The sequence below is a fragment of the Dyadobacter sp. BHUBP1 genome, from assembly GCF_050587785.1.
Lineage (GTDB): Bacteria > Bacteroidota > Bacteroidia > Cytophagales > Spirosomataceae > Dyadobacter.
This window is the reverse complement of the sequence record NZ_JBOBIH010000011.1, coordinates 1-57,671: the sequence shown is the minus strand read 5'-3', so window position 1 is coordinate 57,671 and position 57,671 is coordinate 1. Positions and strand designations below refer to the sequence as shown.

The window sequence follows — 57,671 nt, the reverse complement described above, 5'->3', positions numbered from 1 at the left end:
TTTCAATGTGCGCCTTCTCGCCCGGCAGGTTTTTGTAAGTCAGGAAGTAGTGCTTCAAACGCTCCACGATACCATCCGGCAGCTCGCTCAGGTCGCTGAACTGGCCATAAACTTCGTCGCCTTTCAAAACAGCGATGATCTTGTCGTCGGCTTCGCCGCCATCGATCAGGCGGATACCACCGATGGGCTTCGCTTCGCACATAATATTACCGTGTGAAATGATTTTCTCGCACAATACGATGATATCCAGCGGGTCACCATCTCCCTCGGTCACATCACGACCTGACCGCTCACGCGCCAGTGCCGCGATTTTATCCGCGCAATAGGTTTTGGGAATAAAACCGTACAATGCAGGAACGATGTTCGAGTATTTCTGAGGGCGGTCGATTTTGAGGTAACCGGTGGCCTTGTCAATTTCGTATTTTACGGTATCGGTAGGAACAATCTCAATAAATGCAGTAACTAATTCGGGTGCTTTGTCACCCATTGGAATTCCGTGCCACGGATGTGCTTTGTGTACGTTAGCGATCATTAGTTGTGTAATAGGTAATAACTTTAAACTTAAATTTCGTTGAATACTGATCTTGATTTCTTACAATCCTGCCTTTTCAGCAATAGTGTAATCCCCTGTCTTTGAAACAGATTGCTTTACAAACAATTCACCCAAAAATCCTGCGAGAAATAATTGAGAGCCTACCATAATCGCTACCAGCGCCAGAAAGAACAGCGGGTTCTCTGTAACATTCCGGTAAGGCAATAAATTGTAAATGTTATATATCTTTTTTCCGATAAGCCACACAGCTATAAGGCTTCCAAGAAAAAACATAAGAGTTCCCAGACTGCCGAACAAATGCATCGGTCTCCGTCCAAACTTATTCACAAAGGCGATCGAAAGCAAATCCAGGAAGCCAAAAATGAACCGCTCGAGACCGAATTTTGTGTGACCGTATTTGCGTGCCCGGTGCTGCACCACCTTCTCCCCGATTTTGGCAAAACCATTCCACTTCGCAATTACCGGAATGTAGCGATGCATCTCTCCGTAAATAGTGATATTCTTGACGACCTCCTTGCGGTAGGCCTTCAAACCACAATTAAAATCATGGAGATAAACCCCTGAAATACTGCGGGTAGCAGCATTGAACAGTTTTGTAGGGATAGTTTTGGTGATCGGGTCGTACCGCTTTTTCTTCCATCCCGAGATCAGGTCGAAGCGGTCGTTGACGATCATGCTATATAACTCGGGGATTTCGTCCGGACTATCCTGCAAATCGGCATCCATGGTGATCACCACTTCACCCTTTGCGGCCTGAAAGCCCGTTTGCAATGCAGCTGTCTTGCCATAATTCCGCACAAAACTCATCCCGCGCACATTGGGGTTTTCCTTCGAAAGCTGCTGGATCACCTCCCAGGAACGGTCCTTGCTGCCATCGTCCATAAAAAGCACTTCATACGTAAAGTGATTATCCTCCATAACCCTCGCAATCCACTCGCAGAGTTCGGGAAGCGACTCTTCTTCATTGTAAAGCGGGACAACAACGGAAATCTGGGTAACTTGGTCGGTCATGTACGGTTTCAGTGACAATGCTTTGCCGGTAATTTGCGGCAAAGTTCGTGTTTTTCCTGATCAAAATTTCAAATAAAAAGCTTTTAGCAAGTCCCGAAAACGCGGATCATGGGTAACACCGTCGGTTTCATAAATGTACAAATCGGGCTCAACGTGCACATTATGAGCAAATTCAGCTCGTTGAAACACCATGAGTAAGCGAAATGCTTTTTTGTCTTCCTGATGAAACAAAGTCAGCTTACGAGTGAGTTTCCAGCCGGCTTGTCCCGCCTTTTCCGCGAAGCGCTCACCCTCGTCCACCGGAAAAAGAATATTGAATTTCCCCTCCGGTTTCAAAAGCCGCTGTATAGCGACGAGCAGCTCCTCAAAATCAAGGGATTTCGCATGATGGGCAATATTCTTTTTATCGATCGGCGAAAGCAGGTCCGACTGGAAGAACGGCGGGTTGGTGATGATCACATCATATAAGTGGTCGGAAACAAACTCCTGTACCGCCGAATGGAACAGCGTAATGCGGTCGTGAAACAGGCTTTGCTCCACATTCTCGCCTGCCTGGTAAAATGCCTCCGCGTCGATTTCCACGGCGTCAATCATCGCGTACGAGTTGCGCTGTGCTACCATTAATGATAATAGCCCGGTTCCGGCACCGATGTCGAGAATGCGGTCGGCGTCCTCCACATCCGCCCATGCGCCCAATACGCACGCATCTGTACATACTTTCATGGCACACTGGTCCTGCCGGACAGTAAACTGCTTGAACCGGAAATGGGCGTTACGGGGCATATTATGGTCTATTTTCTTCCAAAATCAGCCGGATTCTCTCCCCAATACTCTGTCTCCCATTTCAATATCCTGTTGGGGTAAGTGTTCGTTGCCAGCCAGCGTTCGGCGCGCTGCAACATTTCAAAAAGCGGTTTGTTCCGCGGCGTCAAAGCCAATTTGGTATTCGCGTGTTTCTTTTTAACCCAGGCAATTGCCGTTTTGGAATCACTGTAAATCGGCAGATCGCTCTCTTTCTTTTGTAAATAGGCCAATGCATGCACGATCGCCAGGAATTCGCCGATATTATTAGTACCGTCTTTAAATGGCCCTTGCAGGAAAATGCGGTCGCCGGTAGCGTAATAAACGCCCTGGTACTCCATATCGCCTGTCGCGGTATTCCATGCCGCATCCACGGCAATACTATTTTTAATGGGCCTTCCGACATTCGCGGGCGGCTCCTGAACGGCCGGCTTCGAATCCTTTTTGGCCACAAACTCCCAGTAATTCCGCTGAATGGCCGCTTCGGCCTCCTGCAAAGAGTCAAAAGACTTATAGCGCGCATCCTCGAAGCCCTTGATTTGCGCTTCGCATTCCTTCCAATCGGTAAAAACGCCCGTCTTCCGGCCTTGCCACACTACGTAATATTTGGTCTTTTTCAATTTTGAATGATTGAATGATTGAATGACCGAATGATTGAGTGGACCGAATATTTTATTCAATCATTCAGTCATTCAATCATTCAAAATTATTTTTCCGCCCAGACGCCCGCCAGACTGACAATAACCTCGACCGCCTTCTCCATATCCTGCACCGACACCCATTCCAGTTTGGAGTGGAAAGCGTGCTCGCCGGCGAAGATGTTCGGGCATGGCAGGCCCATGAATGAGAGCCGCGAGCCATCGGTACCGCCGCGAATGCTGCGCTGGATCGGATTCAGCCCGACCCGTTCCATCGCTGTCAATGCATTCCGGATAACTTCCGGGTGCTGATCGAGTACCTCCTTCATGTTCCGGTATTGCTCCTGAACTCTAAATTCAGCAGAAGAATTGGGGTATCCTTTAAGCACTTCCTCCATAATGCCTTTCAGCAATGTCTCCTTCTCGTGCAGGCCCGCCACGGTAAAATCGCGAATGATAAAGCTCAAAACGGCTTTTTCCTGAATGCCTTCCATTTGCACCGGATGGATAAAACCTTCCTTATCCTGCGTGGTTTCGGGGGAAAGTTTGTCTTTGGGAAGTCGTGCGAGTATTTCGGCAGCGATTTTCAATGCGTTTTCCAGCTTGCCAATCGCATAACCCGGGTGGGTGCTCACGCCGTGAATGGTGATTCTCACACCATCGGCAGAAAACGTCTCATCTTCCAGTGTGCCGATCGCCTCGCCGTCAACAGTGTAGCCAAAATCAGCACCCAGCTTTTGCAAATCAACCTTTTCGGTTCCTCTTCCTACCTCCTCGTCCGGCGTGAAAAGTATTTTGATATCGCCGTGCTTCAAATGCGGATTACTCAGCAAATACTCGGCGGCAGCCATAATTTCAGCTACACCCGCCTTATTATCAGCGCCTAGCAACGTGGTACCACTGGCGGTGACTATATCATTCCCAATCTGCTGATCGAGGTCATGCAGCTCTCCTACTCTCAACACCTGCGAATGATCGTCCGGCAAAATAATGTCCGATCCATCCCAATTTCTGTGAACAATCGGTTTTACATTTTCGCCCGTGACGTCCGGCGAAGTATCTACATGCGAGCAGAAACAAATTACAGGGACGTCGTTCCGATCCGAATTGGACGGGATTGTCGCGTACACGTACCCATGCTCGTCCACGTGCGCGTCCGCGACGCCCAGTGCACGAAGTTCTTCCGCGAGCAGGTTGCTCAGATTACGTTGCTTGGCGGTACTGGGAAATGTCTCCGAATTAGGGTCCGATTGCGTATCGATTTGCACATAACGCAGGAATCGTTCGAGAACTGAGCTCATAATGGATCGATTGAACTAAGAAAATATAATTAACCGATGATCGATGCCAGATCGGCAGGCGAGTAATTGATGTTCTTCAAAGTCTTGTCATCGGCAGTGCGGTATACGAGGTATTTGCCATTATCTTCCTTGAAATAGCAGTCGGTGCCTTTTGCCTGATAGTGGGCTACGGTCGCTTCGGCTTCCTCTATCGAGTTGCAGGCTTTGGACATATTCGAACGCTGCACTTCGTCGAACAATGCGCGGAACTTCTCGCCTAGCCCGAATTCCAGCACCGCTCCCGACAATACATATTGCAGATCGCAAAGCGCGTCGGCTACCTCCACAATATCCTTTTGAAGGATTGCAACTTCCAGCTCTTTCAACTCCTCGGCCAGCAAGGCCACGCGTAGGCGGCTTCTTTCTTCCGAGGGGATCGTCGGCGTTTCCAGGATCGGGTGTTTGAAAGTTCTGTGAAAATCCGCGACTTGATTAAGGCTATCCAGTTGTTGCATTGTTATATGGTTTTAAAAATTTGTTTTGACATAAAAAGCGACCAGGGAATCACTTACATCGAAAGGTTGGTTTTGAAAAGTTTGATAGAAATAGCTAACAGAATGATACCGAACACCTTCCTGAGAATATCCGTACCACCCTGCCCGAGTTTCCTTTCCAGCCAGTTCGAAGATTTCAATACTAGGTAAATAAAAAAGAGGTTCAGCACGATGCCGACCAGGATATTCTGGATCTGGTACGTCGAACGGAGCGATAGCAAGGTCGTCATCGTAGCCGCGCCGGCGATCATCGGAAATGCAATGGGCACAATCGACGCCACGCTCACGTCCATATTACCATGTTTGAAAATATCGCGCCCCAGGATCATTTCGAGCCCCAGCAGGAACAAAATAATAGCCCCGGCAATCGCAAACGAGGCAATATCCACACCGAAAAGGCTCAATAACCTTTCTCCCAAAAACAGAAAGATCACCATAATGAGCCCGGCCACAATGGTCGTTTTTTCAGACTCGATCTTGCCGAGCTTTCGCCGGAAATCGACGATAACCGGCAATGAGCCAAGCACATCAATCACCGAAAACAATATCAGTGTGACGGAAACGATTTCCTTAAAATTGAACATGGGCTTACACTTTGGGGCGTTTTGATCCCGCAAAGTTGCTCAAAACCGACTGCTTACACAACCTTAAAAACCAATGATCGTAAAAATACCGGCGGCTAGGAAGCGCTTCCCGGCAGGAAGTTCAGGAATGTATTGAACTGCTTCTTGTACTTCTCCTCGTCGATTTTATAAAAGAAAGCACCTTTTTTGGAATAGCCCTTTTGTTTTTCATCCAGCTTGATCAACAAATTGGTCGACAACAATTTACGGCTAAAATTCCGTTTATCGAGCTCCGTGCCGAAAATAGCTTCATACAGTTTTTGCAACTGCGGGATCGTGAATTTTTCCGGCAATAATTCAAAGCCGATCGGGTGCTGTGAAGCCTTGTAGCGCAAATGCTGGATCGCCATATCGACCATCGCACCGTGGTCGAAAAGCAGTTTGGGTAGTTCCTGCATCGAAAACCATTGTGCTTCGTAATTTTTGGAGATCTTGTGGTCGTAGTCCTCCACATTGATCAGCGCAAAATAGGCAACCGACACGGTGCGCTCCACCGGGTCGCGGTGAGGGTTTCCGAAGGTGTAGAGTTGTTCTAGGTAAATGTCTGTCAGGTTCGTAAGCTCGAAAAGGATACGCGACGATGCGCCTTCGAGGCTTTCGTCGGGCTGTACCCAACCGCCCATCAGCGACCAGGTGTGGTGCTCATCCTCAATGCCCCGTTTCACCAGCAGCAGTTTCAGCTCTTCACCGTCAAAACCAAAAATAATCGAATCCAGCGCGACCAGACATTTGGTCTGGGCCTGGTATTGCTTTAAAATATCTAATCGCACAACTAGTAAGTCGCAGGTGAGTGGATTTGTTTTTTAGTTATAAATACAAGGAGGGTCATTTACTACTCATTCTGTCAATTCGGGGCCATTTTCGCTAAAAAAGCCTTCAGTATGGCTATTTCCTCATCGCTGATAGCCGGGAAATTGGCAATGCGAAAACTGGTGTCCTTCTCTTTGCCATAGCCGTTGCCTAGCGTAATCCCTTCCTTTTGCGCCGCATTCTTGAGGAACGCGATACGTTCTTTCTCTGCCCGGACAGCGATAACCGTGTCCGACCGCACCGCGGTATTTTCCACCACCAATTCATACCCGTTTTCGAGCAGGAATGCATACCAGTCATGCGCACGCTGACGTGTCTGTGCATCCACTTCCCCGATCGACGGCACTTGCTGCATCACCTTTCCTAGCAGGTAAATACCGAGAATGTTGGGCGTAAAAGGGGTTTGAAACTTCAAAAAGTTGTCGCGGATAAACAGCAGGCTATTGTAATGCTTTCGCTCTCCTATCTGTATCGCGCGCTCGATGGCTTTGGGCGAAACAATCATCACTGCCAGTCCCGCGGGTAAGCCAAAGCATTTCTGTACCGAAGCATACCATATATCAGCATTCTCCCAGGGCAAAATCACGCCGGCCATCGCCGAAGTGGCGTCCACCGCAATGAGGTTATCGACCTTTTTACGAATATCCAGCAAGAAGCCGTCCGGGATTTTGGTACCATTCGAAGTCTCATTGTACGTTATGCAAATAAGCTCGTTACGCGAGAAGATGGCGGATCGGTCCATGAGCAGCGTTTCATTCAATCCGAAGGCTGCGTCGGTGGCACGGTGCGAAATGCGGTGGGTATATTCCATCCATTTCTCGCCGAATGCCCCATTGTAAATATGCAGGCTGGAATCGATCAGCAGCGATTGGGCGATGATTTCCCAGCATTCCGTCGCCGACGACACGAAATAGACCTCATAACCCGCCGGAACGTCCAGCTTGGCTTTCAGATCGGTGATCGTCTGTTCCAGCAGATGCATGAAACCGGAGCTACGGTGGTTGGAACTGATCAGCCCGCTCGCAAATGCTTCCGAAATATATTGTTCGACCTGCGGATAAACCTTACTCGGCCCTGGGTAAAACGTGATCATAGCATTTCGTTTTTGATTTAAAACAAAACATCACAGGCCGGAATTAAATCCCCAAACCTGTGATGCCCGAAATATAAATTAGAAGCCGGAATACCCAATATCAAAACCTGACCATCCCTGACTACAAATGACTCCACTGACTAAACTTGACCATACCTGACTGCACCTGATCAAACGTAACCATCAAATAAACCCTTCCCGGACCATCGCCTTTTCCAGCTTCTCGCCTAACTCTTTCGAAGCTTTCAGCAATGGCAAGCGTACATCAGAGCTGCAAATACCTTTGATTTCGAGGCATTTCTTGATCCCCACCGGATTCGACTCTATGTACAGCAGCGTATCGAATTCCAGGAATGCGAGTTGCAGCTTTGCAGCGTCTTTGAAACGGCCTTCGAGTGCAGCCCAGGTAAGGTCGTGGAATTCTTTCGGGAATGCATTGGCAATCACCGAAATAACACCGTGCCAACCCACGCTCACCATGGTGGTTACGAGGTTATCGTCGCCCGAAAGCAGCAGGAAGTCCTCCGGCGCACGGGAAGCGAGTTCCATACTTTGTTCAATGCTGCCGCCGGCATCCTTGATACCGATGATATTCGGATGCGCCGCCAGTTTTATGATCGTATCCGCCTTCATGTTAATGACCGTACGGCCAGGAACATTGTACAGCAGCACAGGCACTGGCGAAGCGTCGGCAATGGCCGTAAAATGCGAAATAATACCGTCCTGGGTGGGCTTATTGTAGTAAGGACACACCGACAGGATCGCATCCACGCCCGTAAAATCGGTTTCCTTAATCGTATTCAGTACTTCCTGGGTATTGTTGCTTCCAATGCCGTAAACGATCGGCAGCTTCTTGTAGTTGTTCTTGATTGTAAATGCCAGGATATCACGCTTTTCCTTGGAAGTAACTGTCGGCGACTCGCCAGTTGTTCCTTGTACTACGAGGTAGTCTGTACCACCTTCCGTCACCAGGTCGATCAGTCTTTTCAGACCCGGATAATCAATCTCATTCTGTTCATCAAAAGGTGTGATCAGCGCGGCCCCTACCCCTTTGAAACGTTGGTCCAATGGCATTATTTACTTATATAATTGTTAGATTTTAAAACACAAAGTTAGCCTTCCGGGGCTATTTTCTTTACTTAATTTCCAATCATTGCTAAAAATTCTTCCTCAGAAATAATCGTGACGCCCAGTTTTCGTGCTTTTTCAAGTTTGGAGGGCCCCATATTCGCACCGGCCAGCAGGTAATTGAGCTTCCCGGAAACGCCGCTGAGCACCTTTCCGCCGTTCGCTTCGATCTTCTCTTTCAACTCATCACGTTCGAAATTTTCGAAAACGCCGGAGATTACAAACGTCTTGCCATCCAGCAGGTCACTTTCGATTTCCACCGGTTTTTCATCGCTTTCCATCTGCAAACCGGCTTGCTCCAATCGCTGAACCAGCAACTGATTTTCCGGAACGCTGAAAAACGATTCGATGCTCAGCGCAATGCGACCGCCAATTTCGGGTACCGCCGTGAGTTGTTCGTAACTCGCAGCTCGCAGCGCCTGCATGGATTTGAAATACGCCGCCAGTTTCTCTGCAACAGTTTGGCCTACAAAGCGGATACCCAACGCAAAAAGTACATTCTTGAATGGCACGGTTCTTGACAAATCAATGCCTTTCAGGATATTATCCACCGTTTTTTCCCGGAAGCTGATCTTTTTAACTTTCCCGGTTTCCTCGTTGAGCAAATTCTTTTCGAGGCCCAGCAGCTTGTCGTAATTGAGGTCATACAGGTCCGCAGGCGTACGCACAAGGCCGAGATCGAAAAGCAGCTCGATCTTGCCTTCTCCCAGACTCTCGATGTTCATTGCTTTGCGATGAATGAAATGCTCAATGCGACCTTTCAGTTGCGGCGGGCAATGGCTGTCGTTCGGACAGAAGAAGGCAACTTCACCCTCATTCCGCTGCAATTCGGAATTACACTCGGGGCAATGCGTCGGAAAAACGATCTCCTCGGTTTCGTACTTTTCACGCTGAGAAACATCGACTCCGGTGATTTTGGGAATAATCTCCCCGCTTTTCTCCACGAAAACGGTATCGCCTATCCGGATACCCAGCCTTTCCAGCTCGTTCGCATTATGCAAAGTCGCGCGCTTAACACGCGTACCCGACAAATGCACGCCCTTCACCTGATTGTACGGCAATGCACGCTCCGAAAGGTCACATAGATTAGCAACCGGTGTCACGGCGCCGGTCCGGCCTACCTGGTAGGTTACCATTCGCAGCACCGCCGGTTTATTTTCAGCCTTATATTTATAGGAAATCGCCCAGCGCGGGCTTTTTGCTGTGAAGCCAAGTTCCCTCTGCTGAGCAAAAGAATTGACCTTGATCACTATACCATCCGTCGCCAAAGGCAGATTCATGCGCTTCTCCTCCCATTCGCGGATGTATTCAATGGCTTCGTCGATATTCGCCACCTTTTTCCAGCCCGGCGACACATTGAAGCCCCATGCTTTCATTCCTTTCAAACTCTCTTCCTGGGTTGGAAAAACATCGGTATCGGCAAAGAAGTAGTAGAGGTAACAATCCAGCCCGCGACGAGCCGTTTCAGCCGAATCCTGCAATTTGAATGAGCCGGAAGCTGCGTTCCGAGGATTGGCGTACGGGTTTTCGCCCAGCGTATCCATCTCCTCGTTCAATTTTTCAAACGAAGAGATCGGCATAAAACCCTCCCCCCGAATCTCGAACAATGGCGGGAGATTGTCGGCTTTCACCCGCAAAGGCAACGAGCGGATGGTTTTAACATTGTTCGTGATCTCGTCCCCGCGCGTACCGTCGCCCCGCGTAACACCGCGTACAAGAATGCCATTTTCATAGGTAAAACTGAGCGATATCCCGTCAAATTTCAGCTCGCAAATATATTCATAAGCTTCGCCCTCAAGTCCGCGGCGCACCCGGTCGTCGAAGCTCCGGAGCTCCTCCTCGTTATAGGTGTTATCAAGCGATAGCATTGGATACCGGTGGTACACCGCATTGAACGTTTTAGTTACCGCCCCGCCGACCCGCTGAGTCGGTGAATCCTCCTGTTTGAATTCCGGGTACTGGTTTTCCAGGGCTTGCAGCTCTTTGAGCAGCTGGTCAAATTCATAATCCGATATTTCCGACTCGCTGTCCTGGTAGTAGCGGTCATTGTAATAATGCAGCTTTTCGGAAAGCTCCTGGATTCGTTGTTGGGGATTCATAGTGGTCACGGCGCTTGATGATTCGGCCCAAATTTAAGATTTAATTCAAATTTTGGGCATTGGATAATTGATGTGTTACCAATTGTATATCCAGACGTATCAATGGGATATTAACCTATCCATCACACGCTCAGTATGTCATGTATTTTTCGTATTTTCGTTCAAAACGGCAAAGCCTATGAAAACCCTGGAACCAACCATTTACTACAATCCGGATCTGACGCAGATCATAAACGGCGAGGAAGTCATGTCGCCTAGCCCGAAATTTCTGCACCAGTCGGCTTCCGTGGAGCTGGTTCTGCTGCTGGCGAATCATGTCAAGCAAAACAAACTCGGTCGTGTATTTGCTGCGCCCTTCGACGTAATTCTGGAACAGGATTTCAATCACCTGCAACCAGACATATTTTTCGTATCCAATGCGAACCGGAACATCATGCAAGACTGGATTCGCGGCGTGCCTGATCTGGTCATCGAAATCGTGTCGCCAAGCTCCAGAAAGCTGGACACGGTCGTCAAAAAGGGTGTGTACGAAAGCTACGGCGTGCCCGAATGCTGGATCGTCTTTCCCGATAAGGTTCGCATTGAAATCTATACGCTCGTGGAAGGCCGATACGAGTTGTACGGCACATTTTCGGATGAGCAAAAGGTGCAATCGAAAGTACTACCGGCGCTGTCGTTCCCCGCGAGCGCTATGTCAGGTGATTTTGCATGACCTAATCAACAGAAAACGGTCCGTGTACCCGCCTTCCCCATAAATTCACTAATTTCGGCCTCATTAATCATTACTAGCTTCTGATTTTATGGCTGAAATTGCCCCTTCCATACTAGCCGCGGATTTTGCGAACCTGCAACGCGACGTCGAAATGATCAACAGCAGTTCCGCAGGTTATATACACGTTGATATCATGGACGGCATGTTCGTCCCCAACATTTCATTCGGACTTCCCGTGTGCGAAGCCATTCACCGTCATGCCCAAAAGCCGCTGGACGTACATTTAATGATTGAGCAGCCCGACCGCTACCTTGAAGCGTTCCGTAAGGCAGGAGCATTCGGGATTACCGTGCATTATGAGGCCTGCCCACATTTGCACCGCACCATCCAGCATATCAAAGAGCTCGGCGCCGAACCAGGCGTGGCGCTCAATCCCCATACGCCGGTGGACGTTCTGAGCGAGATCATGGGCGATGTTTCCCTGATCCTGATCATGTCGGTAAATCCCGGATTTGGGGGGCAGAAATTTATTGAAAACACCTACCGGAAAATTGCGGCACTGGATGACTACCGCAAAAAATTCGGCTACAACTTCAAGATAGAAGTCGACGGCGGCGTTAATCTCCACAATGCGCCCAGGCTTGTGCGCGAAGGTGTGGATATCCTCGTCGCAGGCAGCTTCGTTTTCACCTCGCCCAATCCGGTGCAAACGATCGCCGAGCTGGGAAATAGCTAGTATCCATTGAGCTGACACCATGAATATGTTCAAATCGCTGGTCGCCAGATCCCTGCCCGGACTCCTGTTGGCTTGCTTACTTTCGCTCGGGTTTGTTTTTCAGAGGGAAGACCAGGCCCCACCGAAATTTCCGTTGAAAATCAGCCCGAATGGCAGACATATTACCGATAACCACGGAACACCGTTTCTGATGGTGGCCGACGTGGCCTGGCAAATGCTGCGGAGGTTGAGCTATGCCGAGGCGGTACAATATATGGATATCCGCAAGTCGCAGTCGTTCAATACCTTTCTTGTGCATTTGCTCCCCGCATTACCCAACCAACGGAATTTCAACAAGGTCGCGCCGTTTCTCGACAATAACGATCTGACCAAACCCAACAAAGCCTACTTTGACTATCTGGAAAAAATAGTCGCGGCTGCCAGAGAGCGAAATCTGGTGGTCGGGATCGTCGTCTCCCGGCAGAGCTGGAATACGGTTTTCGATGCGCAGAAGGAGGATGCGTGGAAAAGCTACGGGACCTATGTAGGAAAACATTTTGCCAAATACCCAAACATCATCTGGATCGTCAGCGAAGAAGAATACCAAAGCGCTTCGCAGTTTAAAGCGATTTCCGAAGGTATCCGTGCTGAATCGGATGGGCAGATCGTCGCTTCACTCAACACCTGCTCGCCAACGAGCGTGAACGACAATTCCCCCAACCATTCGCAGCTCAAATTCATTATTCCCGATTCCACGGTAACCCCGGCCGAATATGCCGCACTGGCCAACTGGCAAAAAAATTCGGCTGAGGCTGCATTGCGGCCATTCCTGATCGCTAATTCGGAATTCCCCAAAGAAATTACCGACCAGTCGACGCTGATACGCAACCAGGCATACCAGTCCATTCTGAGCTCGGCGGCAGGTTTCTGCCATATGAGTACGATTAAGAACTTCAACCCAACCTGGAAAGTCAACATTACAAAGGACGGAGCCGAGTACATTCACCAACTCGTTAAAATCCTGAAAGGCATTCCGTGGGAATATATGCAGCCGGATACGCCCGATTTGCTGGTAGACTCGCTCGATAAGGCGGAAATAGGCATCGTTTCGCTTTCGAACAAAAAGATGGCGATGCTTTACATTCCCACCTCACGAACGGTGCGACTGAACCTCAAACATCTGGAAGGTAACCTGTTCGGCGCGGTTTGGTACAGCCCACGCACGGGCAAGAGATGGAACGGCAAGGATCTGAAGTTGGATGAGGAAGCGATCGTTCAGCCGCCCGAACTACAACCGGAATGGGATTGGATACTCCTCATTGGTGCCAAGCAGTAAGTTTGACTTTCTTTTGTATTATTAATATATTACCAGATATAGCATAGCCCTGCCGGCATCTGATCACCCTATGCATTTGAGATTTAAGAATACCCTTTTCAGCATATTAATGGCAGTTATGCCGCTTTTCGCGTACTGCCAGGAGGTATTATGGGCCAATAAGGTTTTGGGGTATTCTTCCGAGTACAGGCCTTCGCAAATAGGCCACGCATACCGATCCAAACAGATCCTGGGTGTTCCCAACAAGCTGCCTGATTTTGGCGACAGCCCCTGTGCCTGGTCGCCGGCCGACGCCGACGGGCGCAATGAGGAGTGGATCAAAGTGGGTTTCGACAAAGCCATTCCACTGAAGCAGATCGTGATTGCCGAGAATTTTAATCCAGGCGCGATCGTGCGCGTATATACATATGACGCTGCGGGTAAGGAATACCTCGTTTCGGAAACACCGGCTGCACAGCAAACAGTGAAAGGTCGTATGCTTCACATATTCCCCAAACAGAATATCCAGGCCAATGCGGTGAAAATAGTCTTGCAACCGGGTAAAGTTTCGGGTTTCAATCAGATCGACGCGATCGGTATTTCACCGGATATGGCGCCTGTTGAAGCCAAAATCAATTTTGTGGCCTCCCAGTTGAAAGCGCAAAAGGAGAATATGGGCAAGGCGATCAACTCTGTTGGCCAGGAAGTGGCGCCCATTATCTCGCCGGATGGTAAGACGCTCTATTTCACCAGAAACGACTTTGAAGGCAATATAGGCTCGCCTGCTCATCAGGATGTGTGGTATTCGACGCTCAACGATAAAGGTGAGTGGACAGACGCCGTCAATATCGGCCCACCGATCAACAACGGGGGCGAAAACGCAATGACCAGCATTTCGGCAGACGGCAAAACTGTCTATCTCATTAATGAATACGGGGCCGATGGCAATATGTATTTCGGATTTTCCCGCGCCTTCAAAACCAAATCGGGATGGTCGGTACCACGTCCATGGAAGATCACAAACTTCCTCAAAACAGCTAAATACTTTGAAATCTCGGTCTCACCCTTTGAAAACGTGCTCATTATGGCGGTTCAGGGAAATGATACCGAGGGCGGCAAAGACTTATATATTTCGTTTTTACAAAAAGACAACACCTGGTCGGAGCCTCGAAACCTCGGCAGCGTGATCAATAGTGCCGATAATGAAAGTACTCCTTTCCTGGCATTGGACAACAAGACGCTATACTTTTCCTCATCCGGGCATGCCGGCTATGGCCAGGGCGATCTCTTCCTTACCCGTCGCCTGGACGACACATGGCTCAACTGGTCGACGCCCGAAAACCTGGGACCAGCGGTGAACTCGCCTCTTTGGGATGCATTTATCAATATTCCCGCTACCGGAGACTATGCCTATTTCAGCGCCAGCGATAAGGTTGTAGGCCAGGAAGACATTTTCCGTATCCGCATGACGCCCGAGATCAAGCCCGACCCCGTGGCGGTTGTGAGTGGGACCGTCCTGGAAGCGGAAACCAATAAACCGGTAAAATCCGACATTACCGCCGACATCAAAAACACGAGTGCCTCATTCGCAAAGGCCAGCTTTGACCCCGAAACCGGCGAGTACCGGCTGATACTCCCGTTGAAGGAAATATACCGCATTACCGCCTCCGGTGAAGGTTTTTTCCCCGTTTCGGAGGATATGGACCTGAGCGCAGAAACCGGTTTCCGGTCGATCCGGAAGAACATTTACCTGCAACCCATTAAGGCAGGCCAGCAGATCCGGCTCAGCAATGCGATGTTTTCCCAGAGCAGCGCGGAAGTGACCCCGTCGTCCTTCGCCGAGCTCGACAAGATCGCCGAAACAATGAAAGCCCACCCTTCGATGGAAATACTGCTGGAAGGCCATACCGACAACCAGGGCGAAGTGCAAAAGAATATCAAGCTCTCCTCCGATCGCGTGGAGCAAGTAAAAAAGTACCTTTTATCCAAAGGGATCGACGGCCAGCGCATTCAAACCAAAGCCTGGGGACCAACGCGCCCTATTGCCAACAACCTCACCGAGCAGTCGCGTCAGAAAAACCGCAGAGTAGAGTTTACGATTCTTAAAATCTAAAAAATATCCTATAACGGGAAATTTCGTTATTTTCGCGGCGTCCATCAGCGAACGCACTAATGTCTCCCAACCAAACCAAAGAAACCCTGCGGTCAAGGCTCATACTCACCCTCATTCTCGTTGCAGGTCTTGCGTTGAGACTTCATAACCTCGATAGGTACAGTATTTTCTTCGATGAAGTGAGCACATTGCTCGTCAGCCAGGGCATTGTATTGGAAGGGGCTAATCAGAAAGAAGTTTTTGCTACCCGTGAGCTGTCCGATTCCCGTTTTTGGACAACACCGGCCCACCCGCAAAAACAGGTACTCCGCTCATTCACGGCAAACGAAATCTATACCCCTAAGGCATTCACGCCTGCCGAATTCTGGGCTCCGAAGTCCATTGAGGACTACTACGAAGCCATGACACGCAGCGATATCGGGAACAGCCCGTTCTACTACCTGCTCCTGCATCCGTGGATCGACATGTTCGGCTTCTCCGACTACTCGATTCGCCTTTTTTCAGTCATTTTCAGTGTATTGATCATCGGGCTAACCTACCTGTTTGCGAAACGTTTCTTCGGGACCAATACCGCGCTTATAGCAGCAGGTATTACAGCCATCGAACCTTTTTTCATCGCTTACAGCCACCAGGCGCGCAACTATTCGCTGACATTCTTTCTGACGCTCGCTGCAACGTATTTCTTTTTACAAATCATTGAAAATAAAGCCAGTAAAAAGAAAACATTTGGGCTTTATGTAGGCTATGTATTCTCCGCCGGGCTCGGATTGCTCAGTCACTTTCTGGTCATCGCGGTACTGCTGGCGCACGCATTGTATGCATTGTTTTTCCTGAGGACGCTCAAAGGATGGATTCGCATGGCTATTGCGGCGGTATTTGCGCTCTCCGGTGTGGCCTGGTGGCTAATGTTCGGGGGGGGCGTTTACACATTGTCCTCGCTGCAATATCAGGCGGCGTTATATAAAAGGATGGCAGATACAGGCGGGCAGGCATTCGGGAATATCCTGCCTGCAACGCCATTGAATGTTTTCAACAAATCGCTGCCCATTTTCGCGGACCTCGTGATTTTCACTAACGGTCTTACCGACGCCCTCGGAGGCAAAAAGAATGTCGTTGTGGCTTTGGCGGTAGCATTGATACTGATCTGCTGGTACCGTTTTAAAGACAAGATCAATACTCCGGCGTGGCTTACGCCACGTTTCCCGTATTTACTTATCGTCGTCGTCGCGTTTTTTTACAATAACCACAAACTGCAATTCTGCATTCTGAGCGTCAGTTTGTTTGCATTGTCCTTTATTCCCGATTTACACAAAAACGCGGACCGCCAGCAAAAGGCGAGGCTGTGGATGCTTTACATGATGGCGCTCGTACCGACGCTGTTCCTCATCCTGATGTCGTTCAAGAACGGGCATACTTATGGCATTATGCAGCGGTACTCGGGTTTTTCTTTCCCTTATGTGATTATTCTGTTAAGCCTGCTGCTGCAATTCTACACCACTTTGAAGGTCGAGTTCCGGGTGCTTATTTTCGTATTCCTTGCCGCCCAGCTCTATTTTGTGGGATTGAGATTAAAGGAATTCTATGAGGACCGCTCACCGAAATACGGCTACTTTGCGGTACCTCGCGTACCTAACCCATACTGGGAGGCTGCCAAGAAGATACAAGCGAATTACCAGCCTGGCGACACCATCTTTTACCCGGCGCCGCGTTACGAGGTTCTCTCCGAAATGGACCGGACATTCCTGCCCTATTCGATCCACGATGCACAGATTACCAACCTGTATTTCCCCAAAGACGCGCAATACGTGCAGGTCATGGATATGGACCAGGCAGACCGGATCTGGATCAAAAAACAGGGACGCTCCGAGCCCCTGGAAATCATGAAACTGACCGGCAAGCGTTACGGTTTTGAGTAAGCGGCAAGGCTGTTTTGGCAGAGCCGTCCAATAACATTTTGTATATTGCGGACTTAAAACCGGAGATCTGGCCTTTATTTTGCAGGCAATTCCTTACATCGACATACAACATCAGGCATGACAGCAGAAGAGATATTAAAAGACCCTAAACAGTTGAGCGGCGAGCTTCGCCTGAAAATACTGGGCCTTTACCACCAGGCCAACGCGGGCCACATTGGTTGCTCACTCAGCTGCATCGACCTGATGATCGCAGTCCTTTTCCTTCAAAAATCGACCGACGATACTTTCATTCTTTCCAAAGGCCACGCCGCGGCCGCGCTTTACGCGTGCCTGAATACGTTGGGGGAAATTACGGACGAGGAGCTGGACACATTCTACCTGGACGGCACCACATTGCCCGCCCACCCCGCACCGCGCCAGTATAAGGGCATTCCTTTTGCTACCGGTTCATTAGGCCACGGCCTGCCCATTGCAACGGGCATTGCCCATGCAGCAAAGGTCGCCGACGATGCAACGTATTCATTCACGCTGTTGTCTGATGGGGAAACCAACGAAGGCACCACCTGGGAAGCTGCGCACTACGCAATCCAGAACCAGCTTGATAACCTCATTATGCTCATCGACAAGAACGGCCTGCAAGGTTTCGGTTTTACGGACAAAGTTTTGGGAGAAACCGCTTCCGTTGAAAAATGGAAAGCGATCGGTTTTGAAACGGTGGAAGTAGACGGCCACGACATTGCGGCCATCAGCGAGGCAATCAGCAGGCTGAAAGAAAGCAAAAACGGGCTCCCGAAAGCAATCATCGCCAATACCGTAAAGGGAAAAGGGGTTTCTTATATGGAAAACAAATTGGAATGGCATTACCTGCCCATGAATAAAGACCAGTATGAGCAAGCTACACTGGAAGTAAAGGAACGTTATCTTAATGAATTGACGAATGCTTGACCATTTACCGGTTTACCGCGATAAAATAGAGAAATTAAAAGGGCCAGTTTTTGTTTTCGGTGCCAGCGGCTTCATTGGCGCCAATCTCTTCAATGACATATTTAAAATCCGGAAGGATTGTTACGCAGTAACCCACGACGCCACCAAAGCATGGCGTCTGAAACTGCTCAATGTCCCGTTTGAAAACATCATCCACTGCGACATTCTTTCAGACAATTCCATCAAGGAGGTATTTGAAAAATATAAACCGCAGACGATTTTCAACCTTGCGGCCTACGGGGCGTACAGCAAGCAGAGCAATGTAAACCTGACTTACGAGACCAATGTGCTCGGAACGGTGAATATCCTTCAAAACTGCACGAAGGACATGGTTTACATCCATGCCGGAAGCAGTTCCGAATATGGTTTCAACTGTACATCGCCCAAAGAAACCGACCGCGTGGAACCGAACAGCCATTATGCGGTTTCTAAAGTTTCGGCCGCCTATTTGCTCGAATATTATGCCAAAGTAGCAGGGCTAAAAACGCTCAACCTGCGCTTGTACTCGATTTACGGCTATTGGGAAGAGCCCGACCGGCTGATCCCGCGCCTGATCGAAAATGCGCGTAAAAAGAGCTTACCTTCTCTGGTATCCCCCGATATAAGCCGCGATTTTGTGTTTGTAGAAGACTGTGTGGAGGCGTTTCTGGACGCGGCGTTGAAAATCGACGACGAGAAATCGGGACGCTCTTACAACATCGCCACCGGCCGCAAAACCACGATGGGCGACCTCGTGGACGTGACGCGCAAGGCATTCTCTATCGCCAAGGAACCCGAATGGGGCAGCATGTCGAACCGCAAATGGGACCTTGCCGAATGGTTTGGGGATCCTACGGCATTCGAAAACGATTTCGGCTGGAAAGCAAGAACATCACTCGAAGACGGCCTGATCCGTTACAGCCAATGGCAGGATGCCGTGCAATATGAGTCGAGGTTGATCCCTGCTTTTGAAAATCCGAAGCTCAACCCAGTCATCACAGCCATTATCGCATGCTACAAGGACGCCCAGGCGATCCCGTTCATGTACGAGAGGTTGGTGAAGACTTTCAACGAGTTGAAGGTGCGTTATGAGATCATTTTCGTAAACGACAACTCGCCCGATAACCAGGAAGAAGTGATCAATGCGATTTGCGACAAAGACCCTAATGTGGTAGGTATCAGCCACTCGCGGAACTTCGGATCGCAATCGGCGTTCCTGAGCGGGATGGAGATCGCAACCGGCGACTGCGTGGTGCTGATGGATGGCGACTTGCAGGACCCACCTGAAATTATCCCTGCATTTTACGAAAAGTGGATGGACGGCTACGACGTCGTCTACGGCGTACGCGTGCAGCGCGAGATGAAGCCGCATATCCACTTCTTCTATAAGACATTCTATAAGGTATTCCAGGGGCTGAGCTACATTCCGATCCCGCGCGACGCCGGCGATTTCTCGATGATCGACCGCAAAGTGGTGAAGGAGCTTGTAGACTTACCCGAAACAGAGCAGTTCCTGCGCGGCTTGCGTGCATGGGTAGGTTTCAAACAAACCGGAGTACCTTACGTGCGCCCTGAAAGGATGTTCGGCGTGTCGACCAACAACTGGACGAAGAACATCTGGTGGGCCAAAAAAGCGATCTTCTCGTTCAGCTTCGCACCATTGGAACTGATGAGTTATGCAGGTTTCGGCCTTACGGCATTGTCCATTTTGGGAATAATCTGGCAGATACTGGCCAAATTCTTTTTCTTCCCAGATACGCCAAGAGGCCTCAGTACCGTAATTATTCTGATCGTGTTCTTCGGTGGGCTCACCATCCTGGGCATTTCGTTTTTGGGAGAATACATTACCAAGATATTCGAAGAAACTAAAAAGCGGCCCAAATATATCCGCACCAGAATACGCCGGGGACCGAAGGCTTATAAAACCGCCGACGAGATCCGGGCTTTGGTAAAACAATTGAGAAAGTAATAAATTGCATGGTATCAGCCGGTTAGGCGGCCATTTAAGTTAAGCAATCAATCGGCGTAGCGCCCACTTAACGATGAGAAAAGAATTTTCAACAGCCATCGAAGAGCTTGCGGTCGAAGACGACTCCGTTATCTTCATCACAGGCGATCTTGGATATAATGCGTTGGAAAACTTGCAGGCCAAAATGGGCAAGCGGTTTATCAATGCCGGTGTTGCGGAGCAGAATATGGTGGGCGTAGCTGCCGGCTTTGCCCACAAAGGTTATAAAGTATTCTGTTACAGCATCGCGCCATTTATCGTGTACCGCTGCCTCGAACAGTTCCGTAACGACGTTTGTTTCAATAACTTGCCGGTATTCCTGGTAGGTAATGGCGGCGGATATGGATACGGGATCATGGGCAGCAGCCACCACACCATCGAAGATCTTGCATGTTTGAGCGGTCAGCAGAATGCACAGGTGTGGGTACCCGCATTTACCGACGAAGTAGTTCCGGTTGTGCGGCAGATCGCCGCCAACGCCCGTCCTGCATACCTGCGCCTGGGAGCCGGGAAAACCACTCCTGCAAACAGCTACCTGACGGGTTCTTTTAAAGTAATTCACCAGCCTGCCCATGCAGAAACGACGGTTTTTGCATTGGGACCGATTGCCAACAATGTGTTATCGGCGCTGGCGCTGGCTCCCGAGCTTGCAGAAAAGGTGAACGTAGTGACGGCCCTTCATTTCCCGCTGGAACTGACGGACGAGCTGATCACGCTGATAAAAAAAGCGCCCGCAATACTCGTTGCCGAAGAACACATCAGCACAGGCGGGCTTGCGCAACAGCTTTCCGTTCAGTTACTGGAAAAAGGTATTTTCCCTTCAGTATTTAAAAGTCTCAAAGCGGAAGGCTATCCCAACAGCCGCTATGGCAGTCAAAGCTACCACCAGAAGCTTTCCGGACTTGACGCAGATTCGATCTTGTCGAGCATCAGCCAACTAATGATCCCGGCATGACGAAAAAGGCTTTAACCATTATCCTGAGCCTGATCCTGTTATTACCCGTTGCCATTTATTTCACGGTTTGGGATTACTATGCCATCAATATTCCCAAATGGGACGACCACGCGCTGAAAAATTTCATCGCCGAATATACGCAGGCTGGCGACTGGAAAGGGAAAATCCTGGCGCTTTTCAGGCAGCATAACGAGCATCGCATCGCGCTGACCCGCTTTTTCGCATGGGTCGATTATGCCACTTTCGGGCATCTCAATTACCGGCATTTGATGACAGCAGGTAACCTGTTGCTTCTGGCGGCGATCCCGTTGTTCTACGACTTGCTCAAAAAAAACAAAAAGCCGCTTTTTGCATTGGTACCCATTCCATTCCTGTGGATGACGCTAGCGTTCTGGGAGAATATGTATTGGGGAATGTCGGCTGTGCAAAATTTCGGGGTAGTAACGCTGGTCCTCTGGACATTGTATCTGGTCGTCAATCCCAAAGTATTGCCTTTTTCCATCGCCATGCTGCTGAGCGTAGTAACTGTGCTTACGAGCGGGAATGGATTGATGGTTTTGCCACTGGGTGCTGTTTTGTTATTTTTAAGTGGTAATCGAAAGCGCTTTGCACTGTGGACGATCATCAGCATTGCCGAGATTTTCTGCTATTTCTATTGGTACAAGCAACCAGACTACAACCCCGAATCAAAAGCCTCGCTTCTGCAACTTGTCAAAGGCTATATGGCATTTCTGGGTTCATTTGCAGAATGTATCCCCCTCCTGAACCACGTTAAGGTGTGTATTTTCCTGGGTGTAATTTTATTCCTCGTCGCTGTGTCTATTGGTTCTACGACGCTTTTCAGGATTGTTAGGAACAAGTACGCCATCAAATTCGAACGAACTACCGACCTTTTCTGCCTGGGAGTAATCCTGTTCATCCTCGGCACCGCTGCAATTGTAGTTCACGGCCGCGCAGGTTTCGGATTCGACGTGCTCATTGCGAGCAAAGTCAAGATATACTCGGTTCTCCTGCTGATCATCGCCTACATCTATGTGGTGGTCCCGATCCGTGGTAGTTTCCTTTCGCCTTACATTACTGCGATTATCGCCCTGGCGGTCACATTCAATGTGTTCAGCTATCATTATCATCTGGTGGACGCCTATAATTTGAGAAAGCAGATGGTGACCTCGCAATTCAACTGGACATTCACGGACAAATCGCTGAAATACCCGACAGACACATCGTTTGCGGCTAATATCATGGAAAAAACGCCTGTCATTTATGACAAATGGCTGCCCCTCATCGCCGTCGCCGACCGTCAGAACTATGCCGGAAGTTCACGGGGAATGGTGGATTTGTATGATAAAACCACTATTACCACGGACACGGCGTCCATTAAAGTAAGCAATACCTCATTCACCAGCCAGCGGTTGCAGGATAGTGGCGTATATGTGCTGCTCAGTTCGGATAAATGCTACTACATCTTCCCCGCCCTTCGCACGCGCAACACGAGCCGGAAGCAGCTGTTCCTGAAACAATATTATTTCGCTCCGGGCTTCTATGCCGACATTCCGTTCTCTGAAATGGATAAGGGAACTTATAGGGTGGCACTCATCCGCCAGCAGGGCGACGAAACCGGCATTCTGTTCAAAGACCAGCGTGTGACGATCAAAGAATCGCGTAAAAAAGAAGTGAAAGTTAACTGGTAACCATGCGCACCAATTCAGAAGGACACATTATTCAACTTGACGGCGTGCGCTTTATTGCAGTGGGGCTGGTTCTGCTCGACCACCTCATCGTAGAAATCAATATTATCCCGTTCGGCGCGTTGGGAGTAACGATCTTCTTTGTGCTCAGCGGTTTCCTGATCTCCCGCATTTTGCTCAAAAGCAAGGAAAAAACTTACGGGACAACCGGAGGCTTTAAAAAGTACCTGCGCAAATTCCTGGTCCGGAGAACGATCCGGATTTTTCCGGTTTATTACCTCATCATTGCATTGCTGTTTATCTTCAATGTGCCGCCGGTGCGTGACAAACTGCCCTGGCTCGCATTGTATGGGACCAACATTTACATTGCCCTCCATAAAACCTGGCTGGGTTCAGTAGACCATTTGTGGTCGCTGGCGGTGGAAGAGCAGGTGTATCTATTCTTCCCGTTCCTGATTTTCTTCATTCCCAAAAACAAACTGGTGCCAGTGCTGGGCCTGATGGGTATTTTCAGCATTCTCCTGCGCGCTTACATTTTCTATTCGGGCAGAATACCGGGTACCAACTTCGTCACAATGGGTGAATGGACCGTAACCTATGTATCCACACCCACTTGTTTCGATTCTTTCGCATTGGGCGGGCTTATGGCCTGGATGCAGCTATACAAGAATGATGTGTTTGTTAAATTATTCAGCAAATCATGGCCGGTACTGCTTGGCTTGCTGGGATGGGTGCTGATCCAATGGTGGGCCAAATCGCTGGCTCAGCCCTTCAACTTCCCGTACGTGGTGCTCGACAGAACCATGTCGTCCATTTTCGGGTTTACGTTGATAGGACGCGCTGTGATGGGTTTCAAGGGTTGGATGGCCGCGTTTCTCGAAAATCCGGTGTGTATTTATCTTGGCAAAATCAGCTATGGCCTGTACCTGTACCACAATTTTGTATACAACCATTTTCACAGCGGTCCCATGCACCCGACGGTCAGGCTTTTCCGGAAAATCTATCAATATATCCCCGGCCTCGAAGGCAATATCGCGTTCGAAGCAACGGTCGTAGTGGCGCTCACGGTCTTAGTGGCGTCGGTTTCCTGGCACTTTTTCGAGAAACCTATTAACGCCCTGAAAGACAAGTACGCTTACTAAATAATGAAACCCCATAGCCCGGTTACAGGCTTTATTTATTAATTTCGCGCAACATACCAAATACGCTTTTGCATGTCATATCTTCTGAGTATAGTAATGCCCGCATACAATGAGCAGGATTGTATCGAAAAAGTAGTTTATAATTGGACCTCCTTCCTCAAAACCAAATTCCCCAACGATAACACTACCCTGATCGTCATCAACGACGGATCGAAAGACAATACCAAGGTATTACTGGATGAGCTGGACAAAAAGATCGATAATCTGACGGTTGTCCACCAGAAAAACGGCGGGCATGGCAATGCGGTCGTGAACGGTTATCGCAAGGCGCTGGAACTGGGTTCGGAATATGTATTCCAGACGGACAGCGACGACCAGTTTGTTTCCGAAGATTTTGACAAACTCTGGGACAAACGCTCCCAGTCGCAATTCATACTCGGCTACCGCCAGGTTCGGCATGATGCCGGCGTACGCCTTTTTATCACGAAATTCCTCCGCGGCACGATTTCGGCTGTTTATGGTACATTCATCATGGACAGCAACATTCCGTTCCGTCTGATTAAAGGAACATTCCTGCAAAAACTGATGAACCAGCTGCCCAATCCGGAACCGTTCGCACCGAACATCTTCCTGGCTGTGATGGCAAAAAAATCAGGGCAGCAGCTGTTCGATATCCCTATCACCCATAAAGACCGGGAAACCGGCACCGTTTCGATTGTGAAATGGAACCTGTGGAAAGTTTGCATCCGAAGCTTTAAAGAACTCTTGCGGTTTCGCCTCGAACTGAATGATAAAGTGAAAGCGATCCGCGCTTAAAAAACAGGCTTGTGTCGAAAAAAAAACTGATTGCTATCCTGCTGGTCGTGCTTATCGCATCAGCAGGATATTTCCTGTTCAAATGGTCGAGGGGTTCGTCGGCAGCCTGGCAATTCATCCCCTCCAATGCCGTGGTGGTGATCACTAGTGAGCATTTGCAAGATTCGGCTTACACGGCCACAGAAGCCGCTCTTGACCTCAAACGGCTTCCTCTCCTCGACATCGCCAGCGATAACCTGACTTTGCTCAACCTGCTGACGAAAGACGCCAAAAAGCTCAAAACATTCCTGCAAGCCAAAACCCTCTCCTATTCATACCACCCGCGCACCAGCACGGAATGGGGGGTAATCATGTATATTCCCGTTACCGACGAAGAAACCAAATGGCTGGCCAGCCCGCAGCACGCCAACATCCGGCTTCTGCATCACAATTTCCAGGACCACCGCATTACCGACGCCATCGACGCCAATTCGCGGCCGTTGTTTTCCTACCTGGTGAAAGACCATTACCTGATCGTCAGCTACTATGGCGACCTGATCGAAGACGCCGTACGCGCTTCCTCGCTCAATATCAGCTCGTTCAGGCTGCGTTCACGCTTTTCGAATATCAACGATTCCGATTATGGCACGAGCATTTACCTCCGTACGGATGCCTGGAAGTCGGTAATGTCCATGGAGAATGTGGCCACCCTGGCGGAGTTTGGAAAGAGCTTCCCTGCCTACCAGGATTTTCACATTGAAAAAGCGGAGAGCAAGGGAAATCTGGTAGTCAAATCCAATGGGGCGGATGCACCGGATTATTACCTGGCCGAGATCCTGAAAGGCAACCCCGGCACGCCGTTCGCCGGGCACAAGCATGTATCGCAGCAAACTTCATTTTTGTATCGCGCGGCTGCGTCCGACAAAGCGGCATTCAAGGAAACATTTTTGAAATGGCATAAAAAATACAAATCGCCGGCCTGGGACAAGCTCAACTATTACATTGCCGGTGAAAGTAATGTGCTCATCGACAACATTGGTTCGGAGTTTGTATTATGCCAATTGGAGGAGAATAACAGCATTACCGACGGTAAAATCCTGCTTACGGAGTTTTCCAACTACGATAAAGTGAGGCCGGTACTACAAAAGCTTGCGCAGCTCTCCAACCAGGAAACAAATGTTTCGGCGGATCAGTACCAGGGCTACGACATTTATTCGGTACCTGTTCCCGAACTGCCTTCGGGTTTGTACGGGCCGATGTTTACCGGCTTTCCGCGCAGCTATATTACCTACATTGCGCCCTATCTCGTGATCAGCAACAACTCGCAGGTATTGCAGAACTACATTGTCGACTACGAAAACCAGATCACCTGGAAACAATCGCCGGAATACGATAGCGTGCTTACCAGTATGAACAACGAAGCTCAACTTTCGATGATCGTGAACCTGCGGAAAGCGCAATCGGGCGAGGAAACGCAAGTGAGCAAAAAGTATAGCGACCTCACGGCCAAAATGGAGTCCATCACGCTGCAGTGCCGCTTCGAAGGCAGCGAGGCATTCCCCGAACTCACATTTCATCCCAAAAAACGGCAAACCGCCAGCAAGGTGCTCAACCGCACTTTCCTGAACATCGACATCGAATGGCCGGATATTTACGATTCTGAACTGGCTGCATTGCAAAACCCGATCGATGGAAGTTCGGAGATATTGCTCACCGACAAGGAACACAACCTGCTCAGAACAAATAACCTGCGCGAGGGAAAAACCGAAACCATTGCCAAATTGAACGGGGCAATAGGCACGGCGGCTTACAAAGTCGATTTCCTGAACATCGGCCGGCAGCAACGCATTTTCGCCACAGGACGCACGGTGTATGCATTGGATGAAGACGACTCTTCCAATGTTTCGACTTTCCAGGCACATTTGCCTACCACCGACCTCATTTCGGCATTGTACCTCATCGATGGGGGCGAAGACGGCAGTAACCGGTTTATCGTCAAGAGCTCGGCGGAAGAATTGTTCGTATGGGAAAGTGTGACCCGCCCGCTCAAAAGGCTAAACCATTCGGTTCGCTTTGAAAAGATCGTGGGGCCCGTAGTCGCGCTGAACCAGATCGGTAACCGGGGCTTTATCGTAACACAGCAAAACGGAAAGATCTATTTATTGAAAGAAAACGGCACGGTACGGCCCGGCTTCCCCGTCGATATTCTGACGCGCACCGAAAGTCCGTTCACCTGGGCACAGAACCCGCAAACGGGCCAGCCCGAGCTCGCGGGCGTGAGCGTATCCGGCGAACTGATCCGCATCAGCCTGGATGGTAAAATCACATCGCGGCGGCAACTCCTGCGCCCGGAACCGGGTTCGCGTTTCCGAATTCTTTTCGACCGCAATTCGCTCGATTGGATATTAGTGCGCTCGGTTAATTCCAAAACTGCTATTATTACCAAAGATGGCCGCGAACTGTTCGAGATCAAGGATATTTTACCCAATGCGACCATCCAGTATCACTTCTTTGGCGTCGATAACCGGTTTATCACGATCAAATCGGGCAGTTATTCCACCGTTTTTGATATGAACGGAAGGCGCCTCGGCGACAAAGCGATCCCTTCGGAAATGCCGGTGCAGCTTACGTACCAGCCTGGTTATTACAAATTATTGATATTCAGCCGGTCGGAAAAGAAAATACAGGTCTGGTCGATCAAGTTGAGATAATGCTATGAAGATTTTAAGATATATCGCACTGGCTATTGGCTCGCTCATATGGATTGTGGGCCTGAGCCCTACCATTTTGCCCTGGCTGTGGAAAGAACAGGTTGTGGAAGACGGTTACCAGTACGGCGATTTGTATAAGCTTTCTACCTTATCGGAGTTTCGCGACCCACGCCACCAATGCACCGGTTATACGCCGCCGGTTCGGCCACAATCAGCTAAAAAAGTGCATCTGTATATTATCGGCGATAGCTTTACAGAAAAAGGGAGAGTTGGACAAAGCGATTTTCCGGTAGACGAATATACCTGGGTAAAATGGTCTGACTTCCTGCATATCAAACTCGACACCACCCAGCTTAATATCTTGCTGATGGAAAGCGTCGAACGGCATTTCCGCCAGAAATTCGCTTCGTCTACCATCACCGTGCTCATTCCGGATTCGGCAACATTTATTCAAAACGGGGCTTCCAGCAAGTTCATGCACCAGCTGGACGAGGCGTTCAAAGGGTCGCACACCGCCGACAGGCTCGACGGCTTTTTGTTCCAGAACGATTTCGCATTACGCATTAAAGAATGGAAATCTGATTTCAACCACCGTTTTTTCGACAGGACCGCTTCGGGCGTGACACTTGTCAACAACGATCGCGATATTGTGTATTACATGGATACCGACACCCCGGAAGTTACATCGTCCTTCACACCGGTGCGCCAAACCGAGCTTGATTCCATGATCGCAAACCTTAATGCGAGCCGTGATTTCGCGGATTCGCTGGGCTTCGACCATGTGATATTGAGCATTATCCCCAACAAGGTTTCGGTACTCAGCCCCGGATATGGCACGTACAACAATCTGATTGAACGGGTATACAACCATCCCAAACTCGGCGTGCCGTATATTGATGTGCTTGGCGATTTTCGCCGCATGGGCCGTGCATCGTACTTGAAAGGCGATTCGCACTGGACTTGCGAAGGGCAAACGGTCTGGCTGAACAAAATCAATGCGCTGATCAACCAGCTCGTTGCCGGGCCGGCTTCCTAGGCAGCCGCTTCCGCGTCGTCGGGCAAGCGGTCGGTTAACCTACCCACCGTGAGCCCTTGCACGATGATCGAGAACAATACTACGAAATAGGTGATCGCCAGCAGCAGGTCTTTGTTGAGATGCTGATCAATGGACAATGCCAATGCGATGGAAACACCTCCGCGCAAGCCTCCCCACACCAATATGGTAATCGATTTCTTCCCGAAGCGCGTTTTGAAAGGAATGAGCTTGACAGGAATATAAATCGAAATGAACCGCGCCAAAAGCACCACTACGATCGCCACCATGCCCGCCCAGCCATATTGCTTCATATCCGGGATCAGGAGCAATTCGAAACCGATAATCAGGAACAGGATCGCGTTCAGGATTTCATCGATAAGCTCCCAGAATTTGTCGATATAGTCGCGCTCGGTATCCGAAACGGCACCGGGATTTTTGCCATAATTCCCTACCACCAGCCCAGCAGCCACCATAGCCAATGGACCCGACATATGCAGTGCCTGGGCAGCCAGGTGCCCGCCCATCACGATTGCGAGCGTAATGAGTACGTGTACGTTGTAGCCATCTACCCGGTACATCATTTTGGAACCTAAAAAACCGAGCAGCAAGCCGAGCAAAATGCCGCCCAGCGCTTCTTTCACAAAAAGACCGGCAATACCGGTAAATGAGGTATTCACTTCTTCTCCCCGTGCCAGCGCGAGCATCAGGATGAACACCACTACGGCCATACCGTCATTAAAAAGCGATTCACCCGCGATCTTCGTTTCGAGCGACTTGGGAACACCCGCCTGTTTGAGGATCCCAAGCACTGCAATAGGGTCCGTGGGGGAAATCAATGCGCCGAAAACGAGGCATTGAATAAGCGGAATGCTAATGCCGATCAACGGCAGGATATAGTAAATGAGGAAACCGATCACGAACGTGGAAATCACGACGCTGACGGTGGAAAATATAATGACCGGCAAACGCTGCTCCCTAAGATCTTCCAAATGCAAATGGATAGCCCCCGCGAACAGCAGAAAGTTGAGCATCGCGCCCATGAGTATTTCCGTGAGATCGACGCTCGCTATGAGCGTGGAAATGCGGATGAATGTGCGTGGAAATATGCTATCGGTAGCGATAAGCCCCAGCGAAACCATCAATGCGATCACCATGACGCCGATGGAGGGAGGCAATTTCAGAAACCGGGAATTGAGGTAAGAAAATATCGCAGAGAGGACGATTAATGCGGAAAAAGAGTAATACAGCTCCATGAAAATATTTTTTAGACTAACCAAAAATAAGAAATTCCGGGCTCGCATTCAAGGCGAAACGGGTTACGCGGGTAAACTCTAATGGTATTCTAATTTGAAAGAAATGTCTGAAACCGGGGCCGAAAAGTGATTTGAAAGCCTGAAAATCCGGTTGCATCGATTGTTTTCCTACATTAGTAACCCAAAGGTTGCCTTGGTATTCAACACTTCGCTATCACTCATGCAAAAGTTCCTGACAAGTTTCAAACCATGCCTGCTAGGGCATTTTTACACAGCTATTGTCTTTATCCTTGGCACACTCGCCGTTCAGCCCGGAATGGCGCAAACCAGCAAGCTGAAACCCGGCTTTGACAAGGCTGAATACCAGGAACTCGTGTATATGCACGCCCTGCTGTACGATACCGCCATGACCAACCGGCAAAAGTTCAAAGTACCGCGGCCCACGAAATTTGATTCCGTTTACGCTTCTCCCGTAATGGGCCTCGACAACCGCTGGGGGCTGTGGAAGAGCAAGTCTTCCGTAGCTGTAATTAACCTCCGGGGCACGACCATGAATGCCGTGGGCTGGCTCGAAAACTTCTATGCCGCTATGGTACCGGCCCGCGGGGAGCTCCAAATCACCAAAGATTATACTTTTAAATACCATCTGGCCGACAATCCCAAAGCTGCCGTACACATTGGCTGGCTGGTAGGCACGGCTTATCTGGCGAAGGATATTGCCCCAAAAATCGACTCCATGTACAAAACCGGCGTCAGGGATTTCCTTATTATGGGCCATAGCCAGGGCGGCGCGCTCAGTTATCTGATGACGGCGCATCTGTATTCGCTTCAAAAGCAGGGCGCATTACCTAAAGATATCCGTTTCAAAACCTACGCCAGCGCGGCTCCAAAGGTGGGCAATACCTATTTCGCCTACGAGTATGAACACCTGGTCGATGGCGGCTGGGGCTATAATGTCGTCAATTCGGCCGATTGGGTGCCCGAAGTACCGTTTTCGGTGCAAACACTTAGCGATTTTAACAATACGAACCCTTTCAAAAATATCGACGGCATTATCAAGAAGCAAAAACTCATTGCGCGCATCGGTATGCGGCACGCTTACAAGGGCATGAAAAAGCCCAGCGAAAAGGCGCAGCGCAATTACGAAAAGTATCTCGGCCGGTATGCAGGGAAAATTGTAGCTAAAAACCTGCCGGAATACCAGGCACCAACCTTTTACAAAAGCAGTAACTACGTACGCACCGGGCCGACGGTCGTGCTCCTGGCCGATGATGCGTACTATAAGCAGTTTGAGGATTCGGATCAGAATGTTTTCATTCACCACGGCCTCCATCCTTACCTTCACTTGCTCGAACAATACAAATACTGACATTTTACTCCGTTCATGCGCTTCAAACTAACACTATTTCTGTTGGGTATTCTCCCGGCAATTGCATTCCACGCGGAAGCCCAGTACCAGACCCGTTTTGAAAAAAGCGGTGGCAAGCAAACCCCTACCTACGACGAAGGCATTGCCTACTACCGGCAGCTGGCCCAAAATTTCCCGCAGGTACAAATGCAGGAAAAAGGCCTTACCGACAGCGGCAGGCCATTGCATCTGGTATTGTATTCAAAAAACAAGGTCTTCGATGTCAAAAAACTGAGAGCACAGGGCAAGGCTATCCTGTTTATCAATAATGCCATCCATCCCGGAGAGCCGGATGGCGTGGATGCGTCGATGATGCTGTTGCGCGACATGCTCGTGCATCCGGCCAAATTCCCCGAACTGGACAGCGTTGTGGTGGCTATCATTCCCTTCTACAATATCGGAGGCGCGTTGAACCGCAATAGTACCACCCGCACCAATCAGGCGGGGCCGAAGGAATATGGTTTCCGGGGAAATGCGCGGAATTATGATCTGAACCGTGATTTTATCAAAGCTGATACCCGCAATGCACGGAGTTTCGCTGCCATTTTTCACGAGCTCGATCCCGACCTCTTCGCGGACACGCACGTGAGCAATGGCTCTGATTACCAGTATGTAATGACGCTCGACTACGCTCAGAAAGACAAACTCGGCGGTCCGCTTGGCGATTTCAACGAGAAGGTTTTTCTACCTTATATGTACAAGCATTTGAAAGAAGCTGGCTTCGAGGCTACGCCCTATGTGAATGCCTACGGGCAAACGCCTGACAAAGGTTTTGTTCAGTTTCCCGATTGGCCGCGCTATTCCACAGGATACGCCGCTTTGTTTCATACCATCGGCGTGATGACCGAAACACATATGCTGAAACCCTACGATCAGCGCGTAAAATCGACTTATGCCTATTTACACGGCAATATCAAGTTCCTTGCCGCGCACCGGAAGACGCTGTTGAGACTGCGGAACGAGACGAAAGAGGCCGTCAAAAAGCAGGAGAAGTTTGCTATTACCTGGCAGGTCAATAAATCAAAACAATCCACGATCGCATTCAAAGGCTACGAGCCCGAGTACATTCCCAGTGAAGTAAGCGGGCTGCCCAGGCTGCATTACGACCGGTCAAAACCATTTACCAGGGATATTCCATTTTACGACTCCTATGCCCCGCTGGACGAAGTGACGCGGCCGGAAGCCTACATTATCCCGCAAGGCTGGCACAATATAGTGGAGCTGCTACGGCTGAACGGCGTGCAAATGAAAGCGCTCGAAAAGGACTCGGAAATGAATGTAGAAACCTATTATATCGAGGAGTTGGAAACGCCTAAGCAGCCTTTCGAAGGACATTACTGGCATACTTCGGTGAAACTAAGGACTGAAAAGCAGAAACTGCCTTTCAAAAAAGGAGATTGGTATATCCCCGTCAATCAATCCGTGAACCGGTACATCATCGAAACCCTCGAACCAAAAGCGGTGGATTCGTTCTTCAAATGGAATTTCTTTGACACCATTTTACAGGCCAAAGAACATTATTCGGGCTATGTTTTTGAAGACCTGGCTGCGGATTTGCTCAGAAAGTCTCCCGAACTGAAAGCGAAGCTCGATGAGAAACGCAAGGCAGATCCCGAGTTTGCGAAGAACGGCAATGCACAGCTGGATTTTATCTACCAGAATTCGGTTTACGCGGAAAAGGAATACATGCGCTATCCCATTTTCCGCGTCGTGCGGTGATCAGAAGCGGAGTCCCAAGTTGAAATTGAACTCACCGGTGATTTCCATGCGTCCGTTACGGTAAGTACTCGAATGGTATTTCTCCCGATCCAGATAGCGCGGGCCTACCCCGGCATTCAGCCCGATTTGAAAATGCGGAGTAATCTGGAAATTGACATAATTATTAACGATCATTCCCATTCGGAAGCGGTTGCGTTTTTCCTCTGTGCTGGTGGTAACGCCGCTTAAAGGATCGTATTTGTTGGTGTATTGCCATTTTGTGCCAATTCCGGTAAAGAGCGTCGGCCCTACTGCATAAGTAACGCGTTTCTGGCCAAATGGATAAACTTTCAAACTGGGTGAGAAATAATACATCTGGTCGTCGGAGTCCTCGCCGATCGAGGGAAGGTAGTAACTGTCGGGAATGGTCAATGTGAAAGGTAAGAGTAAGCCGAAATAGCCGCGTTTGTCGAGAATTCTTTCATAACTAATGCCAAAGCCCGGGCCGCTGTCCAAAGCCTTGAAAGGGGAAAAATCAATTTTGTTTTTACCTAATTCTTCGTCCTGGACGATGGGCTCATTCCGCTCCCGATTCCTCGTATTACTACGCTCGGCACGTTTGTCAAACCAGACTATCTGACCATTCCCGAACTCGATGCGTAGCAATTCGTTCTTTCTGACCACAAAATTAGCTGCATTCGCTTCCAGGCTGATCTTGTACAATACCTTATCGATACCTACTTCGACCACTTTCCCTTCGATAATAGAACCGTTTTTCCGGACTATTACATCCTGTGCCTGAGCGGCTATGAAGAAAAGTGATAATAAGAATGTGAGAGTAAGAATTCTGCCCATAATGGAGTTGTGTTGATGGCTAATAGTCAAATTTAGAGTATTACTGAGTACTTTTGTGCAGTATATCCACTGAACGTTTAAAAATAGAGTTCTGTTATACCATCGGCCGCAACGGCCAAACATATTATCCGGGCTGCATTTATTCAGTTAAAGTAATGGCAGCCATTAAAAAGACCAAATGACATTTCAGGATTTAAAACTCATAGAGCCGATTAAAAGGGCTCTCCAAGAAGAAGGATACACCACTCCCACTCCCATCCAGGCCAAAGCTATTCCGGTTATTTTAGAAAATAAAGATTTGCTGGGCTGCGCGCAAACGGGTACCGGCAAAACTGCCGCCTTTGCGATTCCGATGCTGCAATTGCTGCACGAAAACCCGGTCGGGAAGTTTGAAAGAAGCCGTATCCGTGCATTGATTCTGACCCCTACCCGCGAGCTGGCGATCCAGATCGGCGAGAGCTTCGCTGCGTACGGGCGTCACACCCGCGTGAGGCATACCGTTATTTTCGGTGGTGTAGGCCAGAAACCGCAAACCGACGCTTTGGCAAGGGGCGTGGACGTGCTCATCGCTACGCCGGGCCGTCTGCTGGATTTGATTAACCAGGGGTTCATTAAACTGAACCAACTGGAATTTTTCGTCCTTGACGAAGCCGACCGCATGCTCGATATGGGCTTTGTGCATGACGTGAAAAAGGTGATCAAATTGCTACCGAACAAGCGCCAGTCGCTATTTTTCTCGGCCACTATGCCTCCGGCGATCGTGACTCTGGCAGGTACTATTTTGAGAAACCCGGTGAAAGTGGAAGTTACCCCGGTCTCTTCAACGGCCGATACCATTCGCCAATCGGTGTTTTTTGTAGATAAATCAGACAAAAACTCGCTGCTGCTGCATATTCTGAAAGATGAATCGATTGCTACGGCATTGGTATTTACCCGCACTAAACACGGGGCCGACAAGGTGGTGAAAGTATTGCGCAAAGCAGGTGTTACTTCCGAAGCCATTCACGGTAACAAGTCGCAGACCGCCCGCCAGAATGCATTGAAGAATTTCAAAAGCCAGACTACGCGCGTCCTCGTAGCCACCGACATCGCCGCGCGCGGTATCGATGTGGACGACCTCACACACGTAATCAACTACGAAATCCCGAACATTCCCGAAACCTACGTTCACCGTATCGGTCGTACCGGCCGCGCGGGAGCGAAAGGCATTGCGATGTCGTTCTGCGACAAAGAAGAGAAGCCATATCTCAAAGATATTCACAAGCTGATCGCTAAAAATATTCCGGTTGTGAACGACCATCCTTACGCGGTGAGCAGGTAATTGGCAGTATGCTGAAAAAAACTTACTCGGAGATTGACCTTCCTCAGGCACTCGCATTGACCAAAGGCCCGGATGCCGTGCTGGTGGACGTGCGTGAAAACTGGGAGTTTGAGGAATTCAACGAAGGGGGATTGAACATTCCACTAGCTGAAATCCGGGAAAAGCGTCCGCTCGTGGCGCCCTACCAGACGATCGTCGTCATTTGCACGAATGGCGTCCGCAGCAAAGTCGCCGCAATGGATTACTGCCGCGTCCCCGAATGGGCCGAAAAGCAGATTTATCATGTAAGAGGCGGCATTATCGAGTCGGAGTAACGGAGTTGGAAGCTTAAAGTTTAAAATAGAAGGCAAAGTAAAAAGTAAAGCCTTGCAAATCATCGACTTGCAAGGCTTTACTTTTTACTTCAAACTCTAAACTTCCAAAGTTCCTTCAAAGACGCGCACTGCGGGACCGATCAGATAAACGTCTTTAAACTGGCCTTCGCCGGCATCCTGGTATTCCACCGCCAGCGTTCCGCCGATCGTTTCTACCTGTACCGGGCCTTGCCAGCCTTCGCGTAGGTGCGCGGACAATGCGCAAGCGGTCACACCCGTTCCGCAGGAGAAAGTTTCGTCTTCCACGCCTCGCTCGTAAGTACGCACGCTCAGGTGGTTGTCTTCGATTACCTCTACGAAATTCACATTGGTACCTCCTTTGGGGCCGTACACGGAACCGTAACGGATCTCGCTGCCGATATTCACCACATCGGCTTCGTGGATGTCGTCCACGTACGTTACGTAATGCGGCGAGCCAGTGTTCATGAAATCGTATTCCTCATATTGCTCCACACCATTCACGTTCGACATTTTGAGGCGGATGGTATCACCCGAAACAGTCGCTTCATGCTCACCGTCGACCGCTATGAATTTGGTACTGTCCTTGAAAAGCCCCAGGTCGCTGGCGAAACGCACCACACAACGGCCGCCGTTGCCGCACATGCTGCCTTCGCCGCCATCGGCATTGAAATACACCATGCGAAAATCGTAACCTTCCGCATTTTGAAGCAGGATAAGGCCGTCCGAGCCGACGCCGAACCGGCGGTGGCAAATCGACGCGATCAGTTCTTTGGAAACCGGGAATTGCAGGTCGCGGTCGTCGATCATGACGAAGTCGTTGCCGGTACCCTGGTATTTATAAAATGGGATAGTCATAATGTTATGCTTTAAGCTGTAAGCCATAGGCTTGTAAGCTATTTTGTATTCGGAAAATTGTATGCCCGGGAATTATAGCCTATGGCTTAAAGCTTATAGCCTTTTCCAAAAAACAAAACCCCGCAAGAAAAATTCGCTTGCAGGGTTTTAAAATTTCGTTCCCGAAGGTCCTTTGGATTACTTCGTGGTTTTAAGCTCTTTAATACGAGCTGCTTTGCCCTGACGGCCACGCAAGAAGAACAGACGTGAACGACGTACCTTACCACGACGAATAAGCTCGATTTTCGCGATGCTTGGTGAAAGGATTGGGAAAACACGCTCAACACCGATACCGTTTGAAATTTTACGTACTGTAAAAGTTTCGCCAGCTCCGTTTACGTTACGACGCTGCATAACGGTACCCTGGAACTGCTGGATACGCTCTTTGTTACCTTCACGGATTTTCACGTGAACGTTGATCGTGTCGCCTGATTTGAAATCAGGATACTCGGATTTACGATTTTCAATCGTAGCTTCTACGAGTTTAATAAGTTCGCTCATGACGAGTGATTTTATGGATTTAAAATGATAGCTTGCTCCCAGCGGACGGGGTGACGCCCCTTCATTCAAAACAGCTTTTGAGAAAACGAGTGCAAAGCTAGCATTATTTGTCCGTAACAAAAAGCTTTTCGCGTGATTATCATGAAGATTTTCAATGTAGAACAGATCCGGGCGATGGACGCCTATACGATCGCACACGAACCCATCGCCTCCATTGATTTGATGGAGCGCGCGTCACAGGCATTTGTACGGTGGTTTTGTAATCAATATGTCAATACCCGCCCTATCGCCGTCTTTTGCGGCAAGGGGAACAACGGCGGCGACGGCCTGGCGATAGCCCGCATTCTGAGCGGCTGCGGCTACGATGTGCAGGTTTTCATCGTGGAATGCACCCTGAATGCGACTGACGATTTCCGCCAGAACTACTCCCGGCTTGGCAGCCACCTCACACCGCGCCGCATTCATTCAGAAAATGACCTTCCACAATTGGGAAATAAAGTCGTTTGCATCGATGCCTTGCTGGGCTCAGGCCTGTCGCGCCCCGTTGAAGGTTTATTAAGCATTGTCATTCAGTATTTAAATGAATTGCCCAACAGGCTCGTATCCGTCGATATTGCCAGCGGGCTCTATACCGACCAGCCCAATAACCCCGACGATGTAGTCGTCAAACCGAAATACACCGTTACGTTTCAGTTGCCGAAACTGGCATTTTTGCTTCCTCAGAATGCCGAATACGTCGGCGAATGGCATGTAGTCGATATTGGTCTCAGCTCCCGGTACATGGCTGAAACGAGCACACCATATTATTTCACCGACAAATTTGAAGCTGAAAAGCGCATTAAACTCCGTCAGAAATTTTCACACAAAGGCACTTTTGGACATGCCGTGATCGTCGCCGGAAGTTATGGCAAAATGGGGGCCGCGGTTCTTTCGGGAAAAGCCTGCCTGCGCTCGGGTGTGGGGCTGCTCACTATGCACGTTCCTGCATGTGGGTATGAGATCATGCAAATATCCGTTCCGGAAGCGATGGCGACCGTCGATGAAATGGAAAAATACATTAGCAAAGCCCCTGACCTGTCTTCGGCCACGGGCATCGGCATCGGTCCCGGTATCGGCCAGGAAACCGCGACGGTGAAAGCGCTTGAAAAATTGTTGGAACAAGCCAAAGGGCCCGTTATTATCGATGCAGACGCCTTGAACATTCTTTCCACAAACCGGCATTTGCTTTACAAATTGCCGAAAAACACGATCTTAACACCACATCCTAAAGAGTTTCAAAGGCTTGCAGGCGAGAGCAGTAATGAATATGAGCGGCTGGAAAAAGCGCAGGCATTTGCGGCCAAATACAAAATAATTATCTGTTTAAAGGGCGCCAATACCGCCGTCATTCTTCCCAACGGCGATGTCCATTTCAACTCGACAGGCAACCCGGGCATGGCCACCGGCGGCACTGGCGACGTGCTCACCGGTGTTATCACCAGCCTCCTCGCGCAAAAATACGACCCTGCCGATGCAGCTATCCTGGGCGTATACCAGCACGGCCTCGCCGGCGACCGCGCCGCCGAAGCCCGGGGGCAAACGGCGCTCATTGCATCGGATGTAGTGGAGCACCTCGGTTGGTAACTCGTTTGATTAACTCAAAATCTGATAAACCAAAAACGCCGATCCGTACGCCAATACCATCAGGTAAGCCAGTTGGATCAGCGGCCATTTCCAGCCGTGCGTTTCGCGGTAGACGACTGCGATCGTGCTCATACACATCATCGCGAATACGTAGAACATGAGGAGCGAGTAGCAGACCGCCGGCGTAAACATTTGTCCGCCGGTTTCAGGATTTTTTTCCTGAACAAGGCGCTGCTTAACGGTAAGGACGTCCTCTGTATCGCCGCTGATGCTGTAAATCGTGGCCATCGTACCGACGAATACTTCGCGTGCGGCAAACGATGCCAATAATGCAATCCCGATTTTCCAGTCATAACCCAGGGGTCTGATCACCGGCTCGATGAAACGGCCGAACTGGCCCGCATAGGAGCTTTCCAGGCGGGCAGACGCAACCGCTGCGTCGATTTCTTCCTGTGGCGCGGTGGCCATGGAGGCTACTACCTGCTGCTCGGCCAAATTCATGCTGTCCCCCGGGCCGTAGGACGCCAGTACCCAAAGGATAATAGAGATCGCCATAATGACTTTACCAGCTTCCAGTACAAACGATTTCACGCTTTCGTACATCATAAACCCGACATGCCCCCAGCGCGGCAGCTTGTAGGATGGCATTTCGAGCATAAAATAGCTCGGCTCCCTTCTTGGAATAAACAAAGAGAGAAACCACGCTGAGCCCAAAGCGCCAAGCAAACCCAGCAGATAAAGCCCGAACAAGGCAATTCCCTGCATGTTGAATATGCCCAGTACCTTCGTTTCCGGCACTACCAATGCAATTAATATCGTAAAAATCGGAAGACGGGCAGAGCAGCTCATCAATGGTGTCACCATGATCGTGAGCAAGCGCTCATACCGGCTGCTGATGCTGCGGGTGGTCATGATAGCGGGAACGGCGCAGGCTACACCCGAAATGAGCGGCACCACGCTGCGGCCATTAAGCCCGAAACGACGCATGAGCTTGTCCATGATCACCATAACACGGGCCATATAACCCGATTCTTCGAGGATGGCAACCAATGCAAAAAGGATCGCGATTTGGGGGATAAATATGATAATACCACCGATACCGGCCATGATACCGTCGGTAATGAGGTCGTTCAGCACACCTGCGGGTAATGTGCCTTTTACCCATTCGATAGCAGCGGCGGTACCCGCGTCGATCATATCCATCGGATAGGATGCCCAGGCAAAAATGGCCTGGAATACGACCAGCAACACCAATGCAAACGTGACATACCCCCAAACACGGTGCAGCAAAATGCTATCCAGCTTGCGCGTCCAGTAAGGCTGCTCGGTGGCGCCGTCGGACTTAACCGCTTTGGATACGATGGGTTTGATTTTCTCGTAGCGGGCGATGGTTTCGTTCGCGAGGAAATTATTTTCGTCGAAACCGTATTTCTCAATCAACGCATCGAGCCTTGCTCTTACCGGCTGTTCGAGGAAAGAAAAGTTATCGTGTTGACAAACATATTGGAGCGCCACATAGTCATTTTCCAGCTGATGAATTTCCTTCACCTCATTGATCAGCCCTATTTCACTTTCTTTCGGCTCGTAGAAGTATCGCAGCGCAGGCTTTTCTGTGCGTTCCACAACCTGCTTCACAGCCTCTTTCAATCCCTTCATACCTTCGCCTGTACGCGCATTAATGCGCACGACAGGTACATTGAGCTGCATCGCGAGCTGCACCGCATTCACGGCCAGGTTCATGCTCTCGGCAACGTCCAGCATATTCAATGCGAGCACGGTAGGAATACCGAGGTCGTTGATTTCGGTAAAAAGCAACAGGTTGCGTTGCAAATTGGAGGCGTCGGCTACGATCACCACCACGTCCGGGAAGTCGGGGTGTTTGGGGTTGGCAAGAATGTCCATCACCACCGCCTCGTCCCGTGATTTAGGGTAAATACTATATGTACCCGGCAAATCGACGAGCGTTACGAGGGCGTCGTCGTGCCCATTATCCCCTGCAATGCGGAATGTCCCGGATTTCTTTTCGACCGTCACCCCCGGAAAGTTGCCCGTTTTCTGGCGCATTCCGGTGAGTGCATTAAATAGCGTAGACTTGCCGGCATTCGGGTTACCTACCAGCGCAACTTTAATATTTCCCTGTTTCAATTGAGAGGCTGTATGCGGAACGCAATCTTTACTCTAATTCAATCACTGCGGCTTCGTTCAAACGCAAAGACAGGCTGTAATTCCCGCCGACGTTGATGCAGATCGGGTCACCGAAGGGCGCAATCGCATCCAGACGCACTTCACAACCCGGCAAACAGCCCATTTCGAGCAGTTTGAGGGACATTGCACGGTCTGCGAATGATTTGATTATGCCTTTTTCACCCTTTTTGAGGTGGGAAACGGTACGAGCCGACATACGTTCCTTATTTAGATTCATTTTATTTAAAGTACAAATAAAGCACTCTCAGACGGTAAATCAAACTTTACTTCTTTTAATGTGCCTACCGTTCGCCAAATCATTCAAAATCCTGACCGTTTTATTATTTCCCTCGGGCTTTGTGTCGTACTTTTGCAGCGCGAAACGAAGTACCGGAAGCCGGAAAAAGCGACGCTGGTTACATTATAACAGCAAACAGAAAGCCGGAAGCTGCAAGCCGATGGCCCGCACCAATTACCTTGAACGAGATTAAGACCCTGATCTGGAAAGAAGTAACACTCGAATGGCGCCAGAAATACGCGTTGAGCGGGATGTTGCTGTATGTGGTCAGTACGGTGTTTGTCTGCTACCTCAGTTTCAACCTCCGCAGAAATCAGCTGACACCGATCGTCTGGAACACATTATTCTGGATTATTTTGCTTTTCACAGCGGTCAATGCCATTGCCAAAAGTTTTTCACAGGAACGCCACGGGCGCCTGCTCTATTATTACAACCTGTGCAGCCCTCAGGCTATTATCATTTCCAAAATTATCTATAACTCGCTGGTAATGGCAGTATTATCGGTACTTGGGTTTGTATTTTATGCATTTGTGATGGGCAACCCGATCCAGGATAACGGCCTGTTTTCGATCTGCATCCTACTGGCATCCACCGGTTTTGCTTCCGTTCTCACACTCATAGCGGGCATAGCTTCCAAGGCCGACAACAGCGCTACGCTCATGGCCGTGCTCAGTTTCCCGATCATCCTGCCGATGCTTTTAATGACGATCCGTTTGGCCAAAAATGCCATGGATGGTCTCGACTGGTCGGTCAGCGCCGATGAAATCACCACACTATTATCGATCGATCTGATAGTAATTACGCTCTCTTACCTGCTTTTTCCTTATTTATGGAGAAGCTGAAAAACAGCAGGTTACAGGGCATAACTTTTAAAGTACTAGTTTAAAATGAGAAAGATCTGGTGGAAAATCCTCTGTGTCGTGATCATCTTCTACGTGATCATCATGGGATTTATCGGTCCCGTTCCACGCCTTGCCATTATCAATGAAAGTATCCGCAACACCTACTTCCACGTAGCTTTATGGCTCGCCATGACTACGCTGCTTCTGCTGTCGATGGTATTTTCAATCCGCTACTTAATGAAGGGTAGCATTAAAGACGACGATATTGCCAGCGAGGTAGCAAAAGCCGCTATTTTCTTTGGGATATTAGGCTGCTTAACCGGTTCGGTGTGGGCCAACTACACCTGGGGCGATCCCTGGCCGAACGACCCGAAACTGAACGGCGCAGCAGTAGGCATCCTCATTTACCTCGCCTACCTCTTGCTCAGAAGCTCCTTTGAGGACGAGCAGCGCCGTGCCCGGATTTCTTCGGTTTACAACATTTTTGCATTCGCCGTTTTCATCCCGATCATTTACATTCTGCCCCGCCTGACCGACTCTTTGCACCCGGGCAGCGGCGGCAACAGCACGTTCGGGTCTTATGATTTCGACAACAATATCCGCAAGGTATTTTACCCGGCAGTGATTGGCTATATCCTGCTCGGATTGTGGATTGCTGAACTTCGGATCCGCATCAAGCAGATCAATCGCGTGCGGGAGGAAGCACTCATCGAATCGGGCAAGCTGTAAGCATTTTGGCCCGAATTAGGTTTTTTACAAACGTTTCAAAGTAAATTTTCGTTAAGGTTTAGTCCATCATATATACAATGAAAAGAATTTCCCTCATCCTCCTGACATTGCTGGCGGTTTCCGGCAATTTGTTCGCGCAGGCGGGCGACACTTCCGTTGAAATGGCCGACAGGCTCCGCGCCGACGGTAAAATATGGGTCGTGGTGGCGGTAGTTGCCGTTGTTTTCGCAGGATTGGCGATCAACCTGTTCCGTATTGATTCCAAGTTGAAAAAGATTGAAAAAGACCTCAATATCAAGTAAGCCCCTATGAAAAAGATACAGATATTCGGATTGGTGATCATCGCGGTTGCAATTGGTATTATCGTTTCAACTGCCGGTGATGCAAGTACTTACGTCGATTTCACGAAAGCCAAAGAAATGGCTGCGGATGGCGACAACGAGAGCATTCACGTTGTAGGCAAACTCAAAAAAGACGCGGCAGGACAGATCCTGGAAATGGAATACCGGCCGGAAATCGACCCTAATCTGTTCGTTTTCACATTGGTCGACAACAACAATGTGGAGCAAAAGGTGGTCTACAAAAACACCAAACCGCAGGATTTCGATAAATCCGAGCAGGTCGTAGTAGTAGGAAAAATGCAGGACGGCTCGTTTTCGGCCGAAAAAATCCTCATGAAATGCCCGTCGAAATACGAGAACGGTAAAATGGAAACCACGGAACATACTGCAAAACAATCATGATTCACAGTACGATCGGAAGTGCAGGACACCTGCTGGTTATAGTCGCGTTTGTAACGGCCATTCTGGCGACGTTCGCTTATTTTAAAGCGGGCATTGCGGGCGGTACCGTAGAGGAGACGCAAACCTGGAAAAAGTTTGCACGCGGCGTCTTCTGGGTCCATCTGGCGGCCGTGATCGGGGTGGTGTTCTCGCTCTACTGGATCATCGGTAACCATTATTTTGAATACCATTACGCCTGGAAAAACTCGTCGCTTTCCCTGCCGACCGGCTACACCATTTCCAGCTTCTGGCAGGACCAGGAAGGTAGCTTCCTCCTCTGGATATTCTGGAACGTGGTACTCGGAGCGACGTTAATCTTCACCAACCGCTCGTGGGAAGCGCCGGTAATGACCGTTTTCGCGTTGGTACAAGCATTCCTTACCTCGATGATCCTGGGTGTGGTAATCCCGGGCCTCGACCTTAAAATCGGTTCTACGCCGTTTCTTTTGCTGAAAGAGGTAATGCCCGACCTGCCTGTTTACAAAATGGACCCGAATTTCATCCCGAAAGACGGTAATGGCCTCAACCCATTGTTGCAAAACTACTGGATGGTGATCCACCCTCCTACCCTGTTCCTCGGCTTTGCGAGCACGCTTATTCCGTTCTCGTTCGCAATTGCGGGTCTTTGGAGCAAAAGAATCAATGAATGGATCCGCCCTGCATTGCCATGGTCGTTGTTTTCGGCACTGGTACTGGGGGTAGGTATATTAATGGGTGCTTACTGGGCTTACGAAACGCTCAATTTTGGTAGCTACTGGAACTGGGACCCTGTTGAAAACTCATCCATCGTGCCCTGGCTCGTACTCGTCGCGGCGGTACACGTAATGATTATCGCGAGACGGAATGCGACTGCATTGAAAACGTCGTTCATTCTTACGATCGCCACATTCATTCTCGTCCTTTATTCCACATTCATGACCCGCAGTGGCGTATTGGGCAATGCTTCCGTACACTCGTTTACGGATCTTGGCCTTTCAGGTCAGCTGCTGATCTACCTTTTCACCTTCATGATCGTGTCGATCGGCTTGCTGGTCGCGCGCTGGAAATCATTGCCGAGCGACGAAGAAGAGGTGTCTACCTACTCGCAGGAATTCTGGATTTTCATTGGCGCTACGGTGCTTTGCCTTTCCGGCTTCCAGATCATCGCCACAACGTCTATTCCGGTTTACAACAAAATCGCGGAAGCATTCGGTACCGTACTGAACATGGCGCTGCCCGCCGACCAGGTGGCGCATTACAACAAGTTCCAGCTCTGGTTCTTTGCATTGATTATTGTTTTGACGGGCGTAGGCCAATATTTCTGGTGGAAAAAAACCGGCAAAGGCAAGTTGCAGGCATTGTACAATCCGCTATTAGTGGCATTGCTGATCAGCGCGGCGGTGATCACTTACAAGCAGGTTCGCGATATTCAATACATTGCATTGCTCACGACTTCGATCTTCGCGATCGTTGCCAATGGCAATATCCTGTTAAACATTATCCGTGGTAACTACAACCTCTCCGGAGGTGCTATCACACACATCGGCGTAGCACTGATGCTGATCGGTATTTTGTTTTCGTCGGCTTACACCAAAGTCGTTTCGATAAACAACTCCGGCCTGATGATTTCCCGCAGTGAGGAATTTACTGCTAACGACAACAAGGAGAACAAAGAAAACATCACCCTTTGGCTCAACAAACCTGAGAAAATGGGCGATTACATGCTTACCTGGCGCGACGTGCGCGTGGAACCGCGTCACATTCCGGGTTACATACCGAAGAGCTGGGTCGATATCGTAGAAGGTGATTACCACGCCGTGGCATTGCGCGACATCGAGGTAAACGGCCAGAAATACAACAAAAAGGGCGATACTCTCGAAATTTTCCCTGAAAACTTCTATTACGAAATCGAATACCGCGAGCCTTCGGGCAAGATATTCACGCTCTTTCCACGTGTGCAGATCAACCCGCGCATGGGTGGGATCGTGTCTTCGCCGGATATTCAGCGTAAAGTCGATAAGGATTTGTACACCTACGTTTCCATGGTGACTAACCCTACCGCAGAGCCGGTTTGGAGCCAGAGCGAGAACTTTACGATCAACCTTCGTGACACATTCTTCGTAAACGACTACGTAGCCATTCTGGATAATGTAGTCCGCACCGAAGAGGTAGAAGGCATCAAACTCGGCCCAGGCGATGCAGCTGTGAAGGCGATCATCCGCGTACTGGATAAAGACAAGGAGTTTGTGGTAACCCCATCGTTCGTGATCCGCGATCGCATGGTAGCACGCAAGCCGGAGGTAAGCGATGAGCTCGGCATGCGCATTCAATTTAACGAAATCAACCCGCAGACAGGCCAGTTTACATTTGGTGTAAATACTACCCAGCGTGATTTTATCGTCATGAAAGCGACCGAAAAGCCGTTGATCAATATCCTGTGGCTCGGTACATTCGTGCTGGTCATCGGCTTTGTAATGGCTACTATCCGCCGGTTCAGGGATTTTGTCAAAATGCGGAACAAGGAAACTGCTGCTACGGAGCCTAAGGCCAAAGTAAAACCGAAGGTACAAACCGCGTAAGCGATTCATTTGAAATACATTACAAAGCGGCCCGGACTTTAACAACCGGGCCGCTTTTCTTTTGAATACCAGAAACTAAGTAAATCTGCCTCTCGCTAAAGGTTTGTTTGAGCTGCGTATATAGGTAAGTAATTTGAGGTACTCAATCGACCTCATTACATCATGGACAAGCCGCAACAATCCTCCCGGCGCGAATTTCTGCGCCAATCCGCCCTGCTTGCAGGTGCCTCAATTCTCTCCACACGCTCTTTCGGAAGCATCTACATTGGCAAGCAAGCCCGCGTGATCGTGATCGGCGCCGGGTTCGCCGGGCTGGCCGCCGCCTATGCCCTCAAACAAAAGAATGTGGATGTGACCGTCCTCGAATCGCGTAACCGCATTGGTGGCAGGGTATTCTCCCATACCATTGATCCGAAAGAAAACCTCGTCGTAGAACTCGGCGCCGAATGGGTAGGCAACTCGCACGAGCGCGTTCGTGCATTGTGCGACCAGTTCAAAATACCGTTGCTCAACAACCAGTTCGATACCCACCTCATTTACCAGAACCAATATTATAAAGCCAACGCCTGGGATTTCACGGATAACTGGAAGGCCAAAATGAAGACGCTGCTCGAAGGCTACAAAAAGCTGGACGAAAAGCAGAAAATCGAGCTCGACAGTATCGATTGGTGGCGTTATCTCGTGAACAATGGCTGCGAAGGTAAGGACCTCGTCTTCCGGGAACTGCTCGACAGTACCGATTTCGGTGAGAGCATCCGGCACGTGTCGGCCTACATCGCATTGGCCACATTTGCAGAGAGCAGCGAAAAGAATGAGATGGATTTGAAAATGCAGGGTGGCAATGCCATGCTAGCGAAGAAGTTTGCGGAAGGGATTGGAAATGATCGCATTCTGACCGGCCACGCCGTGAAACGCATCGAACAGAAAGATACCGTGAAGGTAACCTGCGAAAACGGCAAGACTTTCGAGGCCGACAAGCTTATCTGCGCGATTCCGACATTTGCTATCCGGAACATTCAGTGGGAACCGGGATTACCGGCTGAAAAGGTACAGGCGATTAACGAGCTGCAATATGCCCGCATCAACAAGAACGCCATTCTATTCAAAAAGCGCTTCTGGAAAGATGAGAGCTTCGACCTCATTACCGACCAGACGCCGCATTACTTTTACCACGCTTCCAAAAATCAGCCATCCCAAAAAGGTGTGCTGATCTCCTACACGATCGGAGAAAAGGCCGAACTGATCGCTGCACAAAACGACGCGTGGCGGAAACAAATGCTGGCGCAAACGCTTAGTCCCTATTTTCCCAAAGCGAAAAAACTCATCGAATCACAAGCCAATTATTACTGGGGAACCGACAAGATTTCGCAAGGTGCATACGCCATGTACGGCCCGAACCAGTGGTACACCACCCGCCCTGCCTTGCAGAAGCCTTTCCTGCACACCTCTTTCGCCGGCGAACACCTCGCCGACTGGCAGGGGTTCATGGAAGGCGCGGTAGTCACCGGCGAAATGGCGGCGGCGGAAATCATCGCGGTTTAGAACCGCAATCCCAACCTGGTAAAGAAGAACGCCCCGTTGCTGCCCATTTGCACAGGGTCCCAGGCTCCGCCCGATTCCGTCAGTGCGGGCTGGAATTTGTCGGGGTACACGTTCAGGATATTGCTGCCGCCGATGGACAGGGATATATTTTTGGTGAATTTGTAATTCAATGTAAGGTCTGTCTGGATTTTGGGGCTGTATGTATCAATCATATAGTCCCAATTCGCCAGCTTGATTTCACCGAAACGGATAAACCGCAACATCGCGCTGAACTTGCTCACGGAGTAGTCGAATGTAAGGTTGATCTTCGAAGGCGGCGCCGATGCGAGTACGAAATGGCGTTCGCGGTCGTCGAAGTAGATATCCTCTTTGCCCGCCAGCTTAGGCACGGTATTCACCGGCCCCAGTTCCATCCAGTTGAAGTTGGCAGCCACGGTTGTGCTGAGCCTTCCGGCTCCCATCGCCGCAGAATGTGCTACAATGACGTCCAGCCCCTTGGTAGTGGTGTATTCCAATGCATTGGTAAAGAATTGTGCCTTTCCTACCCGCAACGCTTTCAGCAGGTCACCGATATCCTCATCGTCGTCGCTGAACTGGCCGGTAAGCACCACGCGGTCTTTGACTTTCACATAATAACCGTCCACAGTCACCGAAAGCCCCGCCGCTGGTGTGAAGGTGATCCCCAGGCTGCCGTTCAGGGACGTCTCCTGTTTCAACCGGGGAATACCCAATGCCTGGGTTACGGCACTATTGTTGTTGGCAAGCAGTACTTCGACAGCCTGGCCGTTCACGAAATTGGTAAATGTCGAATTGAAATACTTCTGGGCCAGCGACGGTGCGCGAAAGCCGGTACTCACCGACCCGCGCAGTGAAAAAGCCTCGGTAACTTTGTAACGCAAGCCCAGCTTACCATTTAAAGTACTCCCAAAATCACTGTAATGCTCAAAGCGACCGGCAACATCCATGAGGAACTGTTTGGTAACATCCGCTTCCAAATCTACATATGCCCCTACATTGGAACGGCTGTGGTTGGTCACATCCGCCGGGCTGTAACCGGGGAAGCCTTGCGAGCCACCAGCGAACTCGGGGTCATAGTTACGATAGGAAGCCTCCTCGCCTGCAAAGATCTTGTAGCGTTCCTTCCTGAATTCCGCCCCGAATGCAATATTCAAGCCCTGCATCACGGTTTTATAATACCTGCTGACATTCAGATTGACCACATTTTGCCCGAGTTGAAAACCGCCTGCGTCGAACGAAGTCTGCGAACGCTCACCCAGCGACCTGTTCAGTGAATTTTTCACGCCAAAATGAAACTTGTTGAAGCCATAGGTATTACTTAAATCGATATCCCACGATTTCCAGACCCCACGTATGCCCGCAGCCACGGAGCGGTCTTTAATTTCGCTCGTAATGATCGGATCAAAGCCGTTCGGGTAAATGGAAGGGATATTCCGGTCGTCGTCCGCAAAACGCGTCCACGCGTACGCATCGCCCTTGCGCTCGTTGATACCTCCGAAGCTGTAAACCTGGAAATTGCTGCCCACCGGTATTTTCGCATTGTAGTACACCGCGGCATTGCGGATTTCCGGGTCGCCATACTGCCGCCGCGCAAGGTCCGACTCGCTGGTCACGGTATTGGCACGGTTGGTGTGGTCGCGGGAATTGTAATCGGCCGTCACGTTAAGGAATCCCTTTTTCGCAATTTTCACACCGTAGTTTGCATTGATATTGTAATTCAAACCGTCGAACTTCTTATCATCAAACCGGTACTTAGCCTTGAACATGCCCGCATTCGCATTCACAGCCAGTTGGTTAGTCGTTTCTTTCAACACAATATTGATGACCCCCGCAATCGCATCTGAGCCGTATTGCGCGGCGGCACCGTCGCGCAGTATCTCGATACGCTCAATGGCCGCGGCCGGGATCGCATTCAGGTCGGTGCCGGTGTTGCCCCTCCCACGCGAGCCGAAGAGGTTCACCAGTGCGGACTGATGCCGCCGCTTACCGTTAATGAGCACCAATGTCTGGTCCGGACCAAGCCCACGCAGTGAAGCGGGGTCGACATGATCGGCGCCGTCGGAGCCCGTCTGGCGGTTAGAGTTAAAAGAAGGCGCGGCGAATTGTAAAAGCTGGTTCACATCGAGCTGCCCTTGCTTGGTGGTTACTTCGCGGATGTCGATCACATCCACGGGTGCAGGCGTGTCGGTCGAAGAGCGGTTCAGGTTCCGGGAACCGACCACCGTCACCTGGTTCAGTACCGTGGCGTCAGCCAGCGCAAAGTCCTGGGTGGCGGCGCCGTCCAATTCCCTTTCCATTTTGTTGTAACCTACATAGGTTACCACGAGTGTCGCATTGTTATAGCCTACTGTAAGGCTGTATGCGCCGGTTCCGTCGGTGACGGTTCCATTTCCGGTACCTTTTTCCAGCACAGAAGCGCCAATCAGCGGCTCACCCTTTTCGTCGGTAACCTTCCCGGTTACTTTCAGGCCCTGCGCATAACAATAACAGGAGAGGAACACGAAAAGCCATGTTTGGTAGATTCGTTTCATAATATCGAGATAAGGTGCTATTATTACCAATAATGCAATTTTTAGCCTTAAAACAAATATCATTCAGAATAAAATTTTTCAAAAACCCAATTCTACCAAATTTACCTAAACTACCAGTTACATAAATACAAAATGTAATATTTCCGGGCAAAAGCTTTTTTGAAGTTCCTGCGTTTCAAGGAGCTTGATGCGTATCTTTGCCGGTAAATTGTATTCCCCTATTCTGATTTCCTATGGTATCCGAACTGATCAAATCGGCATTAGGCCGTCTCCGTATCATTGCATTTCTTGAAGGCATTTCTTTTATCGTACTCCTGGGCGTCGCGATGCCCCTTAAATATTTTGCGGGAATTCCACAGGCTGTGCGCATTGTAGGCATGGCGCACGGAGTACTCTTTATCCTCTTTGTGCTCCTGCTCATCCAGGTTGCCACTGAAAAAAGCTGGTCTTTCAAAAAATCGGCCTTATCGTTCCTTTCTTCGCTGGTACCATTCGGGACTTTCTATGCAGATTCCCGCTGGTTCAAAAACTGAGTATTCATGAACCTTTTATATTCCTAAACATCCCTTGACCAAGTGCTACGTACCTTTATCCTAACCCCTTTCATTTTCTGTTTCATCATTTTTCAAAGCATTGCCCAGAAACCGAACGAAAACTACCAGTATCACATCCATTCCGCCACTTCACCCGTCAAAGTCGACGGGGTAGCGGACGATCCCGCGTGGTCGGCAGCCGAAACTGCCAAGGACTTTTTCATGATCACGCCGATGGACACCAGCTTTTCCAAGGCCCTTACGGACGTGAAACTGTGTTATGACAAACACAACCTGTACATCCTGGTCATCAACTACAAGCCGGTCAATGGCTCGCTGATCGTCGAATCGCTCAAACGTGATTTTGCATTCGGAAAGAACGATAACTTCCTGCTTTTCATGGACACCTTCGATGACAAGACCAATGGCTTTTCATTCGGTGCCAATGCAGCAGGAGCGCCGTGGGACGGCCAGCAGGGCGACGGCGGTACCGTCGACCTCAGTTGGGACAACAAGTGGGTAAGCGCGGTGAAGAACGAAGACGATAAATGGGTCTGGGAAGCAGCCATCCCGTTTAAAAGTATCCGTTACAAGCCGGGTATTACGCGCTGGGGAATCAATTTCAGTCGCCAGGACCTGACAATCTCCGAAAAATCGTCGTGGGCGCCCGTTCCGCGTCAATTTCCGTCGGCCTCGCTCGCGTATACGGGCGTGCTCGTGTGGGACACGCCTCCGCCCACGCCTGGCCCGAACATTTCGGTGATCCCATACGCAGCCATGCGTATGACGAAGGACTACCAGAACGATCTTCCTACCAAATATAAGCCCACGATCGGGGGTGATGTAAAAATCGGGCTTACCCCGTCCCTCAACCTCGACTTGACCGTCAACCCGGACTTCTCGCAGGTAGATGTGGACGTGCAGCAAACCAACCTCGACCGTTTCGAGCTCTTCTTCCCCGAGCGCCGGCAGTTCTTCCTCGAAAACGCCGACCTTTTCGCGAATTTCGGGTACGCTACCATTCGGCCGTTCTTTTCGCGGCGCATCGGTTTGGGTGTACCCATTCAGTTTGGCGCCAGAATGAGCGGCAAAATCAATAAAAACTGGCGTATCGGCGTGCTGGATGTGCAAACCGGCGCTAACGATACGTTGACGCCGCATAACAACTACGCTGTGTTTGCATTGCAACGGCAGTTGCTGGCACGTTCCAATGTGCGTTTCATATTCGTGAACAAGGACGCGACGAATTACACACTGGAAAGGCATTCGGCCACCAACCGTTACAACCGGAACATCGGTGCGGAGTTTAACCTGGCCAGTGCCAAAAACCTCTGGACCGGGAAAGTAATGTTCCTCAAATCGTTTACGCCCGGTAAATCATCCGACGACTTTACGCACGCGGCCGACCTGAAATTCACGAAAGCGAATTTAATATGGCAATGGCAGCATGAGTATGTGGGTAAGAATTACAATGCGGAAGTAGGCTATGTACCCAATGCCGTACGAATGGGTTATTACAAGATCAGCCCCAATGTAGCCTATCTGTTTTTCATTAAACACAACAAAATCATCAGCCACGGGCCCAAGCTCGTAAGCAATGTTTACTGGGACAAGAAGTTTGATGTCAGTGACAAGGAATTCATTTTGTCCTACAACATTAACTTCATCAACCGGGCAACGGTGGCCCTGTGGGGTTCCAGCAACTACGTGCGCCTGCTGCGACCGTTCGATCCCACCAATCTGGGCGGCTCCACCCTCGCTACCGGTACCGAGCATAACTGGAAAGCCGTTGGTTTTGACATCGTTTCGGGGCCGCAAAACCGCTTTACCTACCTTGCATCGGGTATTTTGGGCGGTTACTACCAAAATGGCAAACGCAACAACCTCAAAGCTGAACTCGGTTACCGCGTGCAGCCTTACGTAGCTATTACCATGGCAGGCAACTACAACGATATCCGGCTTCCGGAACCGTGGAAACGCACGCAGCTTTGGCTCGTAGGCCCGCGGGTAGACGTGACGTTTACGAACAGCCTCTTTTTCACGACATTCATGCAATACAACAATCAGGCCGACAACATCAACCTGAATGCTCGTCTGCAATGGCGCTACAAGCCGGCCTCCGACCTTTTTATCGTGTATACCGACAACTATCTGCCTGAGAATTTCAGGGTCAAGAACCGCGCAATTGTATTGAAATTCACCTACTGGTGGAATCTCTAATAAAACACTTCGATATTCTTGCTTTTAAGCTGGCTCAACTGATCGCTGTATTTACGTTCGGCATCCTGTCCCAAAAACGGATTGCCACGTAAATGCAGCTTATCGAGCTTGCGGATCTGCAAAAGCTGTATGGGAAACTCCGGAAAGTTATTGGCTGAGAGATCCAGCTCCTGCAAACTGGTAAATGCTGTGAGTTGCGACGGGAATGTCGTCAGCCAGTTGTACCCCAAATCCACAATACGCAACTTCTTCATGCGCGTAATACGTTCGGGAAGTTTGCTAAGGTGATTATGATGGGCGTATATGGTATGCACGCTTTTCAGTTTATCCATGCGCTTCGGCAATGCCGTAAGCTGATTATGCGATACAGCAAAATGCGTCAGGCGTTTCAGGTTTGTGACCGACTTTGGCAGGGTTTCCAGTTTATTATAATACAAATCCAGCACTTCCAGGCCGCGCATTTTGCCGATCCCTTTGGGTAATGCGATGAGTTCAGCTTTGTAAAAATTGAGATCTTTGACTTGTCTCAGCCTTCTGAAGCTGGCGTTGGTCAATCCGGTCATCAGGTTATTGCCGAGCCAGAGGGTTTCGAGCTTTTTGCAGTTCCGGGCGGCCCGTGGAATATCGGTAACGAGGTTCATTTGTAGGTTAAGGAGTGCCAGCGATTTATTTTTACTAATGGCAATGCTGTTGTCTCGTAATATATTTCTGCTCAGGTCGAGGTGCCGTAGCTTGGGCAGACGCGCCATGTCGAGGTTGACGGTTTCAAGGTCGTTATCGCCCAGAAACAGCTCTTCCAGGTTGGGGAAGCGGTATATTACCTCAGGAATGCTTGTAAGTAAATTCTGCCCAAGCGCCAGCGTCTTCACTTTTAATGTGTCTTTCGTCGCTATTGCATCGGCCAGGCCGTGCACCACACTGTCCTTTTTAACCTGCGGTTCCGCGGGGGGCCGGATATAGAAACTAACGAAGACAGTGATGGCCGTTTTAGTGCCGATAGTCCTGCGCGAGACAAAATCGGTGAGATAAGGGGTGAGCTGCGCGGAAACGGCCGCCGCGAGTGAGTCGGCTACGGAGGCATCCTCCTGTTTCTTCCCATCCGCTGTCCGAAAGCCCCGCGTAACGCTCAAAACGAGGTAATCGATCTTACCCTCCGCATTCAGGTAAAGCGTGTTCCAGGCCATGTATTCCTTGTATCTATCCGTTCGAACGATTTTCTCGTAGATGTTCTCGAATACCGTCCTCACACTGTGCGGAGTTTGATTCACCGGGCCTTCATTATTCTGATATTCCCGATTTAATTTCTGTGCAAGCTCTTTGGTGACATCTTTCTGTAACAGAACCACAGGCTGGGCCAACAACCCAAGGCTGACGGCAAGAAGAAAAGTAGTAAGGAATATTTTCATGACAGACAGCATTAAGTGAGTACACAAACATAACTAAAAAGATAGTTATTTATTATACTTACTTATATATTTTCTGTCAGAAGTAATTTTGAATGATTGAATGATTGAATGATTGAATGATTGAATGATTGAATGATTGAATGATTGAATGATTGAATTAAAAAAGGTCAAGTATAGTCAAGCGTGGTCAGGTATTGTTTTTGACAACTCACGACGATTTCTGACTCAATGACGATTTATTCGGTCATTCAATCATTCAATCATTATTATTTACTCCGCTCAATGGTGTATTGCACCAACTGTTCGAGCGAGCGGCGGTGTGGTGAATCGGCGAATTCGTTCAACAGGGCGAGCGCTTCTTTTACATACCTTTCCATCACCTCTTGCGCGTAACGCAATCCGCCCGATTCTTTCACGAATGCGATTACCTCGCTCACTTTATTGGGCTTGTGACTTTCGTTGCGAATAATATTGATAATGCGGCGCTTTTCGAGCCAGGACGCATGGTTGAGTGCGTAAATGAGCGGGAGCGTCATTTTTTTCTCCTTGATATCGATCCCCAACGGCTTTCCGATCTCGTCTTCGCCGTAGTCGAACAAGTCGTCCTTGATTTGGAAAGCCATGCCCACCTTCTCACCGAATGCGTGCATTTTGTCCACCACTTCCTTCGTTGCCCCGACTGAGCTCGCTCCCACCGCGCAACATGAAGCGATCAGCGAAGCGGTCTTCTGCCGGATGATTTCGTAGTAAACCTCTTCATTAATATCCAGTCTACGGGCCTTTTCGATTTGCAGCAGCTCGCCTTCGCTGAGCTCGCGAACGGCGGTAGAAACTATTTTCAGGATTTTGAATTCTTCGTGATCCACCGAAAGCAACAACCCGCGTGACAGCAGGTAATCGCCCACCAGTACGGCAATCTTGTTTTTCCACAATGCATTCACCGAGAAGAATCCACGACGGTAGTTCGAATCGTCCACCACATCGTCGTGCACGAGGGTAGCCGTATGCAGCAGCTCGATCATCGCACCGCCTCGGTAAGTCGATTCGGCAATATCACCACAAACTCCAGCGGACAGGAACACGAACATCGGGCGCAGCTGCTTGCCTTTCCGCCTCACGATGTAGTTCATGATCTGATCCAAAAGCATTACTTCGCTTTTCATAAACTGGCGAAACTTCTGCTCGAAAGCTTTCATTTCATCCGCAATAGGAGCCTGGATATCCTTTATTGAAAGGGTCATATTCATGTACGAGGGCTAAAAGGTCCCTCCTGATAATAAAAGGACGCGAACAGGGGCATGAGTTTGTGAAAATGTTCGTTTAACCCTCTGAACTCTGATCTTCAAATTTGGAATAAAATCTTCTGTTTACATCAATTTTAAATCGAAAATGTTTAGAATTGGACAAAGGCCTGGGCATCAAAAACGGCCGACTGCCGACTGCCGACAGCCGAAGTACAAACTAAACCACGTAAACCAGTCCATATGAAAGCACTCGTTCTCGGCGGAGGGTCCATGAAAGGAGCATTTCAGGTAGGCGTCATCCAGGCCATCCTGGAAAACGGCTTCGAGCCTGAAATGGTCTACGGAATTTCAGTAGGCTCGCTGAATGCTACATTCCTGGCGAATGAAACCGGCAAGCAAATGGCCGAAAATAAGAAGATAGATTGGCCACTGGCAGGCCGCAAGCTGCTCGAATTCTGGATCAAGAATATCACCCAGCCACAGGACATTTCCACCTTGCGCTCCCGGGTAATGCTGGGGATGAACACGCTTATGAGCCGTTTCGATGGCATCGTGGATCCGTCGCCGCTCCACCAGCTTATCCGTAAGCACCTCAACGACGATTACCTTCGTAATACACCCATTAAAGTGAAAGCCGGGGCCGTGAATATCGAAACTGGGGAAATGAAATATGTCTCCACGCAGGACCCGCATTACGTGGATTTTGTGTACGCCAGCTCTTCGATACCGATGCTGATGCCCGCCGTCGAAATCAACGGCCAGCTTTATCTCGACGGCGGCTTGCGCGAGGTCGCACCCATACGCGAGGCCATCGAGGACGGTGCGACGGAGATCATCCTGATCGGTTGCCATTCCCCCCTGCTCTACCAGCCGGAGGGCATCAACACGCGTAACCTGATCACGTTGATCGAGCGTGTACGCGACATTACCGTGAACCAGATCGTGAACAACAATATCCAATGGGCCGAGTCGTATGTCGACCGCTCAAACCTGCGGGGTAAGCCCATGAAACTAACGGTGGTAAGGCCGCTGACCCCGCTCTTTCTCGATTTACAGCATTTCAATTCGGAAGACATTTCCCGGCTGATCATCGAGGGCTATCGTGCAGGTGTGGAATCAATTTTGAAAGCCGAAAAAGGCGGCGACTCCGCTATCACCGACCCCGCCATTAACGGCTCCGCCATTCGCGACGCCTCTAAGCACGGACCACGCCATACCGAATCAAATAATGTGACATAAACAATGAAGAAACCAATCCGGCTAGCCCTTGCAGCACTGCTACTGGCTGCCCTTTCACACACTGTCCAGGCCCAAACCGGCGACTGCCAGTTCAAGGATGCCGAAGCACTGAAAAGCTATCTGAAACCCGGCAAACGCACCACGCCTTTAATCATGGCACATCAGGGTGGTACCGAAGACGGTTATCCCGGCAATAGCATGGCCACCTTCGAGCGGACGTACTCCAAAGTGCCTTGCGTGCTCCTGGAAATTGATGTCCGCGCAACCGCCGATAGCTTGCTGGTGATCTTACACGACGACGACCTGGCATTAAAAACCAACGGAAAAGGTTTGTTGAGTAAAAAGAAGTGGAAAGAAGTCAGCAAACTGAGGTTAAAAGATCCCTATGGTTCCATGACGGAGCACCCCATACCCACATTCCAGGAGGTGCTGAACTGGTCAGCAGGCAAGAATTTCGTGCTGGTTATCGACAAAAAGCCCGAAACGAGCATTACCCAGACCATCAAAATGCTTCAAGGAACCGGGAACCTGTATAAATCCGTATTGATCTGCTACTCATTAAAAGAAGCACAACTGGCCCATCGGCTGGCCCCTCAACTCATGCTGGCGGCTGGATTCAATAGCCCGGAACATATCGACGCCGTCGAGCAATCGGGATTACCATTGGAACAGCTTGTAGCGCTCACACCCCGCGAATTGCAGGAAAGCTCCTTTTACCAGCGCATTCACGATCTGAACGTTACCTCTTCGCTTGGGACCAACGGCAATATCGATACGCTTCAAGTCGCCGAATCAAGGCCATTGTACCAAAAGCTCCGGGATTCAGGCGGCCCGGACATTATCTGCACTGATAATCCGATTTTGGTGCAGAGCATTTTTTATAAGAAAGATTGAGGATTGAAGGGAGGAAGAGCAAGATGTCAGTCTGATTTCTATGATAAAACCAAGTGATCTTGATAGGTTGCTTGGTTTTTTATTAGGGCAAAGATGGTGTGCAT

At 49.7% G+C, this 57,671-nt stretch carries 48 protein-coding genes (1 of these 48 running past the window's edge); 28 read left to right on the top strand and 20 right to left on the bottom strand.

What is annotated here, in order from left to right; all coding sequences use genetic code 11:
- The 11 genes from ACQ4MZ_RS28355 to ligA form a co-directional block, all read right to left on the bottom strand.
- Nucleotides 1-532, bottom strand: partial view of an inorganic pyrophosphatase gene (locus tag ACQ4MZ_RS28355; RefSeq protein WP_430850969.1) — the 5' portion only. It extends 80 nt beyond the left edge of the window; the window shows 532 of its 612 coding nt (coding positions 1-532); it begins with the start codon at nucleotides 530-532; the stop codon falls past the left edge of the window.
- Nucleotides 533-592: 60 nt separating this feature from the next.
- Entirely contained in the window at nucleotides 593-1,564 is a 972-nt protein-coding gene (locus ACQ4MZ_RS28350; RefSeq protein ID WP_430851145.1) for a glycosyltransferase family 2 protein, read from the bottom strand.
- Between the two features lie 60 nt (nucleotides 1,565-1,624).
- Nucleotides 1,625-2,347 (bottom strand): tRNA1(Val) (adenine(37)-N6)-methyltransferase, encoded by a 723-nt coding sequence (locus ACQ4MZ_RS28345; protein ID WP_430850967.1) that lies wholly within the window; start codon nucleotides 2,345-2,347, stop codon nucleotides 1,625-1,627.
- Nucleotides 2,348-2,355: 8 nt separating this feature from the next.
- Nucleotides 2,356-2,985, bottom strand: coding sequence for a viroplasmin family protein (locus tag ACQ4MZ_RS28340; protein WP_430850965.1), 630 nt, complete (start codon nucleotides 2,983-2,985; stop codon nucleotides 2,356-2,358).
- 86 nt (nucleotides 2,986-3,071) lie between these two features.
- Nucleotides 3,072-4,304: a peptidase T gene (pepT, locus tag ACQ4MZ_RS28335; protein WP_430850963.1), complete on the bottom strand. Its 1,233-nt coding sequence runs from the start codon at nucleotides 4,302-4,304 to the stop codon at nucleotides 3,072-3,074.
- A 29-nt stretch (nucleotides 4,305-4,333) separates the two neighbouring features.
- Nucleotides 4,334-4,798 (bottom strand): hypothetical protein, encoded by a 465-nt coding sequence (locus ACQ4MZ_RS28330; RefSeq protein WP_430850961.1) that lies wholly within the window; start codon nucleotides 4,796-4,798, stop codon nucleotides 4,334-4,336.
- A gap of 53 nt (nucleotides 4,799-4,851) precedes the next feature.
- Complete coding sequence (locus tag ACQ4MZ_RS28325; protein WP_430850959.1) at nucleotides 4,852-5,421, bottom strand: MarC family protein; 570 nt, start codon at nucleotides 5,419-5,421, stop codon at nucleotides 4,852-4,854.
- A 95-nt stretch (nucleotides 5,422-5,516) separates the two neighbouring features.
- The gene (locus ACQ4MZ_RS28320; protein WP_430850957.1) at nucleotides 5,517-6,230 is read right to left on the bottom strand and encodes an NUDIX hydrolase; all 714 of its coding nucleotides are present in this window, start codon (nucleotides 6,228-6,230) and stop codon (nucleotides 5,517-5,519) included.
- 74 nt (nucleotides 6,231-6,304) lie between these two features.
- The gene (locus ACQ4MZ_RS28315) at nucleotides 6,305-7,363 is read right to left on the bottom strand and encodes an aminotransferase class V-fold PLP-dependent enzyme (RefSeq protein WP_430850955.1); all 1,059 of its coding nucleotides are present in this window, start codon (nucleotides 7,361-7,363) and stop codon (nucleotides 6,305-6,307) included.
- Nucleotides 7,364-7,546: 183 nt separating this feature from the next.
- Complete coding sequence (gene dapA, locus ACQ4MZ_RS28310) at nucleotides 7,547-8,437, bottom strand: 4-hydroxy-tetrahydrodipicolinate synthase (protein ID WP_430850953.1); 891 nt, start codon at nucleotides 8,435-8,437, stop codon at nucleotides 7,547-7,549.
- A gap of 65 nt (nucleotides 8,438-8,502) precedes the next feature.
- A complete protein-coding gene (gene ligA / locus ACQ4MZ_RS28305; protein ID WP_430850951.1) occupies nucleotides 8,503-10,590 on the bottom strand; it encodes an NAD-dependent DNA ligase LigA in 2,088 nt (695 codons plus the stop codon).
- A 178-nt stretch (nucleotides 10,591-10,768) separates the two neighbouring features.
- Between ligA and ACQ4MZ_RS28300 the strand changes: the two genes are divergently transcribed.
- From ACQ4MZ_RS28300 to ACQ4MZ_RS28240, 13 genes are all read left to right on the top strand, one after another.
- The gene (locus ACQ4MZ_RS28300) at nucleotides 10,769-11,302 is read left to right on the top strand and encodes a Uma2 family endonuclease (protein ID WP_430850949.1); all 534 of its coding nucleotides are present in this window, start codon (nucleotides 10,769-10,771) and stop codon (nucleotides 11,300-11,302) included.
- 88 nt (nucleotides 11,303-11,390) lie between these two features.
- The gene (gene rpe, locus ACQ4MZ_RS28295) at nucleotides 11,391-12,038 is read left to right on the top strand and encodes a ribulose-phosphate 3-epimerase (protein WP_430850947.1); all 648 of its coding nucleotides are present in this window, start codon (nucleotides 11,391-11,393) and stop codon (nucleotides 12,036-12,038) included.
- A 19-nt stretch (nucleotides 12,039-12,057) separates the two neighbouring features.
- On the top strand, nucleotides 12,058-13,353 hold the full coding sequence (locus ACQ4MZ_RS28290) for a DUF4038 domain-containing protein (protein ID WP_430850945.1): 1,296 nt from the start codon (nucleotides 12,058-12,060) through the stop codon (nucleotides 13,351-13,353).
- A gap of 70 nt (nucleotides 13,354-13,423) precedes the next feature.
- Nucleotides 13,424-15,445 carry an OmpA family protein gene (locus ACQ4MZ_RS28285; protein ID WP_430850943.1) on the top strand — a complete coding sequence of 674 codons (2,022 nt, stop codon included), beginning with the start codon at nucleotides 13,424-13,426 and terminating at the stop codon, nucleotides 15,443-15,445.
- 59 nt (nucleotides 15,446-15,504) lie between these two features.
- Complete coding sequence (locus ACQ4MZ_RS28280; protein WP_430850941.1) at nucleotides 15,505-17,361, top strand: glycosyltransferase family 39 protein; 1,857 nt, start codon at nucleotides 15,505-15,507, stop codon at nucleotides 17,359-17,361.
- 117 nt (nucleotides 17,362-17,478) lie between these two features.
- Nucleotides 17,479-18,306, top strand: coding sequence for a transketolase (locus ACQ4MZ_RS28275; protein WP_430850939.1), 828 nt, complete (start codon nucleotides 17,479-17,481; stop codon nucleotides 18,304-18,306).
- Entirely contained in the window at nucleotides 18,299-20,293 is a 1,995-nt protein-coding gene (locus ACQ4MZ_RS28270; protein WP_430850937.1) for an NAD-dependent epimerase/dehydratase family protein, read from the top strand. The genes ACQ4MZ_RS28275 and ACQ4MZ_RS28270 overlap by 8 nt, the downstream gene beginning before the upstream one ends.
- A 73-nt stretch (nucleotides 20,294-20,366) precedes the next feature.
- On the top strand, nucleotides 20,367-21,287 hold the full coding sequence (locus tag ACQ4MZ_RS28265) for a transketolase family protein (protein WP_430850935.1): 921 nt from the start codon (nucleotides 20,367-20,369) through the stop codon (nucleotides 21,285-21,287).
- Entirely contained in the window at nucleotides 21,284-22,978 is a 1,695-nt protein-coding gene (locus tag ACQ4MZ_RS28260; RefSeq protein WP_430850933.1) for a hypothetical protein, read from the top strand. Before ACQ4MZ_RS28265 ends, ACQ4MZ_RS28260 begins: the two co-directional genes overlap by 4 nt.
- A 2-nt stretch (nucleotides 22,979-22,980) precedes the next feature.
- A complete protein-coding gene (locus ACQ4MZ_RS28255) occupies nucleotides 22,981-24,117 on the top strand; it encodes an acyltransferase family protein (protein WP_430850931.1) in 1,137 nt (378 codons plus the stop codon).
- Between the two features lie 72 nt (nucleotides 24,118-24,189).
- A complete protein-coding gene (locus tag ACQ4MZ_RS28250) occupies nucleotides 24,190-24,933 on the top strand; it encodes a glycosyltransferase family 2 protein (protein WP_430850929.1) in 744 nt (247 codons plus the stop codon).
- Nucleotides 24,934-24,944: 11 nt separating this feature from the next.
- Complete coding sequence (locus ACQ4MZ_RS28245) at nucleotides 24,945-27,623, top strand: DUF3352 domain-containing protein (RefSeq protein ID WP_430850927.1); 2,679 nt, start codon at nucleotides 24,945-24,947, stop codon at nucleotides 27,621-27,623.
- 4 nt (nucleotides 27,624-27,627) lie between these two features.
- Entirely contained in the window at nucleotides 27,628-28,659 is a 1,032-nt protein-coding gene (locus ACQ4MZ_RS28240) for a hypothetical protein (protein ID WP_430850925.1), read from the top strand.
- Here the strand turns inward: ACQ4MZ_RS28240 and ACQ4MZ_RS28235 are convergent.
- Nucleotides 28,656-29,912, bottom strand: coding sequence for a cation:proton antiporter (locus ACQ4MZ_RS28235; RefSeq protein WP_430850922.1), 1,257 nt, complete (start codon nucleotides 29,910-29,912; stop codon nucleotides 28,656-28,658). The two genes, ACQ4MZ_RS28240 and ACQ4MZ_RS28235, sit on opposite strands and share 4 nt — an antisense overlap.
- Before the next feature lie 220 nt (nucleotides 29,913-30,132).
- Here ACQ4MZ_RS28235 and ACQ4MZ_RS28230 point away from each other — a divergent pair, with 220 nt between their 5' ends.
- Nucleotides 30,133-31,281 carry a lipase family protein gene (locus ACQ4MZ_RS28230; protein WP_430850920.1) on the top strand — a complete coding sequence of 383 codons (1,149 nt, stop codon included), beginning with the start codon at nucleotides 30,133-30,135 and terminating at the stop codon, nucleotides 31,279-31,281.
- 15 nt (nucleotides 31,282-31,296) lie between these two features.
- Nucleotides 31,297-33,039: a M14 family metallopeptidase gene (locus ACQ4MZ_RS28225; RefSeq protein WP_430850918.1), complete on the top strand. Its 1,743-nt coding sequence runs from the start codon at nucleotides 31,297-31,299 to the stop codon at nucleotides 33,037-33,039.
- Here the strand turns inward: ACQ4MZ_RS28225 and ACQ4MZ_RS28220 are convergent, their stop codons facing one another.
- The gene (locus tag ACQ4MZ_RS28220) at nucleotides 33,040-33,873 is read right to left on the bottom strand and encodes a hypothetical protein (protein WP_430850916.1); all 834 of its coding nucleotides are present in this window, start codon (nucleotides 33,871-33,873) and stop codon (nucleotides 33,040-33,042) included.
- 178 nt (nucleotides 33,874-34,051) lie between these two features.
- Between ACQ4MZ_RS28220 and ACQ4MZ_RS28215 the strand changes: the two genes are divergently transcribed.
- Nucleotides 34,052-35,194, top strand: a complete 1,143-nt coding sequence (locus ACQ4MZ_RS28215) for a DEAD/DEAH box helicase (protein WP_430850914.1) — start codon at nucleotides 34,052-34,054, stop codon at nucleotides 35,192-35,194.
- Nucleotides 35,195-35,202: 8 nt separating this feature from the next.
- Nucleotides 35,203-35,508, top strand: a complete 306-nt coding sequence (locus tag ACQ4MZ_RS28210) for a rhodanese-like domain-containing protein (protein WP_430850912.1) — start codon at nucleotides 35,203-35,205, stop codon at nucleotides 35,506-35,508.
- Nucleotides 35,509-35,604: 96 nt separating this feature from the next.
- On the opposite strand, the gene dapF is transcribed toward ACQ4MZ_RS28210, so the two are convergent.
- The gene (gene dapF, locus ACQ4MZ_RS28205) at nucleotides 35,605-36,384 is read right to left on the bottom strand and encodes a diaminopimelate epimerase (protein WP_430850910.1); all 780 of its coding nucleotides are present in this window, start codon (nucleotides 36,382-36,384) and stop codon (nucleotides 35,605-35,607) included.
- Between the two features lie 177 nt (nucleotides 36,385-36,561).
- A complete protein-coding gene (rplS, locus tag ACQ4MZ_RS28200; protein WP_430850908.1) occupies nucleotides 36,562-37,122 on the bottom strand; it encodes a 50S ribosomal protein L19 in 561 nt (186 codons plus the stop codon).
- Here rplS and ACQ4MZ_RS28195 point away from each other — a divergent pair.
- Complete coding sequence (locus ACQ4MZ_RS28195) at nucleotides 37,066-38,547, top strand: NAD(P)H-hydrate dehydratase (RefSeq protein WP_430850906.1); 1,482 nt, start codon at nucleotides 37,066-37,068, stop codon at nucleotides 38,545-38,547. The two genes, rplS and ACQ4MZ_RS28195, sit on opposite strands and share 57 nt — an antisense overlap.
- A 9-nt stretch (nucleotides 38,548-38,556) precedes the next feature.
- On the opposite strand, the gene feoB is transcribed toward ACQ4MZ_RS28195, so the two are convergent.
- Both feoB and ACQ4MZ_RS28185 read right to left on the bottom strand, forming a co-directional pair.
- On the bottom strand, nucleotides 38,557-40,692 hold the full coding sequence (gene feoB / locus ACQ4MZ_RS28190; RefSeq protein ID WP_430850904.1) for a ferrous iron transport protein B: 2,136 nt from the start codon (nucleotides 40,690-40,692) through the stop codon (nucleotides 38,557-38,559).
- Between the two features lie 28 nt (nucleotides 40,693-40,720).
- Entirely contained in the window at nucleotides 40,721-40,948 is a 228-nt protein-coding gene (locus ACQ4MZ_RS28185) for a FeoA family protein (RefSeq protein ID WP_430850902.1), read from the bottom strand.
- A 260-nt stretch (nucleotides 40,949-41,208) separates the two neighbouring features.
- Between ACQ4MZ_RS28185 and ACQ4MZ_RS28180 the strand changes: the two genes are divergently transcribed.
- The 6 genes from ACQ4MZ_RS28180 (at nucleotide 41,209) to ACQ4MZ_RS28155 (ending at nucleotide 47,482) form a co-directional block, all read left to right on the top strand.
- Nucleotides 41,209-41,871 (top strand): heme exporter protein CcmB, encoded by a 663-nt coding sequence (locus ACQ4MZ_RS28180; RefSeq protein WP_430850900.1) that lies wholly within the window; start codon nucleotides 41,209-41,211, stop codon nucleotides 41,869-41,871.
- A 45-nt stretch (nucleotides 41,872-41,916) separates the two neighbouring features.
- Complete coding sequence (gene ccsA / locus ACQ4MZ_RS28175) at nucleotides 41,917-42,600, top strand: cytochrome c biogenesis protein CcsA (RefSeq protein WP_430850898.1); 684 nt, start codon at nucleotides 41,917-41,919, stop codon at nucleotides 42,598-42,600.
- A 77-nt stretch (nucleotides 42,601-42,677) separates the two neighbouring features.
- The gene (locus ACQ4MZ_RS28170; protein ID WP_430850896.1) at nucleotides 42,678-42,902 is read left to right on the top strand and encodes a CcmD family protein; all 225 of its coding nucleotides are present in this window, start codon (nucleotides 42,678-42,680) and stop codon (nucleotides 42,900-42,902) included.
- 6 nt (nucleotides 42,903-42,908) lie between these two features.
- Entirely contained in the window at nucleotides 42,909-43,343 is a 435-nt protein-coding gene (locus ACQ4MZ_RS28165; RefSeq protein WP_430850894.1) for a cytochrome c maturation protein CcmE, read from the top strand.
- Entirely contained in the window at nucleotides 43,340-45,940 is a 2,601-nt protein-coding gene (gene ccsA, locus ACQ4MZ_RS28160) for a cytochrome c biogenesis protein CcsA (protein WP_430850892.1), read from the top strand. Before ACQ4MZ_RS28165 ends, ccsA (ACQ4MZ_RS28160) begins: the two co-directional genes overlap by 4 nt.
- Nucleotides 45,941-46,102: 162 nt before the next feature.
- Nucleotides 46,103-47,482 (top strand): flavin monoamine oxidase family protein, encoded by a 1,380-nt coding sequence (locus tag ACQ4MZ_RS28155; RefSeq protein ID WP_430850890.1) that lies wholly within the window; start codon nucleotides 46,103-46,105, stop codon nucleotides 47,480-47,482.
- Here the strand turns inward: ACQ4MZ_RS28155 and ACQ4MZ_RS28150 are convergent.
- Nucleotides 47,479-50,031: a TonB-dependent receptor gene (locus tag ACQ4MZ_RS28150; protein ID WP_430850888.1), complete on the bottom strand. Its 2,553-nt coding sequence runs from the start codon at nucleotides 50,029-50,031 to the stop codon at nucleotides 47,479-47,481. The two genes, ACQ4MZ_RS28155 and ACQ4MZ_RS28150, sit on opposite strands and share 4 nt — an antisense overlap.
- A 233-nt stretch (nucleotides 50,032-50,264) precedes the next feature.
- Here ACQ4MZ_RS28150 and ACQ4MZ_RS28145 point away from each other — a divergent pair, with 233 nt between their 5' ends.
- Together ACQ4MZ_RS28145 and ACQ4MZ_RS28140 are read left to right on the top strand one after the other, a co-directional pair.
- Nucleotides 50,265-50,564, top strand: a complete 300-nt coding sequence (locus ACQ4MZ_RS28145; RefSeq protein ID WP_430850886.1) for a DUF3817 domain-containing protein — start codon at nucleotides 50,265-50,267, stop codon at nucleotides 50,562-50,564.
- Between the two features lie 42 nt (nucleotides 50,565-50,606).
- Complete coding sequence (locus ACQ4MZ_RS28140; RefSeq protein WP_430850884.1) at nucleotides 50,607-52,784, top strand: DUF5916 domain-containing protein; 2,178 nt, start codon at nucleotides 50,607-50,609, stop codon at nucleotides 52,782-52,784.
- On the opposite strand, the gene ACQ4MZ_RS28135 is transcribed toward ACQ4MZ_RS28140, so the two are convergent.
- Together ACQ4MZ_RS28135 and ACQ4MZ_RS28130 are read right to left on the bottom strand one after the other, a co-directional pair.
- Nucleotides 52,781-54,190 carry a leucine-rich repeat domain-containing protein gene (locus ACQ4MZ_RS28135; protein WP_430850882.1) on the bottom strand — a complete coding sequence of 470 codons (1,410 nt, stop codon included), beginning with the start codon at nucleotides 54,188-54,190 and terminating at the stop codon, nucleotides 52,781-52,783. The genes ACQ4MZ_RS28140 and ACQ4MZ_RS28135 overlap by 4 nt on opposite strands.
- Nucleotides 54,191-54,456: 266 nt before the next feature.
- Entirely contained in the window at nucleotides 54,457-55,431 is a 975-nt protein-coding gene (locus tag ACQ4MZ_RS28130; protein ID WP_430850880.1) for a polyprenyl synthetase family protein, read from the bottom strand.
- 243 nt (nucleotides 55,432-55,674) lie between these two features.
- Between ACQ4MZ_RS28130 and ACQ4MZ_RS28125 the strand changes: the two genes are divergently transcribed.
- Nucleotides 55,675-56,673: a patatin-like phospholipase family protein gene (locus tag ACQ4MZ_RS28125; protein WP_430850878.1), complete on the top strand. Its 999-nt coding sequence runs from the start codon at nucleotides 55,675-55,677 to the stop codon at nucleotides 56,671-56,673.
- Between the two features lie 3 nt (nucleotides 56,674-56,676).
- Nucleotides 56,677-57,567 carry a glycerophosphodiester phosphodiesterase family protein gene (locus ACQ4MZ_RS28120; protein ID WP_430850876.1) on the top strand — a complete coding sequence of 297 codons (891 nt, stop codon included), beginning with the start codon at nucleotides 56,677-56,679 and terminating at the stop codon, nucleotides 57,565-57,567.
- Nucleotides 57,568-57,671 lie beyond the last annotated feature (104 nt).

Excerpts from the sequence above, each read along its gene's own strand:
- dapF (WP_430850910.1), bottom strand. The coding sequence starts at position 36,384 with ATGACTATCCCATTTTATAAATACCAGGGTACCGGCAACGACTTCGTC.
- ACQ4MZ_RS28170 (WP_430850896.1), top strand. The coding sequence starts at position 42,678 with ATGAAAAGAATTTCCCTCATCCTCCTGACATTGCTGGCGGTTTCCGGC.
- ACQ4MZ_RS28300 (WP_430850949.1), top strand. The coding sequence starts at position 10,769 with ATGAAAACCCTGGAACCAACCATTTACTACAATCCGGATCTGACGCAG.
- ACQ4MZ_RS28155 (WP_430850890.1), top strand. The coding sequence starts at position 46,103 with ATGGACAAGCCGCAACAATCCTCCCGGCGCGAATTTCTGCGCCAATCC.
- ACQ4MZ_RS28145 (WP_430850886.1), top strand. The coding sequence starts at position 50,265 with ATGGTATCCGAACTGATCAAATCGGCATTAGGCCGTCTCCGTATCATT.
- ACQ4MZ_RS28185 (WP_430850902.1), bottom strand. The coding sequence starts at position 40,948 with ATGTCGGCTCGTACCGTTTCCCACCTCAAAAAGGGTGAAAAAGGCATA.
- ACQ4MZ_RS28125 (WP_430850878.1), top strand. The coding sequence starts at position 55,675 with ATGAAAGCACTCGTTCTCGGCGGAGGGTCCATGAAAGGAGCATTTCAG.
- ACQ4MZ_RS28210 (WP_430850912.1), top strand. The coding sequence starts at position 35,203 with ATGCTGAAAAAAACTTACTCGGAGATTGACCTTCCTCAGGCACTCGCA.
- pepT (WP_430850963.1), bottom strand. The coding sequence starts at position 4,304 with ATGAGCTCAGTTCTCGAACGATTCCTGCGTTATGTGCAAATCGATACG.
- ACQ4MZ_RS28130 (WP_430850880.1), bottom strand. The coding sequence starts at position 55,431 with ATGACCCTTTCAATAAAGGATATCCAGGCTCCTATTGCGGATGAAATG.
- ACQ4MZ_RS28275 (WP_430850939.1), top strand. The coding sequence starts at position 17,479 with ATGACAGCAGAAGAGATATTAAAAGACCCTAAACAGTTGAGCGGCGAG.
- ACQ4MZ_RS28265 (WP_430850935.1), top strand. The coding sequence starts at position 20,367 with ATGAGAAAAGAATTTTCAACAGCCATCGAAGAGCTTGCGGTCGAAGAC.
- ACQ4MZ_RS28150 (WP_430850888.1), bottom strand. The coding sequence starts at position 50,031 with ATGAAACGAATCTACCAAACATGGCTTTTCGTGTTCCTCTCCTGTTAT.
- ACQ4MZ_RS28250 (WP_430850929.1), top strand. The coding sequence starts at position 24,190 with ATGTCATATCTTCTGAGTATAGTAATGCCCGCATACAATGAGCAGGAT.
- ACQ4MZ_RS28350 (WP_430851145.1), bottom strand. The coding sequence starts at position 1,564 with ATGACCGACCAAGTTACCCAGATTTCCGTTGTTGTCCCGCTTTACAAT.
- ACQ4MZ_RS28225 (WP_430850918.1), top strand. The coding sequence starts at position 31,297 with ATGCGCTTCAAACTAACACTATTTCTGTTGGGTATTCTCCCGGCAATT.
- ACQ4MZ_RS28195 (WP_430850906.1), top strand. The coding sequence starts at position 37,066 with ATGAAGATTTTCAATGTAGAACAGATCCGGGCGATGGACGCCTATACG.
- ACQ4MZ_RS28235 (WP_430850922.1), bottom strand. The coding sequence starts at position 29,912 with ATGGAGCTGTATTACTCTTTTTCCGCATTAATCGTCCTCTCTGCGATA.
- rpe (WP_430850947.1), top strand. The coding sequence starts at position 11,391 with ATGGCTGAAATTGCCCCTTCCATACTAGCCGCGGATTTTGCGAACCTG.
- ccsA (WP_430850898.1), top strand. The coding sequence starts at position 41,917 with ATGAGAAAGATCTGGTGGAAAATCCTCTGTGTCGTGATCATCTTCTAC.
- ACQ4MZ_RS28240 (WP_430850925.1), top strand. The coding sequence starts at position 27,628 with ATGAAGATTTTAAGATATATCGCACTGGCTATTGGCTCGCTCATATGG.
- ACQ4MZ_RS28120 (WP_430850876.1), top strand. The coding sequence starts at position 56,677 with ATGAAGAAACCAATCCGGCTAGCCCTTGCAGCACTGCTACTGGCTGCC.
- ACQ4MZ_RS28325 (WP_430850959.1), bottom strand. The coding sequence starts at position 5,421 with ATGTTCAATTTTAAGGAAATCGTTTCCGTCACACTGATATTGTTTTCG.
- ACQ4MZ_RS28330 (WP_430850961.1), bottom strand. The coding sequence starts at position 4,798 with ATGCAACAACTGGATAGCCTTAATCAAGTCGCGGATTTTCACAGAACT.
- ccsA (WP_430850892.1), top strand. The coding sequence starts at position 43,340 with ATGATTCACAGTACGATCGGAAGTGCAGGACACCTGCTGGTTATAGTC.
- ACQ4MZ_RS28135 (WP_430850882.1), bottom strand. The coding sequence starts at position 54,190 with ATGAAAATATTCCTTACTACTTTTCTTCTTGCCGTCAGCCTTGGGTTG.
- ACQ4MZ_RS28290 (WP_430850945.1), top strand. The coding sequence starts at position 12,058 with ATGAATATGTTCAAATCGCTGGTCGCCAGATCCCTGCCCGGACTCCTG.
- ACQ4MZ_RS28280 (WP_430850941.1), top strand. The coding sequence starts at position 15,505 with ATGTCTCCCAACCAAACCAAAGAAACCCTGCGGTCAAGGCTCATACTC.
- ACQ4MZ_RS28345 (WP_430850967.1), bottom strand. The coding sequence starts at position 2,347 with ATGCCCCGTAACGCCCATTTCCGGTTCAAGCAGTTTACTGTCCGGCAG.
- ACQ4MZ_RS28260 (WP_430850933.1), top strand. The coding sequence starts at position 21,284 with ATGACGAAAAAGGCTTTAACCATTATCCTGAGCCTGATCCTGTTATTA.
- dapA (WP_430850953.1), bottom strand. The coding sequence starts at position 8,437 with ATGCCATTGGACCAACGTTTCAAAGGGGTAGGGGCCGCGCTGATCACA.
- ACQ4MZ_RS28165 (WP_430850894.1), top strand. The coding sequence starts at position 42,909 with ATGAAAAAGATACAGATATTCGGATTGGTGATCATCGCGGTTGCAATT.
- ACQ4MZ_RS28315 (WP_430850955.1), bottom strand. The coding sequence starts at position 7,363 with ATGATCACGTTTTACCCAGGGCCGAGTAAGGTTTATCCGCAGGTCGAA.
- ACQ4MZ_RS28270 (WP_430850937.1), top strand. The coding sequence starts at position 18,299 with ATGCTTGACCATTTACCGGTTTACCGCGATAAAATAGAGAAATTAAAA.
- ACQ4MZ_RS28220 (WP_430850916.1), bottom strand. The coding sequence starts at position 33,873 with ATGGGCAGAATTCTTACTCTCACATTCTTATTATCACTTTTCTTCATA.
- ACQ4MZ_RS28230 (WP_430850920.1), top strand. The coding sequence starts at position 30,133 with ATGCAAAAGTTCCTGACAAGTTTCAAACCATGCCTGCTAGGGCATTTT.
- ACQ4MZ_RS28215 (WP_430850914.1), top strand. The coding sequence starts at position 34,052 with ATGACATTTCAGGATTTAAAACTCATAGAGCCGATTAAAAGGGCTCTC.
- ACQ4MZ_RS28255 (WP_430850931.1), top strand. The coding sequence starts at position 22,981 with ATGCGCACCAATTCAGAAGGACACATTATTCAACTTGACGGCGTGCGC.
- ACQ4MZ_RS28285 (WP_430850943.1), top strand. The coding sequence starts at position 13,424 with ATGCATTTGAGATTTAAGAATACCCTTTTCAGCATATTAATGGCAGTT.
- ligA (WP_430850951.1), bottom strand. The coding sequence starts at position 10,590 with ATGAATCCCCAACAACGAATCCAGGAGCTTTCCGAAAAGCTGCATTAT.